The 57,671-nt window shown below is 69.7% G+C and carries 47 protein-coding genes, 1 other RNA gene and 6 pseudogenes (1 of these 54 cut by a window edge); 32 read left to right on the top strand and 22 right to left on the bottom strand.

Going from position 1 to position 57,671, the window contains the following annotated elements:
* Positions 1-40: 40 nt before the first annotated feature.
* Positions 41-1,705 (bottom strand): choline dehydrogenase, encoded by a 1,665-nt coding sequence (gene betA / locus AC1VM9_RS16055; RefSeq protein WP_481338862.1) that lies wholly within the window; start codon positions 1,703-1,705, stop codon positions 41-43.
* 173 nt (positions 1,706-1,878) lie between these two features.
* On the opposite strand from betA, the gene AC1VM9_RS16050 reads away from it, so the two are divergent.
* Entirely contained in the window at positions 1,879-2,709 is an 831-nt protein-coding gene (locus tag AC1VM9_RS16050) for an IclR family transcriptional regulator (RefSeq protein WP_481345176.1), read from the top strand.
* A gap of 162 nt (positions 2,710-2,871) precedes the next feature.
* Here the strand turns inward: AC1VM9_RS16050 and AC1VM9_RS16045 are convergent.
* The 4 genes and pseudogenes from AC1VM9_RS16045 to AC1VM9_RS16030 all read right to left on the bottom strand — a co-directional run bounded on the left by AC1VM9_RS16045 (position 2,872) and on the right by AC1VM9_RS16030 (position 9,646).
* Positions 2,872-5,311 (bottom strand): annotated as a pseudogene (locus AC1VM9_RS16045) (GcvT family protein).
* A gap of 192 nt (positions 5,312-5,503) precedes the next feature.
* Positions 5,504-6,400 (bottom strand): ABC transporter substrate-binding protein, encoded by an 897-nt coding sequence (locus tag AC1VM9_RS16040; RefSeq protein WP_483123336.1) that lies wholly within the window; start codon positions 6,398-6,400, stop codon positions 5,504-5,506.
* A gap of 175 nt (positions 6,401-6,575) precedes the next feature.
* A complete protein-coding gene (locus tag AC1VM9_RS16035; protein ID WP_481345173.1) occupies positions 6,576-8,561 on the bottom strand; it encodes an ABC transporter permease in 1,986 nt (661 codons plus the stop codon).
* Positions 8,558-9,646 (bottom strand): quaternary amine ABC transporter ATP-binding protein, encoded by a 1,089-nt coding sequence (locus AC1VM9_RS16030; RefSeq protein WP_481345172.1) that lies wholly within the window; start codon positions 9,644-9,646, stop codon positions 8,558-8,560. Before AC1VM9_RS16030 ends, AC1VM9_RS16035 begins: the two co-directional genes overlap by 4 nt.
* Here AC1VM9_RS16030 and AC1VM9_RS16025 point away from each other — a divergent pair.
* Entirely contained in the window at positions 9,645-9,773 is a 129-nt protein-coding gene (locus tag AC1VM9_RS16025; protein ID WP_483123335.1) for a hypothetical protein, read from the top strand. The genes AC1VM9_RS16030 and AC1VM9_RS16025 overlap by 2 nt on opposite strands.
* On the opposite strand, the gene AC1VM9_RS16020 is transcribed toward AC1VM9_RS16025, so the two are convergent.
* Positions 9,763-11,232 (bottom strand): aldehyde dehydrogenase family protein, encoded by a 1,470-nt coding sequence (locus AC1VM9_RS16020; RefSeq protein WP_481343921.1) that lies wholly within the window; start codon positions 11,230-11,232, stop codon positions 9,763-9,765. The genes AC1VM9_RS16025 and AC1VM9_RS16020 overlap by 11 nt on opposite strands.
* 292 nt (positions 11,233-11,524) lie before the next feature.
* Between AC1VM9_RS16020 and purU the strand changes: the two genes are divergently transcribed.
* The 5 genes and pseudogenes from purU (at position 11,525) to AC1VM9_RS15995 (ending at position 17,839) form a co-directional block, all read left to right on the top strand.
* Positions 11,525-12,391 (top strand): formyltetrahydrofolate deformylase, encoded by an 867-nt coding sequence (gene purU / locus AC1VM9_RS16015; protein WP_483123333.1) that lies wholly within the window; start codon positions 11,525-11,527, stop codon positions 12,389-12,391.
* 53 nt (positions 12,392-12,444) lie between these two features.
* Positions 12,445-13,529, top strand: a pseudogene (locus AC1VM9_RS16010) (S-(hydroxymethyl)mycothiol dehydrogenase).
* Positions 13,526-14,158 carry an MBL fold metallo-hydrolase gene (locus AC1VM9_RS16005; protein WP_481340077.1) on the top strand — a complete coding sequence of 211 codons (633 nt, stop codon included), beginning with the start codon at positions 13,526-13,528 and terminating at the stop codon, positions 14,156-14,158. Before AC1VM9_RS16010 ends, AC1VM9_RS16005 begins: the two are co-directional and overlap by 4 nt.
* 27 nt (positions 14,159-14,185) lie before the next feature.
* Positions 14,186-15,391 carry a cysteine desulfurase family protein gene (locus tag AC1VM9_RS16000; RefSeq protein ID WP_483123332.1) on the top strand — a complete coding sequence of 402 codons (1,206 nt, stop codon included), beginning with the start codon at positions 14,186-14,188 and terminating at the stop codon, positions 15,389-15,391.
* A 117-nt stretch (positions 15,392-15,508) separates the two neighbouring features.
* Entirely contained in the window at positions 15,509-17,839 is a 2,331-nt protein-coding gene (locus AC1VM9_RS15995; RefSeq protein ID WP_483123331.1) for an ATP-binding protein, read from the top strand.
* A gap of 101 nt (positions 17,840-17,940) precedes the next feature.
* Here AC1VM9_RS15995 and AC1VM9_RS15990 read toward each other — a convergent pair.
* A pseudogene (locus tag AC1VM9_RS15990) lies at positions 17,941-18,616 on the bottom strand (GntR family transcriptional regulator).
* Positions 18,617-18,772: 156 nt separating this feature from the next.
* Here AC1VM9_RS15990 and glyA point away from each other — a divergent pair.
* Genes glyA through AC1VM9_RS15960 form a run of 6 tightly spaced genes read left to right on the top strand, consistent with a single transcriptional unit; the run spans position 18,773 to position 26,820 of the window.
* Entirely contained in the window at positions 18,773-20,122 is a 1,350-nt protein-coding gene (glyA, locus tag AC1VM9_RS15985) for a serine hydroxymethyltransferase (protein ID WP_483123329.1), read from the top strand.
* Complete coding sequence (locus AC1VM9_RS15980) at positions 20,119-21,339, top strand: sarcosine oxidase subunit beta family protein (protein WP_481340061.1); 1,221 nt, start codon at positions 20,119-20,121, stop codon at positions 21,337-21,339. The genes glyA and AC1VM9_RS15980 overlap by 4 nt, the downstream gene beginning before the upstream one ends.
* A 19-nt stretch (positions 21,340-21,358) precedes the next feature.
* Positions 21,359-21,670, top strand: a complete 312-nt coding sequence (locus AC1VM9_RS15975; protein WP_481340057.1) for a sarcosine oxidase subunit delta — start codon at positions 21,359-21,361, stop codon at positions 21,668-21,670.
* Between the two features lie 2 nt (positions 21,671-21,672).
* Positions 21,673-24,705 carry an FAD-dependent oxidoreductase gene (locus AC1VM9_RS15970; protein ID WP_483124035.1) on the top strand — a complete coding sequence of 1,011 codons (3,033 nt, stop codon included), beginning with the start codon at positions 21,673-21,675 and terminating at the stop codon, positions 24,703-24,705.
* Positions 24,698-25,423 carry a sarcosine oxidase subunit gamma gene (locus tag AC1VM9_RS15965; protein ID WP_483123328.1) on the top strand — a complete coding sequence of 242 codons (726 nt, stop codon included), beginning with the start codon at positions 24,698-24,700 and terminating at the stop codon, positions 25,421-25,423. Before AC1VM9_RS15970 ends, AC1VM9_RS15965 begins: the two co-directional genes overlap by 8 nt.
* The gene (locus AC1VM9_RS15960; protein WP_483123327.1) at positions 25,423-26,820 is read left to right on the top strand and encodes an L-serine ammonia-lyase; all 1,398 of its coding nucleotides are present in this window, start codon (positions 25,423-25,425) and stop codon (positions 26,818-26,820) included. Before AC1VM9_RS15965 ends, AC1VM9_RS15960 begins: the two co-directional genes overlap by 1 nt.
* A 154-nt stretch (positions 26,821-26,974) precedes the next feature.
* On the opposite strand, the gene AC1VM9_RS15955 is transcribed toward AC1VM9_RS15960, so the two are convergent.
* Both AC1VM9_RS15955 and AC1VM9_RS15950 read right to left on the bottom strand, forming a co-directional pair.
* A complete protein-coding gene (locus AC1VM9_RS15955; RefSeq protein WP_481340046.1) occupies positions 26,975-27,325 on the bottom strand; it encodes a hypothetical protein in 351 nt (116 codons plus the stop codon).
* A 143-nt stretch (positions 27,326-27,468) separates the two neighbouring features.
* The gene (locus AC1VM9_RS15950) at positions 27,469-28,308 is read right to left on the bottom strand and encodes a LysR family transcriptional regulator (RefSeq protein WP_483123326.1); all 840 of its coding nucleotides are present in this window, start codon (positions 28,306-28,308) and stop codon (positions 27,469-27,471) included.
* Between the two features lie 104 nt (positions 28,309-28,412).
* Here AC1VM9_RS15950 and AC1VM9_RS15945 point away from each other — a divergent pair, with 104 nt between their 5' ends.
* From AC1VM9_RS15945 to AC1VM9_RS15915, 7 genes and pseudogenes are all read left to right on the top strand, one after another.
* Entirely contained in the window at positions 28,413-29,147 is a 735-nt protein-coding gene (locus tag AC1VM9_RS15945) for an SDR family oxidoreductase (protein WP_483123325.1), read from the top strand.
* Between the two features lie 295 nt (positions 29,148-29,442).
* Positions 29,443-31,107: an ABC1 kinase family protein gene (locus AC1VM9_RS15940; protein ID WP_481340034.1), complete on the top strand. Its 1,665-nt coding sequence runs from the start codon at positions 29,443-29,445 to the stop codon at positions 31,105-31,107.
* Between the two features lie 390 nt (positions 31,108-31,497).
* Positions 31,498-32,274, top strand: a complete 777-nt coding sequence (locus AC1VM9_RS15935) for a polysaccharide deacetylase family protein (protein ID WP_483123323.1) — start codon at positions 31,498-31,500, stop codon at positions 32,272-32,274.
* A 157-nt stretch (positions 32,275-32,431) separates the two neighbouring features.
* Positions 32,432-33,478, top strand: a complete 1,047-nt coding sequence (locus tag AC1VM9_RS15930) for a DUF4037 domain-containing protein (RefSeq protein WP_483123322.1) — start codon at positions 32,432-32,434, stop codon at positions 33,476-33,478.
* A 263-nt stretch (positions 33,479-33,741) separates the two neighbouring features.
* Positions 33,742-34,260, top strand: a complete 519-nt coding sequence (locus tag AC1VM9_RS15925; RefSeq protein ID WP_481346274.1) for a GNAT family N-acetyltransferase — start codon at positions 33,742-33,744, stop codon at positions 34,258-34,260.
* 54 nt (positions 34,261-34,314) lie between these two features.
* Positions 34,315-34,461, top strand: coding sequence for a hypothetical protein (locus tag AC1VM9_RS15920; RefSeq protein ID WP_481340014.1), 147 nt, complete (start codon positions 34,315-34,317; stop codon positions 34,459-34,461).
* Between the two features lie 54 nt (positions 34,462-34,515).
* Positions 34,516-34,665, top strand: a pseudogene (locus AC1VM9_RS15915) (VOC family protein); the annotation flags it as partial.
* An 886-nt stretch (positions 34,666-35,551) separates the two neighbouring features.
* Here the strand turns inward: AC1VM9_RS15915 and AC1VM9_RS15910 are convergent.
* Both AC1VM9_RS15910 and AC1VM9_RS15905 read right to left on the bottom strand, forming a co-directional pair.
* Positions 35,552-35,917, bottom strand: coding sequence for a VOC family protein (locus tag AC1VM9_RS15910; RefSeq protein ID WP_481340012.1), 366 nt, complete (start codon positions 35,915-35,917; stop codon positions 35,552-35,554).
* 183 nt (positions 35,918-36,100) lie between these two features.
* The gene (locus AC1VM9_RS15905) at positions 36,101-36,529 is read right to left on the bottom strand and encodes a nuclear transport factor 2 family protein (RefSeq protein WP_481340009.1); all 429 of its coding nucleotides are present in this window, start codon (positions 36,527-36,529) and stop codon (positions 36,101-36,103) included.
* Positions 36,530-37,949: 1,420 nt separating this feature from the next.
* On the opposite strand from AC1VM9_RS15905, the gene AC1VM9_RS15900 reads away from it, so the two are divergent.
* From AC1VM9_RS15900 to AC1VM9_RS15890, 3 genes are all read left to right on the top strand, one after another.
* Positions 37,950-38,390, top strand: a complete 441-nt coding sequence (locus tag AC1VM9_RS15900; RefSeq protein WP_483123321.1) for a DUF6299 family protein — start codon at positions 37,950-37,952, stop codon at positions 38,388-38,390.
* A 264-nt stretch (positions 38,391-38,654) separates the two neighbouring features.
* A complete protein-coding gene (locus AC1VM9_RS15895) occupies positions 38,655-39,218 on the top strand; it encodes a SigE family RNA polymerase sigma factor (protein ID WP_481340002.1) in 564 nt (187 codons plus the stop codon).
* Complete coding sequence (locus AC1VM9_RS15890) at positions 39,215-40,339, top strand: hypothetical protein (protein ID WP_483123319.1); 1,125 nt, start codon at positions 39,215-39,217, stop codon at positions 40,337-40,339. The genes AC1VM9_RS15895 and AC1VM9_RS15890 overlap by 4 nt, the downstream gene beginning before the upstream one ends.
* Positions 40,340-41,341: 1,002 nt before the next feature.
* On the opposite strand, the gene AC1VM9_RS15885 is transcribed toward AC1VM9_RS15890, so the two are convergent.
* The 3 genes and pseudogenes from AC1VM9_RS15885 to AC1VM9_RS15875 all read right to left on the bottom strand — a co-directional run bounded on the left by AC1VM9_RS15885 (position 41,342) and on the right by AC1VM9_RS15875 (position 42,571).
* Entirely contained in the window at positions 41,342-41,719 is a 378-nt protein-coding gene (locus AC1VM9_RS15885) for an alpha/beta fold hydrolase (protein WP_483124034.1), read from the bottom strand.
* Positions 41,655-42,152 (bottom strand): annotated as a pseudogene (locus AC1VM9_RS15880) (alpha/beta fold hydrolase); the annotation flags it as partial. The pseudogene AC1VM9_RS15880 and the gene AC1VM9_RS15885, both read right to left, overlap by 65 nt.
* 149 nt (positions 42,153-42,301) lie before the next feature.
* Positions 42,302-42,571, bottom strand: coding sequence for a helix-turn-helix domain-containing protein (locus AC1VM9_RS15875; RefSeq protein WP_483123318.1), 270 nt, complete (start codon positions 42,569-42,571; stop codon positions 42,302-42,304).
* Between the two features lie 230 nt (positions 42,572-42,801).
* Between AC1VM9_RS15875 and AC1VM9_RS15870 the strand changes: the two genes are divergently transcribed.
* Entirely contained in the window at positions 42,802-43,233 is a 432-nt protein-coding gene (locus tag AC1VM9_RS15870) for an IS3 family transposase (RefSeq protein ID WP_483123317.1), read from the top strand.
* Positions 43,234-43,476: 243 nt separating this feature from the next.
* Complete coding sequence (locus AC1VM9_RS15865; protein ID WP_483123316.1) at positions 43,477-43,875, top strand: hypothetical protein; 399 nt, start codon at positions 43,477-43,479, stop codon at positions 43,873-43,875.
* A gap of 458 nt (positions 43,876-44,333) precedes the next feature.
* Here AC1VM9_RS15865 and AC1VM9_RS15860 read toward each other — a convergent pair whose 3' ends face one another.
* Positions 44,334-45,218: a slipin family protein gene (locus AC1VM9_RS15860; RefSeq protein ID WP_483123315.1), complete on the bottom strand. Its 885-nt coding sequence runs from the start codon at positions 45,216-45,218 to the stop codon at positions 44,334-44,336.
* Positions 45,219-46,403: 1,185 nt separating this feature from the next.
* Here AC1VM9_RS15860 and AC1VM9_RS15855 point away from each other — a divergent pair.
* Positions 46,404-47,714 (top strand): fatty acid desaturase family protein, encoded by a 1,311-nt coding sequence (locus AC1VM9_RS15855; protein ID WP_483123314.1) that lies wholly within the window; start codon positions 46,404-46,406, stop codon positions 47,712-47,714.
* 247 nt (positions 47,715-47,961) lie between these two features.
* Here the strand turns inward: AC1VM9_RS15855 and AC1VM9_RS15850 are convergent, their stop codons facing one another.
* Complete coding sequence (locus AC1VM9_RS15850; RefSeq protein ID WP_483123312.1) at positions 47,962-48,441, bottom strand: Asp23/Gls24 family envelope stress response protein; 480 nt, start codon at positions 48,439-48,441, stop codon at positions 47,962-47,964.
* A gap of 358 nt (positions 48,442-48,799) precedes the next feature.
* Between AC1VM9_RS15850 and AC1VM9_RS15845 the strand changes: the two genes are divergently transcribed.
* Both AC1VM9_RS15845 and AC1VM9_RS15840 read left to right on the top strand, forming a co-directional pair.
* Positions 48,800-49,417, top strand: a complete 618-nt coding sequence (locus AC1VM9_RS15845; protein WP_483123311.1) for a hypothetical protein — start codon at positions 48,800-48,802, stop codon at positions 49,415-49,417.
* Between the two features lie 69 nt (positions 49,418-49,486).
* Positions 49,487-49,942, top strand: a pseudogene (locus AC1VM9_RS15840) (hypothetical protein); the annotation flags it as partial.
* Between the two features lie 131 nt (positions 49,943-50,073).
* Here the strand turns inward: AC1VM9_RS15840 and AC1VM9_RS15835 are convergent.
* The 4 genes from AC1VM9_RS15835 to AC1VM9_RS15820 all read right to left on the bottom strand — a co-directional run bounded on the left by AC1VM9_RS15835 (position 50,074) and on the right by AC1VM9_RS15820 (position 53,286).
* Positions 50,074-50,295, bottom strand: a complete 222-nt coding sequence (locus tag AC1VM9_RS15835) for a hypothetical protein (protein ID WP_481345734.1) — start codon at positions 50,293-50,295, stop codon at positions 50,074-50,076.
* Positions 50,296-50,352: 57 nt separating this feature from the next.
* Positions 50,353-50,703 carry a hypothetical protein gene (locus AC1VM9_RS15830; protein ID WP_483123310.1) on the bottom strand — a complete coding sequence of 117 codons (351 nt, stop codon included), beginning with the start codon at positions 50,701-50,703 and terminating at the stop codon, positions 50,353-50,355.
* A gap of 337 nt (positions 50,704-51,040) precedes the next feature.
* Positions 51,041-51,437: RNase P RNA component class A (rnpB, locus tag AC1VM9_RS15825), an RNA gene on the bottom strand.
* Positions 51,438-51,486: 49 nt separating this feature from the next.
* Positions 51,487-53,286: a GAF domain-containing SpoIIE family protein phosphatase gene (locus tag AC1VM9_RS15820; RefSeq protein ID WP_483123308.1), complete on the bottom strand. Its 1,800-nt coding sequence runs from the start codon at positions 53,284-53,286 to the stop codon at positions 51,487-51,489.
* Between the two features lie 68 nt (positions 53,287-53,354).
* Here AC1VM9_RS15820 and AC1VM9_RS15815 point away from each other — a divergent pair, with 68 nt between their 5' ends.
* On the top strand, positions 53,355-53,768 hold the full coding sequence (locus AC1VM9_RS15815) for an ATP-binding protein (RefSeq protein WP_483123307.1): 414 nt from the start codon (positions 53,355-53,357) through the stop codon (positions 53,766-53,768).
* Here the strand turns inward: AC1VM9_RS15815 and AC1VM9_RS15810 are convergent.
* Positions 53,737-54,114 (bottom strand): STAS domain-containing protein, encoded by a 378-nt coding sequence (locus tag AC1VM9_RS15810; RefSeq protein WP_483123306.1) that lies wholly within the window; start codon positions 54,112-54,114, stop codon positions 53,737-53,739. The genes AC1VM9_RS15815 and AC1VM9_RS15810 overlap by 32 nt on opposite strands.
* Before the next feature lie 275 nt (positions 54,115-54,389).
* Between AC1VM9_RS15810 and AC1VM9_RS15805 the strand changes: the two genes are divergently transcribed.
* Positions 54,390-55,259 (top strand): hypothetical protein, encoded by an 870-nt coding sequence (locus AC1VM9_RS15805; protein ID WP_483123304.1) that lies wholly within the window; start codon positions 54,390-54,392, stop codon positions 55,257-55,259.
* Between the two features lie 55 nt (positions 55,260-55,314).
* Here AC1VM9_RS15805 and AC1VM9_RS15800 read toward each other — a convergent pair whose 3' ends face one another.
* Positions 55,315-56,751: an RNB domain-containing ribonuclease gene (locus AC1VM9_RS15800; protein ID WP_483123302.1), complete on the bottom strand. Its 1,437-nt coding sequence runs from the start codon at positions 56,749-56,751 to the stop codon at positions 55,315-55,317.
* A gap of 148 nt (positions 56,752-56,899) precedes the next feature.
* Between AC1VM9_RS15800 and AC1VM9_RS15795 the strand changes: the two genes are divergently transcribed.
* Positions 56,900-57,649: a YaaA family protein gene (locus AC1VM9_RS15795; RefSeq protein ID WP_481339958.1), complete on the top strand. Its 750-nt coding sequence runs from the start codon at positions 56,900-56,902 to the stop codon at positions 57,647-57,649.
* Positions 57,650-57,653: 4 nt separating this feature from the next.
* Positions 57,654-57,671, top strand: the beginning of a protein-coding gene (locus AC1VM9_RS15790) for an ArsB/NhaD family transporter (protein ID WP_483123301.1). The gene runs 1,074 nt beyond the window's last position; the window shows 18 of its 1,092 coding nt (coding positions 1-18); its start codon is at positions 57,654-57,656; its stop codon lies off the right edge, out of view.

The raw sequence follows: 57,671 nt of genomic DNA, 5'->3' as shown, positions 1-57,671 counted from the left end.
GGCGAGGGGCTCGGAGGTCGACGTCGCGCCGGTGGACAGGTCAGTGAACCGCGGGCTGGTGGCGGTAGAACTGGGCCTCCGACGGCGGCAGCGGGGTGTTGCCGAGGATCAGGTCGGCAGCCTTCTCCGCCACCATCATCACCGGGGCATAGATGTTGCCGTTGGTGACGTAGGGCATCACCGAGGCGTCGACGACCTTGATGCCCTCCAAGCCGTGAACGCCCATGGTGAGCGGGTCGACGACCGACCTGTCGTCGACCCCCATCCGCAACGAGCACGAGGGGTGCAGCGCCGTCTCCGCGTCCTCGGCGACCCACCTGAGGATCTCCTCGTCGGTCTCGACCGAGGGTCCGGGTGAGATCTCACCGGCGTTGAACGGGTCCATGGCCGGCTGGGTCAGGATGTTCCGCGCGACGCGCACCGCCTCCACCCACTCGCGGCGGTCCTGGTCCGTCGACAGGTAGTTGAACCGGAGGGCCGGGTGCTCCCGGGGGTCCGTGCTCCTGATCTTGACGGAGCCGACGGCATCGGAGTACATCGGCCCGACGTGCACCTGGTACCCCTCGCCACCCTCGGGCGCCGACCCGTCGTACCGCACCGCGATGGGAAGGAAGTGGAACATCAGGTTCGGGTAGGCCACGTCGTCGTTGCTCCGGACGAACCCGCCACCCTCGAAGTGGTTGGTCGCGCCCGGGCCCTGGTGCCGGAAGAGCCAGTCGGCACCGATCAACGGCTTGTACCGGTGCTTGAGGTAGCGCTGCATCGTGACCGGCTGCTTGCAGGCGTACTGGATGTACACCTCGAGATGGTCCTGCAGGTTCTCCCCCACGGCCGGCAGGTCGTGCACGACGTCGATGCCCAGCCGGGACAGCTCCTGGGCGTTGCCCACCCCGGACAGCTGAAGGAGCTGCGGCGAGTTGATGGCGCCGCCGCTGAGGACCACGGTCTTGGCCCGCACCTGCGTCGCGGCACCGCGGCCACGCTGGTACTCCACGCCCACGGCGGTCTTGCCCTCGAAGAGCACGCGCGTGGCCAGGGCCCTCGTCACGACCTCGAGGTTGGGCCGGTCCATGACCGGGTGCAGGTAGGCCCGCGCGGCGGACAGCCGCCGGCCGTTGCGGATGTTCCGGTCGAAGCGCGCGAAACCCTCCTGACGGTAGCCGTTGACGTCGCTGGTCCGGCTGTAGCCGGCCTGCTCGGCAGCCTGGAAGAACGCCTCGAACAACGGGTTCGTCGCGGGGCCCCGCTCGAGGGCCAGCGGCCCGTCGTGGCCGCGGAACGGGTCGTCCGGGTCGGCGGCCAGGCAGTTCTCCATCCGGTTGAAGTACGGCAGGCAGTGGGCGTAGTCCCACGTCTCCATGCCCGGGTCCGCCGCCCACCGCTCGTAGTCCAACGGGTTGCCACGCTGGAAGATCATCCCGTTGATGCTGCTGGAGCCGCCGAGCACCTTGCCGCGCGCGTGGTAGATCCGACGGCCCCCCATGTGCGGCTCGGGCTCGGACTCGTACTTCCAGTCGTAGAACCGGCTGCCGATCGGGAAGGGCAGCGCGGCGGGCATGTGGATGAACACGTCCCAGAGCGAGTCGTTGCGACCCGCCTCCAGGACGAGGACCTTGGTGGCCGGGTCGGCCGAGAGGCGGTTGGCCAGCGCACAGCCGGCCGATCCCCCTCCCACGATGACGAAGTCGTAGACAGCAGACGCCATGTTTCCTCCGAACTCGGGCCGCAGGGAGCTGCGGCCGTGCCAGGGTCGGCGACGCGTGGGCCGGGCACGACGTGCCACAGCTGGCCGACCAGCTGTGCTGAGCGTACCGGAGTAGCGGATTGCGCACTAGACTGCGCGATGCGCAACTGTTACCCGTGCGTTAAGGTTGCGTCATGAGCAACGATATGCAGGGGGAGAACAACAGCAGAGCTCCACGGCGGAGCAGCCGCGCCAACGGCGACACGAGCGGCGGCGTCCAGTCGGTCGATCGGGCGGTGCGCGTGCTCGAGATCCTGGCCGCCACCGGTGGCTCGGGCGTCAGCGAGGTCGCCGCCGACCTCGACGTGCACAAGTCCACCGCCTTCCGGCTTCTCGCCGCGCTGGAGGATCGTGGCCTCGTCGAGCAGAACTCGGAACGCGGCAAGTACCAGCTCGGCTTCGGCATCCTGCGTCTGGCCAGCGCGATCCCGGTGCGGCTCGGCGTCGTCCGGCAGGCCCGGCCGATGCTCGACGAGCTGGCCACCAAGCTCGGTGAGACGATCAACCTGGCCGTGATCCGGGAGCACTACGCCGTCAACGTGGCCGAGGCACTGGGGCCGTCGGCGATCTCGGCCCAGACCTGGATGGGCCAGCTCACCCCGCTGCACGCCACGTCCAGCGGCAAGATCCTGCTGGCACACCTCGACCGCGCCCAGCGCGACGAGGTCCTGGACGTCGCGGGCCAGCCACGGCTCACCGACGCCACCATCACCTCGCGCAGCGCGCTCGAGGAGCAGCTCGAGCAGGCCCTGACCGACGGGTTCGCCACCACGTTCGAGGAGTACGAGGTCGGCCTGAACGCCGTCGCCGTCCCGGTGCGCGACCACACCGGCGGCGTCGTCGCTGCGGTGAGCGTCTCGGGCCCCGCCTTCCGGCTCGTCCCGGACCGCATTCAGGAGGTGGCCGGCGTGCTGCAGGCCGCCGGGAGCCAGATCAGCCGCCGGTTGGGCCACCTGGGCAGCTGACCGACGCCGGGTGGCCCCGGCCGAGCCCGCGTCCCGTGCCTCGGACCGACGCAGTGGCGTCGGGTGCGAGACGCGGGACGCCACTGCGTCGGGTCCGTCGTGGTCGGCGCCCGGCCGCCGCCACGTCGACGGATGTCGAGGGAGGCCGACCGGCGCCGGCCCTCAGCTGCGCAGGCGCGTCATCGCGGGGTCGAACAGCGGCTCGGCGGTCACGACGGCCCTCACGCGCTCGTCGAAGTACCCGATCTCGAGCTCGGTGCCGACCTCGGCGAGATCGACGGGCAGCCAGGCGTACGCGATCCCCTTGCCGATCGTGTAGCCGTAGGCGGCGCTGGTGACGTACCCGACGCAGCGGTCACCGGCGTACACCGGCTCCTTGCCGAGGACGACCGTGCCCGCGTCCGGCAGCGTGAGGCAGGCGAGCCGGCGCGTGCTGGACTCCTTGCGAGCCAGGAGGGCCTCGCGGCCGACGAAGTCGCCCTTGTCGAGCTTGACCGCGAAGCCGAGGCCTGCCTCGTAGGGGTCGTGCTCGGCCGTCATGTCGGCACCGTAGGAGCGGTAGCCCTTCTCCAGGCGCAGGCTCGAGAAGGCACCGCGGCCGGCCGCGATGACGCCGTGCTCCTGCCCGGCCTCCCACAGCAGGTCCCACAGCCGTTGGCCGTGGTCCGCCGTGGTGTAGAGCTCCCAGCCGAGCTTCCCCGACGTAGGACAGCCGCATCGCGGTGACGGGCACCGTCCCGATGAAGGCCGAGGTGGCGCGGAAGTACTTCAGGGCCTCGTGGCTGAAGTCGGTGTCGGTCAGCGGCTGGATGAGGTCGCGGGCCTTCGGGCCCCACAGGCCGATGCAGCAGGTGCCCGCGGTGATGTCGCGGACCTGTGCGCTGCCGTCGGCGGGCAGGTGGCGCCTCAGCCAGTCGAGGTCCGCGTTGCCGTTGGCACCGATCTGGAACCGGTCCGTGGCCAGGCGGGCCACCGTGATGTCGCTGCGGATGCCACCGTCGACGTCGAGCAGGAGGCAGTACGTCACCGACCCGACCGACTTGTCGACGTTGGCCGTGACGAGGCCGTTGAGGAACTGCGCCGCACCGGGGCCGGTGACCTCCAGGCGCTTGAGCGCCGTCATGTCGTACATCGCGACCGACTCGCGCGTCACCTGCGCCTCGGCGGCGACGATCGGGGACCAGAACCTGGCGGCCCAGTCGTTCGGCGTGGAGATGTCACGGCCTTCCACGAGACCGGCGTTGGCGGAGTACCACTGCGGACGCTCCCAGCCGGACGCCTCGAGGAACTCGCCGCCGAGCGCCTGCTGGCGCCCGTAGAACGGGCTGGTGCGGATCGGGCGTGGGCTGCCGGTCGGCTGCAGCGGGTGCAGGATGTCGTAGACCTCGACGAAGTTCTGGCAGTCCCGGGTGAGGACGTACTCCGGCGAGAGCTGGTGCTCCTCGAACCGGTTGAGGTCGCACTCGTGCAGGTCGAAGCTCGAGCAGTGCCCGTCGACCAGCAGCTCCGCGACAGCGCGGCCGACGCCGGCCGAGTGCGTGACCCAGACCGCCTCGGCGACCCAGAAGCCGCTGACGTCCGGCGACTCCCCGATGAGCGGCATGTTGTCGGTGGTGAACGAGAAGAGCCCGTTGATGCCCTCCTCGACCTTCGCGTCGCGCGTGGAGGGCAGCAGCTTCTGCGTCTGCGTCCACGCCTCCTCGAAGTCCTCCTGGGTGAACTCCAGGACGGAGGGCATGACCGCCGAGTCGTCGAGGCGGGCGATGTCCTCGGCCCGGATCGGCATCGGCCGGTGCCCGTAGTAGCCGATGCCCAGCGTGTCGAACCGCTCGCGGTAGTAGAGGTCCTGGTCCTGGTGGCGCAGGATCGGCAGCGTCGCCTCCCGAGTGGCCCCGGCCAGGGCCGGAACCTGTGACGTCCAGGCGAGCTGGTGCGCCAAGGGCGTCAGCGGCAGGCTCATGCCGACCTTGTCGGCGATGACGGGGCCCCAGATTCCGGCGCAGCACACGACGATGTCCGCGGGGATCTCACCGTGGTCCGTCACGACGCCGGTCACCCGGCCGTCCTCGACGGTGACGTCCAGGACCTCGTGGCGGGGCAGCAACCGCGCTCCGCGGGAGGCGGCCCGGCGCGTCTGGGCATCGACGGCGTTGACCGCCTTGGCGAGCCCGTCGGTCGGGATGTGCAGGCCGGCGAGCACGACGTCCGGGTCGAGCAGCGGGTACATCGCCGCGGTCTCTGCGGCGTCGAGGACGCGGGACTCGACGCCCCACGCGGTGAGCCACCCGTGCCGGCGGTGCAGCTCGACGACCCGCTCCGGCGTCGTGGCCACCTCGAGCCCACCGACCTGCAGGAAGCACGGGCCCGCTTCCGACTCCATCGAGCAGAACTTCTCGACGGTGTAGCGAGCCAGCTCGGTCATCGTCTTCGAGGCGCTTGCCTGGAACACCAGCCCGGGCGCGTGCGACGTCGACCCCCCGGGGGCCGGCAGGTCGCCCTGGTCGACAACGGTCACGTCGTCCCAGCCGCGAGCGGTGAGCTCGTCGACCAGCGCGGCGCCGACAACCCCCGCACCGATGATGACCACCTTGGGACCCGTCATTCCAAAACCTCCAGAGTGCGTCTGGCGCAACACAATGCGCTGATCGCAACAATCGTCGTGGACCGCCCGCGGGGTGTCAAGAGCCCCGCGGACCCTGATGTGGCGATGTCGGCCGGCATCCGTGGACCGGCAGACCACAGTGCCCGGTCACGGACGTCGTCCGTGACCGGGCACATGGGCCGATCGACCGCGTCAGCCGGCAGCCAGCCAGGCGTTCACCTTGTCCGGGTTGGCGTCCACCCACTTCTTGGCCGCTGCGTCGTCGGACAGCTTGTCCTGGGCGATGGACTTCGCGACGAGGTTCTGGTCGTCGTTGGTCCACTTGAAGTTCTTGACGAGGTTGTAGGCCGGGCTCCCGGACTGCGCGAACTTGGTGCTGACGACCTTGTTGAGGTTGTACTCCGGGTAGTCGCACGCGACCTTGGCCGGCACGGCGTCGCAGCCCTTGGTGTACTTCGGCAGGTTGACCTTGACGAGCGGCACCTCGGCGAGGAACCACTGCGGCGAGTAGAAGTAGCCGATCATCGGCTTCTGGGTCTGCTCGGCCTGCCGGAAGCTCGTGATCAGCGCCGCCTCGGAACCCGCGTAGACCACCTTGTAGTTGAGGTTCAGGTTCTTGACGAGGGCGGCGTCGTTGGTGACGAAGCCCGGGTCGCCGTCGAGGATCTGGCCCTGCCCGCCGGACTCCGAGGTCTTGAACAGGTCGGCGTACTTGTTGAGGTTCTTCCAGTCCGTGATGTCCGGGTGCTGCTTGGCCAGGAACGGCGGCACGTACCAGCCGATGACGCCGATGTTGCCCGTCGGTCCGGCGTCCTGGGCGACCTTCTGCTCGGTGATGTACTTCTTGGCGAGGTCCTCGTGGCCCCAGTTCTCCAGCACCGCGTCCACCTCCCCGGTGCCGAAGCCCTGCCACGAGACCTGCTCGTCGAGGTTCTTCTTGACGACCTTGCAGCCGAGCTTCTTCTCGGCGACATAGGCGACGACGGCAGCGTCGGCCTCGTAGCCGACCCAGGCGTTCACCGCCAGGTTGAAGGTGCCGCACTTGCCTCCGCTTCCGCCCTGGGCACCGGCGGCGGTGTCGGTTCCCACCTTGGCACCGCCGCAGGCGCTGAGCGAGAGCGCCAGGGCCGCAGCGGTGCAGCCGGCCAGGGCTCGGGGTAGAGGGTTCTTCAGGACGGATCTGGGACGAGACATGGGGTTTGCCTTTCGTTCGGCACACGGCCGAGGTTGCGGTAGCAGCGTGGGTTCGGGGTTGCGGGAAGTGCTAGTGGCGGGCGTGGTCGGTGGTGGCCTGGGCCCGCCGGGCGACCGACTGGGTGAGCCGGTCGAGCATGATGCCGAGCAGGACGATGGCGAGCCCGGCGGCCAGGCCCTTGCCGAACAGCGAGTTCTGGCGGAACCCGGCCACGACGTCGTAGCCGAGCGCGCCGCCGCCGACGAGGCCCCCGACCACGACCATGGACAGCACGTAGATCAGGCCCTGGTTCATGGCCAGCGCGATGGTCCGGAGCGACATCGGCAGCTGGACCTTGGTGATGAGCTGCCACGTGCTGGAGCCGGCTGAGGTCGCCGCCTCCATCGTCGTGGGCGACACGGCGGCGATCCCGTCGGCGATGATCTTGATGGCCACCGGCGCGGCGTAGACGACACCCGCGGCGATGCCGGTGAAGCGACTGGCCGCGAAGAGCGCGACGAACGGCACGAGGTAGACGAAGGAGGGCATCGTCTGGGCCGCGTCGAGCACGGGCCGGACCACCCTGTCGACCTTGGGGCTGCGGCCCATCCACACGCCGAACACCAGCCCCAGAGCCATCACCGCGACCGTCGCGATCAACGTCGCGGCAAGCGTGGACATGGCGTCGAACCACAGTCCGGTGCCCACGATGAGGGCCAGCGTCGTCGCGGTGACGAGGGCGGTGCGCACACTGCCGGCGACCGCCGCCAGTGCCACGAGCACGGCGAACAACAGCCACCACGGCGAGTCGGTCAGCAGCGTCTGGAACGGGTTGAGCACGTGGTCGGTGGTGAACTCCTTGAAGTCGCTGGTCAGGGCGCTCAGGTGAACCTGCGTCCAGTCGGTGACGCCCGTGACGAACCGGTTGATCGGGGCGCCCAGGTCGATGTCCGTGGGGAACTCGGCCGCCCAGACGAAGGTGTAGGACAGGTAGAGGCACACCAGGGTGCCCGCTCCCCCGACGAGCAGGGCGACCTTGCGCACCGAGGCGGGGATCCGGCTGGCGCTGCGTCGGGACCTCTCGACGCGCACGCTGGCGGCGGTGGTGACCCGGTCGAAGACGATGGCCATGACGACGATGGACAGGCCGGCGTTGAAGGCGGCGCCGACATCGAGGGACTGCAGCGACCGCAGCACGACCCGCCCCAGACCGGGCGCGTCGATCAGGGCCGCGATGGTCACCATCGACAGCGCCGCCATGATCGTCTGGTTGATCCCGATGACGATGGTCCGCTTGGCCATCGGCAGCATCACCTGTCGCAGGAGCTGGACCCGGGTGGTGCCGAGCGACTGAGCGGCCTCGAGAGTCTCCTTGGGCGTCTGCCTGATGCCGTGCGCCGCGATCCGGATGACCGGCGGGGCCGCGTAGATGAGCGTCGCGATGACCGCCGAGGCCGGTCCGATGAGGAAGACCAGGGTGAGCGGCGCGAGGTAGACGAAGGTCGGCATGGTCTGCATGAAGTCGAGCACCGGGGTGACGACCTGGTTGACGCGGTCGGAGACCCCCGACCAGATCCCCAACGGGATGCCGATGAGGAGCGACACGAGCACCGCAGACAGGGTGAGCGCGAAGGTGTCCATGCTCTCCTGCCACAGGCCTTGCAGGCCCATGAAGGTGAAGCCGGCCACGGCGAGCAGCCCGACCTTGAGGTTGCCCAGGGCCCAGGAGCCGTAACCCACCAGCGCGACGACCCCGAGCCAGCCGATCAGAGGGACCGGGCGTCCGAACGCCGGCTGCGACACCAGCGCGGAGATGAAGTTCGTGAGCTGCTCGATCACCAACCGGATCTCGTTGAAGAAGTAGAGGAACAGCGGGTTGCTGTTGCGGTTGGCGCCGACCGCGTCGTTGAGGTCGTTGAGCCGGGAGTGCAGCGAGGTGACGTCCGCGGCACCCAGCGAGAGGGTGTCACGCCCACGCAGCACCGTGAACGCGACCAGCCACAGGAGCAGGACGCCGGTGATGATCACGCCCCGATGCGGGCGGATGCCGGTGCGGACTGCAGCGATCGTCGTCATGATCCGGCGACCACCGAGAGGATCTCCGCGTCTCCGACGACACCGAGCAGCCGGCCGCCCTCGACGACCTTGATCGGGCGCTCGGCCTCGAGCACCACCCGCACCGCGTCACGGACGACGACGTCGGGACCGAGCTCCGGACCGTCGAGCACGTCGTCCGGATGCACCGGACGCATGATCCAGCGCAGGGTCAGGACGTGCGAGCGGGGGACCTCGCGGACGAAGTCGCGCACGTAGTCGTCGGCCGGGGCCCCGACCAGGTCGGCTCCGGTGCCGACCTGAACGAGCCGGCCGTCGCGCATGATGAGGATGCGGTCGCCGAGCTTGAGTGCCTCGGACAGGTCGTGGGTGATGAAGACCATCGTCTTGCCGACCTCGTGGTGCAGCCGGATGACCTCGTTCTGCATGTCACGCCGGATCAAGGGGTCGAGCGCCGAGAAGGGCTCGTCGAACAGCAGCACCTCCGGGTCGCCGGCCAGCGCCCGGGCGAGGCCGACCCGTTGCTGCATGCCGCCCGAGAGCTGGTCCGGGAAGGAGTTCTCGTAGCCGGAGAGCCCCACCAGGTCGATGACCTCGGCAGCGCGCTGGGCACGCTCCTTCTTGCCGGTACCGCGGATCTCGAGTCCGTAGGAGACGTTGTCGGCGACCCGGCGGTGCGGCAGCAGACCGAAGTGCTGGAAGACCATGGCGATGCTGTGCCGGCGGAGCTCGCGCAGCGACCGCTCGTTGGCCTGGAGGATGTCCTCGCCCTTGAACAGCACCTGGCCGGCGGTGGGCTCGATCAGCCTCGTGAGGCAGCGGACGAGGGTGGACTTGCCCGAGCCCGACAGGCCCATGACGACGAAGACCTCACCCGGCGCCACGTCGAAGCTCAGGTCACAGACCGCTGCGACGCAGCCGGTGCGCTCCTTGAGGTCACGGCGGGACAGGGCCCCCAGCTCCGGGGAGGTGGGCACGTCGGCACCCTTGGCGCCGAAGACCTTCCAGAGGTTCTGGACCGAGATGACCGGGTCCGCCGAGCGGCCGGGTGCCCCGGCCGGGGTGGTCGGGGTCGCGAGCAGCTCGTCGCTCGTGGCAGTTGTCATGGTGGCCTCTCCTGCACTCTCCTGGCTGACCTGCTGGCTGGACTGCTGGGTGGACTGGGGCTGGGTGGACTGGGGCTGGGTGGACTGGGGCTGGGTGGTCGACTGCGAGGGCGTGCTCATCCGCTGAACCACCTCTGGGCTGACGGGCGGATGTTCTGCCAGACGTGCTTGGTCTCGTAGTACTCGGCGAGCCCGGCCTGACCCAGCTCACGGCCGAGACCGGACTGCTTGAACCCGCCCCACTCCGCCTGGGGGACATAGGGGTGGTAGTCGTTGATCCACACGGTGCCGTGCCGCAGCCGCTGGGCCACCCGTTGCGCACGGCCGGCGTCCTGGGTCCAGACCGCTCCTGCCAGACCGTAGGGGGTGTCGTTGGCGATGCGCACCGCGTGCGCCTCGTCGGTGAACCGCTCCACGGTGAGCACCGGACCGAAGGACTCCTCTTGCACGACCCGCATACCAGCATGGCACTCATCGAGCACGGTGGGCCGGTAGAAGTAGCCGTCTTGGAGACCCTCCGTGTCGGCTCGGAAACCCCCGCACCGCAGGACCGCTCCCTCGGCGATCCCGTCCTTGACGTAGCTGGACACCTTCTCCAGGTGCGCTGCGGAGATGAGGGCGCCGGTCTCGGCGCGCTCGTCGAACGGGCCCCCCAGCCGGATGGCCTCGGCACGCCGGACCACCTCGTCGACGACGCGGTCGTGCACCTCGTCCTGGACGATGAGTCGCGAGCCCGCCGAGCACACCTGGCCCGAGTGCAGGAACACCGCGGTGAGGGCGAAGTCGACAGCCGTCTCGAGGTCGGCGTCGGCGAAGATGATGTTGGGGTTCTTGCCGCCCAGCTCCAGGGCGACCTTCTTGACCGTCTGTGCGGCGGCGGCCATGATCCACCGGCCGGTGTCGAGACCCCCGGTGAACGAGACGAGGTCGACGTCCGGGTGCTCAGCCAGCGGGGCGCCGACCTGGTCACCCGGGCCGAGCACGAGGTTGCCGACGCCGGCGGGCAGGCCGGCCTCCTCGAGGCTGCGCATGAGCAGGATGGCCGTCGACGGGGTCAGCTCGCTCGGCTTGAGGACGAAGGTGTTTCCGGCGAGCAGGGCCGGGGCGACCTTCCACGAGGTCTGCAGCAGCGGGTAGTTCCACGGGGTGATCAGCCCGCAGACGCCCACCGGCTCGCGGACCACCCGGCTGATCGCGTCGTCGCGACCCGTGTCGATGACCCGCCCGGCGTCGGTGCCCGCGACGCCCCCGTAGTAGCGGAAGCAGCTGATGACGTCGTCGATGTCGTACTCCGCCTCGACGAGCCGCTTTCCGGTGTCGAGGCTCTCCGCACGCGCGAACTGCGCCTTGTCGCGCTGCAGGAGGTCGGCGGTCCGCAGGAGCAGGGCCCCCCGCTCCACCTCGGGCGTCCGCGGCCAGGGCCCCTCGTCGAAGGCTCGCCGTGCTGCCGCGATCGCGCTGACGGTGTCGGCGCTGCCGCCCTCCGAGACGGTGCTGACGAGACGTCCGTCAGCCGGACATCGAATCTCCCGACGACGTCGGGAGAGAGCCTCGACCCACTCGCCGTCCACGTAGAGCTCTGGCATGCCGCACCCTTCTCCATGGAGAACAGGCGAGCGAATGCTGTCTCTCATTGCGCACCTGTTTGCTAATGGTGCAACAGAGTGGCCCCGGTCTGTGCGACTGTCAAGACCCTGCGGCATACCCGAAAGACCGGACCGGTAATCACGTCGACGGCCGAACGAACGGCCGTCCGTGACCCCACCTGCCTCAAGTCCTGCGCCTGCGGTCGGAGTGCTTGACCCGAACCACCATCGACGGCAGACTGTTGCGTATTGCTCTTCGTGTTGTGTAATACGCATCGTTTGGAGGACCCACATGGCACCTCGCCCCGCGGCCGGCAGCGAGTACGTCCTGACCATCTCGTGCCCGGAGGCACCCGGGATCGTCTACGCCGTCAGCAGCTTCCTCGTCCAGCAGAACGGGAACATCAGCCAGAGTCAGCAGTTCGACGACCGGCTCAGTGACACGTTCTTCATGCGGGTCCAGTTCAGCGTCGTCAACGGTGACCTTGCCCAGCTGAAGGACCGTTTCGCGAGGGTCGCCCAGGCCTTCCAGATGTCCTGGCAGCTCCACGACGCCGCGACGCCGACCCGTACCCTGATTCTGGTCTCACGCTTCGGGCACTGCCTCAACGACCTTCTCTACCGCGCGCGGATCGGTGCGTTGAACGTGGAGATCGCCGGCGTGGTGTCGAACCACCGAGACTTCGAGGACATCGTCACGACGTACGGGGTGCCCTTCCACCACATCCCGGTCACGCCGGACACCAAGGAGGAGGCCGAGGCCCGGCTCCTGGCCCTCGTCGACGAGCTCGACGTCGACCTGGTCGTGCTCGCGCGGTACATGCAGGTCCTGTCCGACGACCTGTGCACCAAGCTCGAGGGCAAGGTCATCAACATCCACCACTCGTTCCTGCCGAGCTTCAAGGGGGCCAAGCCCTACCACCAGGCGCACGCCCGGGGTGTGAAGCTCATCGGCGCGACCGCGCACTACGTCACGGCGGACCTCGACGAAGGCCCCATCATCGAGCAGGACGCCGCCCGGGTGGAACACTCGCTCGAGCCGGACGAGCTCGTCGCGGCCGGCCGCGACGTCGAGGTCCAGGTGCTTGCCCGGGCGGTGACCTGGCACACCGAGCACCGCGTGCTGCTGGGCCAGAACCGCACCGTCGTGTTCCGCTGACCGTCCCTCTCCCGAGCCATCCACCGATCGCCCTCCAGAAGGAGCCATTTCTCATGCCAAGCACCGTCAAGGGAGTCATCGCCCGCGCCAAGGGTGAGCCCGTCGAGGTCGTGGACGTCATCGTGCCGGACCCCGGGCCCGGCGAGGCCGTCGTCACGATCCAGGCCTGCGGCGTCTGCCACACCGACCTGCACTACCGGGAGGGCGGCATCAACGACGACTTCCCCTTCCTGCTCGGCCACGAGGCCGCCGGCGTCGTCGAGTCCGTCGGCGACGGCGTCACCGAGGTCGCGCCGGGCGACTTCGTCATCCTCAACTGGCGCGCCGTGTGCGGCCAGTGCCGCTCCTGCGCCAAGGGCAAGCCGCAGTACTGCTTCAACACGCACAACGCCACCCAGAAGATGACCCTCACCGACGGGACCGAGCTCTCCCCGCGCTCGGCATCGGCGCCTTCATCGAGAAGACGCTCGTCGCGGCGGGGCAGTGCACCAAGGTCGACCCCCAGGCGCCGGCGGCTGCCGCCGGTCTGCTCGGCTGTGGCGTGATGGCCGGCTTCGGCGCCGCCGTCAACACCGGCGGCGTCACCCGCGGGGACTCGATCGCGGTGATCGGCTGTGGAGGCGTCGGCAACGCCGCGATCGCGGGGGCCGCCCTTGCCGGCGCGTCGAGGATCATCGCCGTCGACGTCGACGACCAGAAGCTCGAGTGGGCCAAGGGCTTCGGGGCCACCCACACCGTCAACTCGAAGGACGTCGACCCCGTCGAGGCGATCCGCGAGCTGACCGGCGGCTTCGGCGCCGACATCGTCGTCGACGCGGTCGGCCGCCCCGAGACCTACGAGCAGGCCTTCTACGCGCGCGACCTCGCGGGCACCGTCGTCCTCGTCGGCGTCCCCACACCGGACAAGCAGATCACCCTGCCGCTGATCGAGGTGTTCGGCCGGGGCGGCGCGCTCAAGTCGAGCTGGTACGGCGACTGCCTGCCCTCGCGTGACTTCCCGATGCTCGTCGACCTGGCCCAGCAGGGCCGCTTCCCGCTCGCCGACTTCATCACCGAGACGATCGACCTCGACGACGTGGAGAAGGCCTTCGACAAGATGCACCACGGCCAGGTGCTGCGCTCGGTGGTCCAGCTGTGAGCGGGTCCCTGCGCGTCGACCGCGTCGTCACCTCGGGCACGTTCAGCCTCGACGGAGGCACCTGGGAGGTCGACAACAACGTCTGGGTCGTCGGTGACGAGCTCGAGTGCGTCATCATCGACGCGGCGCACGACGCCGGCCCGATCCTCGACGCGGTCGGCGGCCGCACCGTCGTCGGCATCCTGCTCACGCACGCGCACGACGACCACATCGGCGTCGCCGAGCAGCTGAGAGAGGCCACCGGCGCACCGACCTACCTCCACCCCGAGGACCGGATGCTGTGGGACCGGGTGCACGTCAACGGGCCCGACCACAAGCTCGACGACGGCGACCGGATCGCGCTGGGAGACACGCAGGTCCACGTGCTGCACACCCCCGGCCACGCACCCGGGGCGTGCAGCTTCCACGTGCCCGAGCTGGGGCAGGTGTTCACCGGGGACACCCTGTTCCAGGGTGGACCGGGAGCCACCGGACGCTCCTTCAGCGACTTCCCGACGATCATCGAGTCGATCACCGAGAAGCTGCTCAGCCTGCCCCCCGAGACCGTCGTGCACCCGGGCCATGGCGCGGACACCACCATCGGCGCCGAGGCCCCGGACCTGCCGGCCTGGCTGTCCCGGGGTCACTGACCGACCTCCGAGGAGGGCACCGGCCAGGTGACTGCCTACCTCGACCACGCCGCGACGACGCCCATGCGAGCGTCGGCCATCGCAGCCATGACCGAGCAGCTGTCGACCGTGGGCAACGCCTCGTCGCTGCACACCGCGGGCAGGGCCGCCGGCCGGGCCGTCGAAGAAGCGCGCGAGCGACTGGCCCGGACCGTCGGTGCCCGACCGTCGGAGGTGATCTTCACCTCCGGCGGCACGGAGTCGGACAACCTCGCCGTGTCGGGGACCTTCGCGGCCAGACGCGAAGCGGACCCGCGCCGGGCCCGCATCGTTGCCAGCGCCATCGAGCACCATGCGGTGCGTGACTGCGTGGAGCACCTCGTGGCCCGGCGCGGCGCGCGCGTGACCTGGGTCCAGCCGGACGCCGAGGGTCTCGTGACCCCCGCCGCCGTGCGCGAAGCCGTCGCCGCGGACCCGGAGTCGGTCGCGCTGGTGACGGTCATGTGGGCCGGCAACGAGGTGGGCACGGTCCAGCCGGTCCGCGAGATCGCTGCCGTCGCCCACGAGTTCGGTATCCCTTTCCACACCGACGCCGTCCAGGCCTTCGGGCACGTCCCGGTCGACTTCACGGCGAGCTGCGCCGACCTCATGACCATCACGGCGCACAAGACCGGTGGCCCGCTCGGTGTCGGGGCGCTGGTGGCCCGGCGCGACGCCCGGCTCGTGCCCTTGAGCTTCGGCGGCACGCAGGAGCGGCACGTTCGCGGGGGCACGCTCAACGTGCCGGCGATCCGGGGCTTCGCGGCCGCCGCCGAGGAGTCCGTGGCCGTGCGGGACGCCGAGGCAGCCCGCCTCGTCGTCCTGCGTGACCGTCTCGTCAGCTCGGCGCTCGACCTCGGTCTCGGCATCACGGTGACCGGCGCCTGGGAGCCCGGCGACGGCATCCGGCGACTGCCCGGCAACGCGCACCTGCTCGTGCCGGGCTGTGACGGCGACTCCCTCCTCCACCTGCTCGACGCTGCCGGCGTCGGGTGTTCCAGCGGGTCCGCCTGCCAGGCAGGCCTGCCGCAGCCGTCCCACGTGCTGCTCGCGATGGGCGTGCCGGAGGAGCGGGCGCGGAGCGCGCTGCGCCTCACCCTCGGGCACACGTCGACGGACGATGACGTCGACGCCTTCCTGGCGGCCCTGCCTGCCGCCGTCGAGCGGGCCCGCCGACCGCTCAGGGGCCTGGACCGGCTCGGGCTCGCCGGCTAGCTGGCAGGCGACCGGCGGCTCGCGCGCTGCGTCCCGGCTCGCGCGCTGCGTCCCGGCCCGACGCCCTCGGACAGGCGGTACCGTGGACGCGTCGGGACCCACGGAGGACCAGACCACATGACAGAGGCTCTCGCCAGCACGCAGGTCCCGGGGCACCTTCCGGCCGAGGTGACGACCTTCGTGGGCCGGCGCTTCGAGCGTCGCGCGATCCGCGAACGGCTGTCGGAGTCGCGCCTGGTCACGCTGACCGGGTTCGGCGGTATCGGCAAGACGCGTCTTGCGCTGCGCGTCGCCGCGGACCTGCGGCGGATCTTCCCCGACGGCGTCTGCTTCGTGTCGCTCGGAGCATTGAGCGAGGCGGACGGTGTGCCGGACCAGATCGCCGGGGCGCTGGGACTCTACGGGCGCTCCGCCCAGTCCGGCACGATCGCGGTCGTCGAGTACCTGAGGAAGCGCGGTCTCCTGCTCGTCCTGGACGACTGCGAACACCTCGTCGACGTGGTGGCCGTGCTGGCCGACACGATCCTGCGCAGCTGCCCGGAGGTACGGATCCTCGCCACCAGCCGAGAGCCGTTGCGGGTCGACGGTGAGGTGGTGCACGTGGTGTCACCGTTGACGTGTCCGGCGCCGGAGGAACCGGGCGCGAGCAGGCTGCAGCAGTACGAGGCGGTCCAGCTCTTCCTCGACCGTGCGCGCGCGAGCCTTCCCGGCTACGAGCTGACCGAGGGAAACCGTGCCGCTGTGGCCGCGATCTGTCGCAGGCTGCAGGGCATCCCGCTGGCGCTCGAGCTGGCAGCAGCGCGACTTCCGACCCTGTCCGCGACCGAGATCGAGCAGGCCCTGACCGACCAGTGGGAGCTGCTCAGCCGGGGCCGACGCACGGCGCCCCGTCGACACAGCACCATGGCCGCGTGCATCGAGTGGACCTTCGACCTCTGCACCCCCGCCGAGCGCAGGCTCTGGGCCAAGGCCGCCGTCTTCGTCGACGGCTTCGAGCTGGACGCCGCGGCTGCGGTCTGCTCCGCCCCGGACGACGAGGAGCCGATCGCCGAGACGCTGGCCTCCCTCGTCGACAAGTCCGTGCTCGCGACGACCCGGGGCGAGACCGCCACCCGGTTCCGGATGCTCCCCCCGATCCGACAGCGCGGCCTGACCGAGCTGACGCGCATGGGGGCCCTCGACGAACAGCAGCGCCGGTACTGGCAGTTCTTCGTGGCCATGGTCGGCAACGCGCACGACGGATGGCTCAGCGACCGCCAGCTCGCGTGGATCGACAGAGTGGGACGCGAGCTGGGCAACCTGGCGGCGGCCCTGGAGCTCTGCGCGGCCGAGCCTGACGCGCTCGACGCCGGTCGCTGGGCGTGTGCGCACCTGCTCGAGTACGTCCATGTCCACGGCGTCTTCCGGCAGGGGCGGCGCTGGTGCGAGAGACTTCTCGCCGCCGACGGCGGGGATCCGACGGCGCGGTCCCTCGCGCTGCGAAGCGCGTGCTGGTGGGCTGCCCTGCAGGGAGATGTCGAGTCGGCCGTGCCTCTTCTCGAGGAGGGCAGGGCACTGGCGAGCGGGCTGGGCGGCGAGACGGAGGTCCTCCTCACCGAGGCCGCCGGGCTGGTGACGATGTACGCCGGCGACATGGACGGGGCGCAGCGCTTGCTCGACGACGCGATCCGCGGCTTCTCGGCCTCGGGCAACGCGGCCGAGCTCGCGCACTGCTGGATGCTGCTGGCCATCGTGAGCACGTCGCTCGACGACGGGGACCGGGCCATGGCGTGCCATCGCGCCTGCCTAGAGATCACCCAGCCGGCCGGTGAGACGTGGCTCCGGTCATGGTCCCTGTGGGCAGCCGGCCTGGCGAGCTGGGCACGCGGTGAACGAGAGCCGGCGCAGCAGCTGCTGAAGGAGAGTCTGCGCCTGGAGCAGGTCATGGGCGAGCGCCTCGGCATCGGCGCCACGCTCGAGGTGCTCGCGTGGGTCGACGCATCCGCCGACCCCGAGCGGGCGGCGGTGCTCATGGGCGCGGCGCAGAACGAGTGGGACCGGATCGAGGCGTCGATCCAGACGCTTCCCGAGCTCGAGGTGCGGCACGAGTCCTCCCTCGCCGGTGTGCGTGCCTCGCTCGGGCAGGAAGCCTTCGACCGTGCATGGTCGCGCGGCCGGTCGATGCAGCAGGCGAGCGCGATCGCCTTCGCCCTGGAGGAGAGCCCCTCGAGGCGCGCGGTCCCGCGCACCCAGCCGCCGGCACCCGACGTGCTGACGCGGCGCGAGCGACAGATCGCCGGGCTGATCCACGAGGGACTCAGCAACCGGGAGATCGCCGACCGGTTGGTCATCTCCCCGCGCACGGCGGAGGCTCACGTCGAGCACATCCTCACCAAGCTCGGGTTCACCAACCGCGCCCAGGTCGCTGCCTGGTTCGCGGGTCAGTCGCACGGCTCCGAAGAGGGGTGACCTCGGCACACCCGCGGGGCCGTCGGCGCCTCCGACACGGCCGCGCGCCCGGGTGGCCCGGTCCTCCCGGCGGCCAGCTGGTACCTGCGCCCGCAGGTCCGCTAGAGAACCCGGCGGACCGAGCTTCTCGAAGTGCACGGAGTGCTGCAGCGCCAGCTGCGCAGCCTGGTCGCCATCACCACCGGCGATGGCTCGGAGCAGGTCGATGTGCTCGCGAATGTGCTCGTCGATCGACGGGAGCCGGTCGAGGACCACGCACCAGATGCGCGTCGCGAGGTTGTCGAGCCGGATGAGCGTCTCCTCGAGATGCTCGTTGCCGCAGGCGCTGTAGATGAGGCGGTGCACGTCGATGTCGTACTGCATGAGGGCCCGGTTGCTCTGACGCCGCCCGTCCATCGCGGCGATCTGGTCGGCCTTGGTCAGCAGCTCCTGCCGGCTCTGGGGGCGCGCACTCGCCGCCGCCCGCCGAGCGGCCAGCGGTTCGAGCACCGCGCGCATCTCGGACACCGCCGCGAGGTCCGTGATGTCCACCTGGGTCGCGAACGTCCCCCGGCGGGGATAGGCCACGACGAGGTGGTCGAGCTCGAGCTTCTTGAGGCTCTCACGGATCGGAGTGCGGCCGATCCCGAGCTCGAGCGCGAGCGCCTGCTCGTTGATCGGCGCACCGGGGGCGATGTCTAGCATGATCAGCCGGTCGCGGATCTCGTGGTAGGCCCGCTCGGCCATGGAGAGGTAGCCGTCCTGGCCGGCCCCGCCGACCACCGTATCGAGACTCATCGCTGCACTCCCTCTTCCGCCCGCCCTCGACCATCGCCACCCCCGTCCCGCTGAGACGGGGGCACTCAGCCCATTGACCTGCGGCCTCGTTAGACATATCGTAACACCGAGATTGATATATCAGTCGCCGACCAGACAGATATCAGGAGTGGTGAGATGACGATCGACGGACCGGGCCGAACCACGGTGCTCTCCGACCGCCCCCGTGAGGGCGTCTCCGACGGTGTCCTCGACGGGGCCCTCGCGGACCTGGACGCCGAGGTGGCGGGCGCCATCGGTCGCGAGCTGGAGCGCCAGCAGAGCACCCTCGAGATGATCGCGTCGGAGAACTTCGCTCCCCTCGCCGTCATGCAGGCGCAGGGCTCGGTGCTGACGAACAAGTACGCCGAGGGCTACCCCGGACGGCGCTACTACGGCGGCTGCGAGCACGTCGACGTCATCGAGTCCCTGGCCCTCTCACGGGTCAAGTCCCTCTTCGGCGCCGGCTTCGCGAACGTCCAGCCCCACTCCGGCGCGCAGGCCAACGCGGCGGTGATGCATGCCCTCCTGCGCCCGGGTGACACCATCCTGGGGCTCGAGCTGGCGCACGGCGGCCACCTGACGCACGGCATGCGCCTCAACTTCTCCGGACGCCTGTACAACATCGTCGCCTACGGCGTCCGCGAGGACACCCATGTCATCGACATGGCCGAGGTGGAGCGGCTCGCCCACGAGCACCGTCCCGCGATGATCATCGCCGGCTGGTCGGCGTACCCGCGTCAGCTCGACTTCGCCGAGTTCCGTCGCATCGCCGACGCCGTGGGCGCCGTCCTCTTCGTCGACATGGCGCACTTCGCCGGGCTCGTCGCCGCGGGGCTGCACCCGTCGCCGGTCCCCCACGCGCACGTCGTCAGCTCGACCACGCACAAGACCCTCGGCGGCCCGCGCGGCGGCATCATCCTGACCAACGACGCCGAGATCGCCAAGAAGATCAACTCGGCCGTCTTCCCGGGGCAGCAGGGCGGCCCGCTCGAGCACGTCATCGCCGGCAAGGCCGTCGCCTTCAAGCTCGCCGCCTCCGAGGAGTTCGCGCAGCGACAGGCACGGACGCTGCGGGGAGCAGCGATCCTCGCCGAGCGGCTTCAGGCCCCCGACGTCGCGGCGCGCGGCATCAGCGTGCTGACCGGAGGCACCGACGTGCACCTCGTGCTCGTCGACCTGCGCCACTCCGAGCTCGACGGCCAGCAGGGCGAGGACCTGCTGCACTCGATCGGCATCACCGTCAACCGCAACGCCGTCCCCTTCGACCCCCGACCGCCGATGGTCTCCTCCGGTCTGCGCATCGGCACACCCGCACTGGCGACGCGCGGCTTCGACGCGGACGCCTTCGCGGAGGTCGCCGACATCATCGCGACCGTCCTGGCCGCGGCGCCGGGCACCGCCGACATCCCCGCCCTGCGTGCGCGGGTCGACGCGCTGACCGACCGGTTCCCCCTGTACCCCGCCATCCGAGGAGGCGTGGCGTGAACCAGCGCGAGCTCCCGCAGCACCCCGACTTCCTCTGGTCCAACCCCGAGCCCAAGAAGAGCTACGACGTCGTCATCGTCGGCGGCGGGGGTCACGGCCTCGCCACGGCCTACTACCTCGCCAAGAACCACGGCATCACGAACGTGGCTGTGCTCGAACGGGGTTGGCTCGCCGGCGGCAACATGGCCCGCAACACCACGATCATCCGGTCGAACTACCTGTGGGACGAGTCCGCCGCCATCTACGAACACTCCCTCAAGCTGTGGGAGGGCCTCGAGGAGGAGCTCGGCTACGACATCTTCTTCTCCCAGCGCGGCGTGCTGAACCTCGCCCACACGCTGCAGGACCAGCGAGACTCGATCCGCCGGGTCGAGGCCAACCGGCTCAACGGCGTCGACGCCGAGTGGGTGGACGCGCAGCAGGTCAAGGAGCTGTGCCCGATCATCAACATCAACGACGACATCCGCTACCCCGTCATGGGCGGCACGTTCCAGCCGCGCGCCGGCATCGCCAAGCACGACTGGGTGGCCTGGGGCTACGCCCGCCGGGCGGACGAGCTCGGCGTCGACCTCATCCAGAACTGCGAGGTCACCGGCTTCGTCATGGACGGTGACCGCGTCGTCGGGGTCGAGACCTCCCGCGGACGGATCAACGCCGGCAAGGTCGCCCTGTGCGCCGCCGGGCACACGTCGGTCCTCGCCGACATGGCCGGCTTCCGCGTGCCCATCCAGTCCCACCCCCTGCAGGCCCTGGTCTCCGAGCTGCACGAGATGGTCCACCCCACCGTCGTCATGTCGAACCACGTGCACGTCTACGTCTCCCAGGCCCACAAGGGCGAGCTCGTCATGGGCGCCGGCATCGACACGTACAACGGCTACGGGCAGCGTGGCTCCTTCCACGTCATCGAGCACCAGATGTCGGCGGCCGTCGAGCTCTTCCCGATCTTCGCCCGGGCGCACCTGCTGCGCACGTGGGGCGGCATCGTCGACGTGACGCTCGACGCCTCGCCTGTCATGGGCCGCTCCCCCGTGGACCACATGTATGTCAACTGCGGCTGGGGCACGGGCGGCTTCAAGGCGGTGCCGGGCGCCGGCTGGGCATACGCGCACACCATCGCCCACGACGAGCCACACCAGCTGAACCGGGCCTTCGGGCTCGAGCGCTTCGTCAGCGGCGACCTCATCGACGAGCACGGCGCCGCCGCCGTGGCCCACTGACGCGAAAGGGACGTCCATCATGATGCTCATCGAGTGCCCGTACTGCGGCCCCCGCAACGAGCCCGAGTTCGCCTACGGCGGGCAGGCCCATGTCGCGTACCCCGAGGACCCGAACGCCCTGTCCGACGAGGAGTGGGCCCAGTACCTCTTCTACCGCGACAACCCGAAGGGCTCCTATGCCGAGCGCTGGGTGCACTCGGCCGGTTGCCGCAAGTGGTTCAACGTCATCCGCAACACCCGAACGTACGAGATCCAGCACGTCTACCGCCTCGACCAGGCCCGTCCGGACCAGGTCGCGGCACAACCCACCACGAGCAGGCAGGAGGCATGAGCATGGGCCTCACCTCATCCGACCAGCCCAACCGACGTCCCAAGGGTGGCGCGGTCGACCGTTCCCGACCACTGACCTTCACGGTCGACGGAAGCACCCTCACCGGGTTCGTCGGTGACACCCTCGCGTCCGCGCTCGTCGCGAACGGTCGACTGCGTGTCGGGGACTCCATCTACCTGCGCCGGCCCCGCGGCATCCTCACCGCGGGCGTCGAGGAGCCCAACGCCTTCGTCCGGGTCAACGGCGCCCACAACGAGTCGATGCTGCCCGCGACCACCCTCGAGCTGACCGACGGTCTCGACGTGACGCTCCTCGACGGCATCGGTGTGCTCGACGACCGTCCCGACCCGGCGGAGTACGACAAGGTGCACGTCCACACCGACGTCGCCGTCATCGGGGCCGGCCCGGCCGGTCTCGCAGCCGCCCGCGCGGCGTCCGCCAGCGGCGCGCGCGTCATCCTGTTCGAGCAGGACTTCGGGCTCGGCGGATCGCTGCTGTCGGACCGCACCGCGATGGTCGAAGGCCAACCTGGCGCGGAGTGGGTCGCCGGCGTCCGTGCCGAGCTCGAGGCCGCGCCCGAGACCACCGTCCTGACCCGCACCTGCGTGTTCGGCAGCTACGACAACAACTACCTCATCGCCGTGGAACGGCGTCCGGAGGGCGAGCCGTCCACCGCCAGGACGGTGAGGGACGGGGTGTCACGCCAGCGCGTGTGGCACGTCTCCGCCCGCCAGGTGGTGCTGGCGGTCGGGGCCTTCGAACGCCCGATCGTCTTCGCGGACAACGACGTCCCCGGCATCATGCTCGCCTCCGCGGCACGTGCGTACGCCGACCGCTGGGGTGCGCTGCCCGGACGGAACGTCGTCGTGTTCACCACGAACGACTCCGCCTACGAGGCCGCGCACGCGCTGATGCATGCCGGTGCGGAGGTGACGGTCGTCGACGCCCGGGAGCAGATGACCGCGCCGAGCAGTGCCCAGCAGGGTGCTCTGCGCGCCGGCATGGTCGTGCACGCCTCGTCCGCAGTCACCTCCGTCGAGGGTGTCGACGCCGTCACTGCAGTCACGGTCGCGCCCATCGACGCCGACGGCCAGCCGGTCGGGCCGGGGCAGACCCTCGAGTGCGACCTCGTGGCGGTGTCCGGCGGCTGGACGCCCAACGTCAACCTGCACAGCCAGCGGCAGGGCTCGCTTCGGTGGGACGACGAGCTGGCCGGTTTCGTGCCGTCGGGTGAGGTCCGCGACCAGCTCGTGGTCGGCGCCGGGAACGGCACCTACTCCACCATCGACTGCCTCATGGAGGGCGAACGGGCTGGGCGGGCGGCCGTGGTGGCGGCCGGGTTCTCCCTGCCGGGCGAGCCCACCGAGTCGTCGACCGAGAGCCTGGAGGCGCGTCGCGAGCGCCAGCACCGTGCTGCCGGGCAGGTCCGTCAGCTGTGGGCCGTGCCGTCTGTCGACGGGTCCTTCGACCGGCACTTCGTCGACCTCAGCCGCGACAACACCGCGGCGGACGTGCTGCGCGCCACCCACGCCGGGATGCACTCTGTCGAGCACGTCAAGCGGTACACCTCCATCAGCACCGGCGTCGACCAGGGCCGCATCGGCGGCGTCAACACGATCGGGCTGCTGACCCAGGTGCTCTCCGGCCGTGACACGGCCTCGATACCGCCGGGACAGCCCGGACAGGACCCCGCGGCGAAGGCAGACGGGTCGGGCTCGGCCGCTGCGAGGCGCCCGACCCCGGGCGCGATCGGCACGACGACGTTCCGCGCCCCGTTCACGCCGGTGGCCTTCGTGGCCCTCGCCGGCCGTGGCCGAGGCGAGCTCTTCGACGCCGCGCGCACCAGCCCCGCCCACGCGTGGCACGTCGAGCACGGCGCCCTGTTCGAGGACGTCGGACAGTGGAAGCGCCCCTGGTACTACCCGCGCAGCGGGGAGGACATGGACGCCGCCGTCGCCCGGGAGTGCCGCGCCGCCCGCGAGGGTGTCGCGTTCATGGACGCCACCACCCTCGGCAAGATCGAGATTCGCGGTGCCGACGCCGCCGAGTTCCTCAACCGCGTCTACACCAACCCCTTCCTCAAGCTGGCGGTGGGCAAGGCCCGCTACGGTGTCATGTGCACCGCAGCAGGCATGGTCTTCGACGACGGGGTCACCCTTCGTCTTGCAGAGGACCGCTTCTTCATGACCACGACCACGGGCGGGGCGGCCAAGGTGCTCGACTGGCTCGAGGAGTGGAGCCAGACGGAGTGGCCCGAGCTCGACGTCACCTTCACCTCGGTCACCGAGCAGTGGGCGACGGTGGCGGTCGTCGGCCCGCGGTCGCGCGACGTCATCGCGAAGCTCGCCCCGGACCTCGACGTGTCGAAGGAGGGCTTCGGGTTCATGGAGTTCCGCGAGACCACCCTCATCTCCGGCATCGACGCGCGCATCTGCCGCATCACCTTCTCCGGGGAGCTGGCCTACGAGATCAACGTCCCGCGCTGGTACGGGCTCAAGATCTGGCACGACGTGGCCGCCGCCGGCGAGGAGTTCGACATCACGCCCTACGGCACCGAGACCATGCACGTGCTCCGTGCCGAGAAGGCCTACCCCATCGTCGGGCAGGACACCGACGGCACGATCACGCCCCACGACCTGGGGATGGACTGGGTGGTCAGCAAGACCAAGGAGTTCATCGGCCGGCGATCGTTCTCGCGCAGCTCGCACACCTCCCCGGGTCGCAAGCAGCTGGTCAGCGTGCTGCCCGTCGACCGTTCCCTCCGGCTGCCCGAGGGAGCCCAGCTGATCGAGCCCGGGGCTCTGGGCAGCTACACCGGCAAGGGCCTGCCCGACGCCCCCATCCCGATGCTCGGGTTCGTGACGTCGAGCTACCACAGCCAAGCCCTGGGACGCAGCTTCGCGCTGGCCCTGGTCAAGGACGGCCCCGACCGCATCGGGCAGACCCTGCTCGCCTCGTTCGAGGGAACGTTCGCCGAGGTGGAGGTCCACGAACCGGTGCTCTACGACAAGGAAGGTGCACGACGAGATGGCTGAGCCGACGATCACGGAGCCCGCAACCACGGTGCGCGCAACGCCAGAGAGCCCGACCGCTCCGACGACGTCGAGCCGTGCGTCCACTTTCGGCGCCCGGGTGTCGACGGAGAGCGCCAACCCGCTGACACACCGGCGCAGCCCCGGCGCCGACCTCACGGAGCTCATGGCATCCGGCTCGCGCAGGACCGTCACCCTGCGGGAGCTGCCGTTCGCCACTCACCTGTCGCTCCGAGCCGGGTCGCCGTCCGCGGTGGAGGCTTTCGAAGGCGTCCTGGGTGCACCCCTGCCCGACCGCGTCGGGGCCGTCGGCTCCGGCGACCGTGGCCCGGGCCGCCCCGTCGACGTCATCTGGCTGGGACCCGACGAGTGGCTGGCCGTGCTCGGGGACGAAGCGGTCACCGGCGAGAGCGGACCCCAGCTGGTGGCTGCGCTGAGCGCGGCCATCGAGGGACAGCGGGGTCAGGTGGTCGACGTGTCGGCCAACCGCGCGACGCTGGAGCTGTCCGGACCCCGCGCACGCGCGGTGCTCGACAAGGTGATCCAGCTCGACCTGCACCCCCGGGAGTTCCCCGTCGGTCGTGCGGTGTCCACGCTGCTCGAGTCGGTCCAGGTCATCCTGTGGCGCACCACCGAGGACACGTGGCTGGTCATGCCGCGGGCCTCCTTCACGGAGTTCGTCACCCGCTGGCTGCTCGACGGCATGCGCGAGTTCGACTGATGGCGCTCAGCGCCCTCGACCTGTTCTCCGTGGGCATCGGTCCCTCCTCGTCCCACACGGTGGGACCGATGCGCGCAGCGCGGCGGTTCGCTCTGTCGCTGAAGGAGATCGGTCTGCTCGAGCAGACGCGTCGGGTGCACGCCCAGCTGTTCGGGTCGCTCGGGGCGACCGGTCACGGACACGGCTCCGACCGGGCGGTCCTGCTCGGTCTCGAGGCGGAGGACCCGGAGACCGTGGACACCGACCGCGCGATGGAACGGGTCTCACAGGTTCGCGCCGACGGGACCCTGTCGCTCTGTGGCAGCCACGAGATCGCCTTCGACGCGGACAACGACCTGGTGCTGCACCGACGGGAGACGCTGCCCACCCACCCCAACGGCATGACCTTCGAGGCGTACGACGGCTCGGGCCACTCGCTGCTGAGGCGCACCTACTACTCCGTGGGTGGCGGGTTCGTCGTCGACGAGGACGCATCCGGGAGCGACCGGGTGGTGGAGGACGCGACCGAGGTCCGCTACCCGTTCGCCACCGGTCGTGACCTGCTGGACCGATGCGCGGAAAGTGGCCTCAGCATCGCAGAGGTGATGATGGCCAACGAGCTGTCCTGGCGCACACGCGAGCAGGTGCGCACGCAGCTGCTGCACCTGTGGGACGTCATGCAGGAGTGCGTGGAGAGCGGCTGCACCCGCACGGAGACCACGCTGCCCGGTGGTCTCAAGGTGCGCCGCCGCGCACCAGAGCTGCGAGCACGCCTGCGCGAGCAGGAGTCCGCGGCCCGCGAGGGTGGTCAGCCCGTCCTCGACCCGCTCTGGGCGATGGAGTGGGTCAACCTCTACGCCCTGGCGGTCAACGAGGAGAACGCGTCGGGCGGACGCATCGTCACCGCGCCCACCAACGGCGCCGCCGGCATCATCCCCGCGGTGTTGCACTTCTTCACACGGTTCGTCGACGACGATGAGGACAAGGTCGTCGAGTTCCTGCTGACGGCGGCTGCCATCGGGATCCTCTTCAAGCTCGGCGCCTCCATCTCCGGCGCCGAGGTCGGTTGCCAGGGCGAGGTCGGCTCGGCGTGCTCGATGGCCGCAGCCGGCCTGTGCGCCGTCCTCGGCGGCAGCCCCGAGCAGGTCGAGAACGCCGCAGAGATCGGTATCGAGCACAACCTCGGCCTGACGTGCGACCCCGTCGGCGGTCTCGTGCAGATCCCGTGCATCGAACGCAACGCCATCGCCTCGGTCAAGGCGATCAACGCCGCCCGGCTCTCGCGGCACGGCACGGGAGAGCACAAGGTCAGCCTTGACCAGGCCATCAAGACGATGCGCGAGACCGGCCGGGACATGAAGGTCAAGTACAAGGAGACCTCCCGAGGAGGGCTGGCCGTCAACGTCATCGAGTGCTGAAGTAACGACAAGGCGCAGAGGCCGGGACCCCCCACGCCGAGCCGCTTTGACGCAACCTGCCCGCGGGCACAGCGTCGGTGCACCTTCCCGAGTCCGCGCGGGAAGCCCCAGTCTCCTGGGGGCTTCGACCAACCGTCACCTCTCTTCGGGGTGCTCAGAGGATGAGCACTACCGCAGCGGCAGCTGCTCCGGCCAGGCTCAGCACGCTGAGCACGAAGCTCATCACGGCACCGGCCGTCCAGTAGCCGGACCGGTCGCGGACGCTGGCGCCCAACATGCCGAAGCCGGCGGCGAGCACAACGCCGCCCGCGATCCAGCTTCCGAGATACCAGCCTGCGGCCAGGCCCGCCCACAACCAGCTCGACGGTACGAAGTAGGTGTACGCGCCGAACGCTGCGACCAAGGCCCCGATGACAATGAGCGTGTAGTCGACCGTGCGGTTGCGGAACAACCGTGGAAGACCTTGCTCAGTCCCCGCGCTTTGCTTCTGAAGGAGCTGCGACATCGTCTTTCACCTCCTTCCATCTCATCTCGAGCCTTGCTCATCCCGATCGAGGCCGTAAGAGGCCTTGGTCCCGACCTTGGCCGCTTCGGTCGGACTCAGCCGGGCCGGAGGCGTCACCGCGTCTTGCGGGCGTGGGACACCAGTCAGAGGCGTTTCGCGGTGCGCACGAGGTCCACGACGGCTTTGGATCTGCTGTGTGGTGGCCAGGCGATGACGGTCGTGACGGCCGGTGCGTCTGGCACCGGCACGACGGCGTGGTCGTCGCGTAGCTGGTCCCGGACCGACTCGGGTACGACTGCGCAGGCCAGTCCGAGCGCGACCAGCTGGAAGAGCTGGGTGTGGTCTCGGATCGTCGGGCCGGGACCGTCCGGATAGGTGCCATCGGGTCCAGGCCAGCGCGGCAGGGGCAGTTGCGTCTGGGTGGTGAGCTCCGCCAACGACAGGTGCGTCCGGCTGGCGAGGGGGTGACCCGCGGGAAGGACCACCACCTGCCGTTCGGTGTGCAGATCCTCGCTGTCGAACCCGGTGGTCGTGTCGTAGGGCCGGTGGAGCAGAGCAATGTCTGCGCGGCCGGTGCGAAGCCGGCCTTCCGGCTCGCCGGGGCCACAGAGCATCACCTCGACGGCCACCGCACCCGGTTCGGCGGCGTAGGCGTCCAGAAGCTTCGCCAGCAGCTCCCGGGACACTCCGGCCTTGGTGGCCAGCACCACCCGTGGCTGGTCGGCCGCTGCGCGGCGGGTGCGGTGTTCGGCGGCTTCGACCGCGTCGAGCGCGGTCCGGGCCTCCCGTAGGAGCACTGAGCCGGCCTCGGTCAAGGTGATGGCGCGCGGTGTGCGGTTCAGCAGGACGACCCCGAGCCGTCGTTCGAGCTGCTGGACCGCCCGCGACAGGGGTGGCTGCGCCATGGCCAGCCGTTGTGCCGCCCGCCCGAAGTGCAGCTCCTCGGCGACGGCGACGAAGTATCGCAGCTCCCGTGTCTCCACCAGGTGAGCCTATCGGCGCTGACCAGGATCGATACCTGTGCGGTATCGCGGCCCACCGAATCAGTCTTGGACACCCTGCCCGGCGTGCCAGCAGGATCCCCGATGTGAAGGAACAGACGATCGCGTTGGTGACCGGCGCGAACAAGGGAATCGGCTACGAGATCGCCGCGGGCCTGGGTGCCCTCGGCTGGCGAGTCGGCGTGGGTGCGAGGGATCGACAACGCCGCGAGACTGCCGTGGACAAGCTGCGTGATGCCGGAACAGATGCGTTCGGCGTGCCTCTCGACGTCACCGACGACAACAGTGTGGCCGCGGCGGCCGAGCTGGTCGCCGATCGGGCCGGAGGGCTCGACGTCCTGGTGAACAATGCCGCGGTCAACGGCCTCGCCGGTGACGCGCCGCAGACACTGACCACCGTCGATCCAGCGACCGTACGAGCGATCGTGGAAACCAACGTGATCGGCGTCATTCGGGTGACCAACGCGATGCTGCCGATGCTGCGCGCCTCAGCCTCACCGCGCATCGTCAACATGTCCAGCAGCGTCGGCTCGCTTGCCCTGCAAACCACGCCCGGCATCGACATGGGCCCAGTCCCTGCTGCCTACCTGGCCTCCAAGACGTTCCTCAACGCCGTCACCATCCAGTACGCCAAGGAACTGACCGACACGAACATCCTGGTCAACTGCGGCTGTCCCGGGCTGACCGCCACCGACTTCACCGGCTTCACCGGTGACCGGACCCCGCACCAGGGAGCGGCCATCGCGATTCGGCTCGCGACCCTGCCCGACGGCGCACCGACCGGCCAGTTCCACGACGACGCCGGACCTGTGCCCTGGTGACCGCGGGTGCACCTGCGGACCATGCCCGTTCCCGAAGCCGACCGCGGCCGACGAGGGGCTGGAACACATCACCGCAGGGCAGACGCCTGAAGGTGGATGAGTCCGGCCGATGCGCCGGGGATTGCCAGCGGCAGCGGGCGACAGGCTGCAGGTAGTGACTGGCGCTCCCGGCTGCGGACTGGCACGGCACCCGCGCCCCCGGCGCTTGAAACCAACGGCCTCACTCAGATGCTCGCGAATCAACCCATGCCGATGCCCCAACCCCGCAATGCGCCTCGTCTATAGGGTCAGGTCCATGGATCAAGCTCACCGCAGCAGGTATGTCGACCTCATCCGGCTACTGATCCGGCATGGGCGCTCCGACCTGCTGGCGGGCGCCGAGGCCGACGAGTTTCTCACGGAGGACGCAGACCCCGTCCTCGACGGAGAGGGGCCGAACCAGCTCGTCGAAGATCTCGAGCGGATGGGCCCGACCTACATCAAGCTCGGGCAGCTGCTTTCGACGCGAGTCGACCTGCTCCCCGCGCCGTACACGCAGGCGCTCACCCGGCTGCAGGACAAGGTCGAGCCGTTCCCCGTCACGGAGGTCCGGGAGATCATCGAGGCCGAGCTGGGAGCGCCGGTCAAGAGCCTTTTCTCCGAGTTCGTCGACACCCCCCTGGCCGCGGCGTCGTTGGCGCAGGTTCATCGGGCCGTCACGCGCAACGGCCGCGAGGTCGTCGTCAAGGTCCAGCGGCCCGGCGTGCGTGAGCTCGTCCGCGACGACATGGAGGTCCTCGCTGGTCTGGCTGAGAAGGTCGACAGACACACCGACGTCGGTCGGCGCTTCGGGGTCGCCTCGCTGCTCGCGCACTTCCGACGCTCGCTGGCGGACGAGCTCGACTACCGGCGCGAGTCGGCCAACCTCGTTCGTTTCGGGGAGCTGACCCAGGGCTATGAGCACCTGCTCGTCCCGCAGCCGATCCCGGACCTGTCGACCTCCAAGGTCCTCACGATGGACCGCGTCACCGGGAAGTCGGTCACCGACGTCGGCCCGTTCGGGCTCCTCGAGGCCGACCGACGCCCACTCGTCGAGGAACTGTTCAGCGCTTACCTGCGGATGATCCTCGTCGACGGCACGCTCCACGCGGATCCCCACCCCGGAAACGTGCTGCTGACCGAGGACGGACGGCTCGCCCTCATCGACTTCGGGATGGTCGCCACGGTGCCGAGAAGGGTGCAGGGCAAGATCGTCAAGCTGCTGCTGGCCCTCAGCGAGGGCGACGGGGAGGAGGCCGCCCTCGTCCTGGCGGAGATGGGGCATCCTCTCGCGGGCTACGACGCGGGGCGGTTCCGCGATGACGTGTCGCACCTGGTGTCGAGCGCAGTGGCCCTCCACGGCGAGGTGGAGGTCGGCACGGTCCTGGTCGAGCTGTCACGCCTCTCCGGGGTTCACGGGCTCCGACCGCCGGCGGAGATGGCCATGGTCGGCAAGACGCTGCTCAATCTCGACCAGGTCACCAAGCATCTCGACCCCGACTTCGACCCGACAGAGGCGATCCAGGACAACATCGAGGAGATCCTGCGCGGCGGACTGTCGCTCTCGCTGTCGGGGGTGCTCTCCTCGGCGATCGAAGCCAAGGACTTCGCCGCTCAGCTGCCGAGGCGGGCGAACCGCATCCTGGATGCCCTCTCCGACGGCGAGCTGGCCCTGCGTGTCAAGACCATCGACGAGGTGCGTTTCCTGTCGGTCCTGCAGCGGTTGGCAAACCGCCTGACGATGGGCATCATCCTCGCGGCCATCGTTGTGGGTGCAGCCCTGATGATGCAGGTTCGGACGCCGAGCACGATATTCGGCTACCCCGCGATAGCAATGATCTTCTTCCTGCTCGCGGCGATCGCCGGCGGGGTGCTCGTGGCCACGATCGTCGTCGGCGACCGGAACGCACAGAAGGCCGCCCGCCGAGATCGCGACGGCTGACACCGCAACCTCGCCAAAGGCGTCACCGCTCAAGAAGACCGTGTGGAGCTCGACACGGGCGCCGCGCTGCCGGCGCGCGACCAGCACCCCGTCGGCGCGACCGGACGTCGACCACCTCAGCCGGAGCCGGTCCTGAGCGGGGCTGGACCTTCATCATCATCCAGTTGACCCTCGTCCGCATCGAGGCTGAACACGTCATGCCCTGGGCACCGGTGTCGCGCATGTTGGCCGAGGGCCCCGGGTCCAAGCGTGGCGCGACCCCTCCATGCCGCTTCTCGGACGACGTCCGACCATGGTGCAACGAGGCCTTCAGACCAGCTGTGGGTGAGGTAGGCCGGCTCCCCGGCGCGTCATCGGGCATCTTCAGGCACACGGCTTACCGTCGAGAAGATGGATCGTCGGACCTTCCTCGCCTCCGTCGCCGCAGCCGTGGCCACCGGCCTCGCCGGCTGTGGCGCCGCTGCAATGCAGGGGCAGTCCCCGGAGGCCGCCGTCGGGGCGGCCCGGTCGGGCGCGCGGTTCACACCACCGACGGGACTGGCCAAGGCTCCCCTGCCGCACGGAACGCTCTTCCGGCTCCCCGGCCATACCAAGACGGTCGCCCTCACGGTCGACGACGGCACCAACGAAGCCGTCATCGAGGGCTACGCGAAGCTGGCCCGCGACACCGGGCTGCGCCTGACGTTCTTCTGCAACGGGGTCAACTCGGGCTGGACGAGCCACGCCGACCTGCTGCGCCCGCTCCACGACGACAACCAGATCTTCATCGCGAACCACACGTGGTCGCACCACGACCTGCTACGGCTCTCCCCCGCCGAGGTCGCCGACCAGGTGCGGCGCAACGAGTCCTTCCTCCACCGGACCTACGGGACGCTCGGTCGACCCTTCATGCGACCGCCCTACGGATCCCACGACCACGCCCTCGACGCGCAGCTGGCCGACCTGGGCTATCCCGCCGTGACCATGTGGCTCGGCGACCTGGGTGACTCGACCGTGCAGAAACCGCAGGCCATCGTGGCCAGTGCCAAGCAGTGGCTGCTGCCCGGTCACATCCTGATCGGGCACGCGAACCACCTACCGGTGACGAAGGTCTACGGGCAGCTCGTCGAGATCATCCGGGCCCGCGCCCTGCAGCCGGTGCACCTCGGAGACGTCTTCGCCGTCTGAGCTGTCACGCAGCCGCGCCTGCGCGTGCCGACCTGCCGCGCCAGACCCGCGGTGCCCACTCAGACGCCGGGGGGTGAGAAGGGGTGACGCGGTAGCGTGCGAGACCGGTCGGTCGGGAATGCGTGTTGGTTGCGTCCGGGTCGCTACGGTCGAGTGCATGCCCGGACCCGTTCCCACCGACCGCGTTCGGGGGCTCCCGCTTGCACGCGACTACTTCCGCGAAGTGGTCGCGCCGCTGCTTGCCCGCTGGTGTCCGGACATCCAGTACGCGGCAGCGCGGATCGGCACCGGCTCGGAGGTCCTCGGGTTGGACGATGCCATGTCGCGGGATCATGACTGGGGTTTGCGGCTCCAGCTGTTCGTCGATGACAAGGACATCGTGGGCGTCATGCGTGCGCTCGATGAGCACCTCCCCGACGCCTTCGCGGGGCAGCCGACCCGGTTCGTCTTCTCGGGTGAGTCGAGCAAGCGGCACGGTGTCGAGGTCACCACCGTCAAGCGCCTGGCCCGGGACCGGCTGGGTTTCGACCCGACCCGTGAGACCCACCCGTCCGACTGGCTCTCCGTGTCGGGACAAGCGGCGTTGGAGCTGGTGTCCGGCGCCGTCTTCGCGGACCGCCCCGGAGAGTTGACCCGGCTGCGGCAGGCGCTGAGCTGGTACCCCGACGATCTGTGGCGCTACGTCGTCGCCACGGACTGGCGACGTCTTGATCACGAGCTTCCCCTCATGGGGCGGGCAGCAGACCGCGCTGACGAGCTCGGGTCGCGGACGATCGCGGCCCGCCTCGTCGAGGTCACCATGCACCTGGCTTTCTCGTTGTCCCGCACCTGGGCGCCCTACTCGAAGTGGCGCGGCACCCTGTTCGCCAGGCTCCCGATCGGGCAGGCCATCCAGGCCGACCTCCACGCGGCGCTGGCCGCTGATCACTGGACGGCCCGTGGTGAAGCCCTTCGTGCAGCACTCGAGCGCCTGGCGACCCTTCAGGTCCAGGCTGGTCTGCCGTCGCGCACACCCGCGCTGGTGCCGTTCTGGGACCGGCCGTATCTGCACGTCAACCCGCTGCTGGTCCCGGCGCTGATCGACGCCATGGACGACCCGGCGGTGCAGGCCCTCACGGTCGGCCTCGGCAGCATCGACCAACGAACCGACAACGTCGACATCCTCACCAACGCCGAACGTCGACGAGCCATGACGGCCTCCTGAGCAACGCGCTCATCGGCCGCAGACGGAATGCGGCCACCGGATCAACGTTTCCTGACGTCCAGCCCACTGACCCTGCCATCGTCTCCGCAGCCCTGAGGTCGACCTACTCGCACGAGCGCGTCCTGGATCGTGCGCGCCACGGCTGGCAGACACCTCTCGTCTGAGATCGCGTCGATCCACGCCTGGCTTCAAGGAGCCCAGGTCCAGGGGTCGGGCATCACTGAGGGTCCGTCCGACCTTCTACCGATGGCTACGATCCGAGAATGGCTGACATCCGAGAGGCTCAGCTTCCCGAGGATCGGGACGCCGTCGAGCGTCTGTGGCTGGCCTACCTCACGTGGGGCAACGACGAGCTCGAGAGAAGGTACGGCTTCCGGCTGCCGGTCCGCGAAGCTGTTGAGCACGACCTGCTCACCGTCGCACGGTTCCAGCGACCCGACGGTCGGCTGCTACTGGCGTTCAATGAAACCGAGGTCGCGATCGGCATCGCCTGTATGCAACGCATCGGGCCCGAGATCGCGGAGATCAAGCGCATGTACGTCGACCCGTCACACCGTCGCGGCGGCTTGGGTCGCGCCATGCTCGACCGACTGATCAACGAAGCGCGAAACGCGGGGTATCGGCGCGTCCTCCTCGACAGCCCGGACTTCATGACCGCTGCCCATCGCCTGTACCGCGCCAGCGGCTTCACCGACGTCGATCCCTACCCCGAGAGCGAGATCCCCGAGGAGTACAAGTCACACTGGCTCTTCATGGAGCGTGGTCTCAACGCAGCCAACTGAAGGTCACATGTCCTCATCTGCCGCAGACCGAGCTCTTCCGCCGCCCTCGGCAGAATGCGAGGCTTCATGATGGAGCGGATAGCGCCGATCTTCGCTGTGCGCGACCTCGCCGCGGCCATGGACTTCTACGAGCGGCTCGGCTTCGCGGTCCGGGCCTATCGAGGCGGAGGCTACGGATTCGCCTCGCGGGGCGGCATCTAACTCCACCTCGGCGTCGTCCCCGATGGGGAGCGGCGGGCCAGCGCCGCGTACCTCTTCGTCGAGGATGCCGACCACGTGGCAGCCGTCTGGGAATCGGCTGGTGCCGACGTGCGCCATCCCCAAGACACCGAGTGGGGGCAGCACGAGGGCGTCCTCGTAGACCCAGACGGCAACGTGATCCGCTTTGGCTCACCCACTTCCTAGCCTGAGCACCGCCCCACTGCTCCGAAATCTTGCGGACCATTTGCGGACCAATGAGGGGCCTCAAACACAACCGCACGTCAGAGGCCTGAAGTGGATGAGTCGGCCCATACGCCGGGTATTGCCAGCGGCAGCGTGCCACACGCTGCGGGTAGTGCCCAGGGGCGCTGACGTGCAGAAACGCGAAGTTGGCCATGTTGAAGGTGCTGCCATATTCGGATCTGTTGCGGACTCTTTGCGGACCGAGGCGACGGCGCCTTGAGGTCCCACCGACCAATGCAAGGAAGGACGACGGTGGTAACGGTGACCACCTACTCGAGTGTGCTTACGCCCCCCGTGTCACCAATGCGCGAGGGCAGCCGTCAGGTGACGCACCGGGGGGAGGCCGCCGAAAGCATCACCACGATCCGGTCGGCGCCGTCGCAGGTCACGGAGAGCAGACGCACTTTCCGCCCATACCCTGCATTCGTCTGCGGGGGGAAGCATTCTTCCTGTCATGCCGAGGAGAGTTAAAGAGGACGCCGGTCCGAGACGTGCCCTATGGGTCTTCAGCGCAGCACAGCGCCCGGATGGAACGGTTCGCGGCGCCCAGGCGCCCCGACGCCAAGAGGAAGCTCGCGTCCCAGCCGGCCGTGATCGCGGGCCTCGTTGGCGCTGGCTCTGGGGCTCGCAGTACCGGACGCTGGCCGACACGGCTGGGCGTCGGTCGCACCTTCCCGCTGCGATCCGGATTCTGCTTGGACGCGAGCCGAGGAGCAGCGCGGGGGCGATACCGTGCTACCGCCTGGCCCGTCTCCGTCGGGTGGCTAAAACCCACGGCGTCGGCCCGCCACGTGGAGTGTCTGGACCGGTCGCAGGGCTCGCCGTTCAAGGGACCCGCACCACATCGTCAGGGCCAGATGTTGGCCCGTGCTCGGAAATCGGCGGGGTCGCTTTCGACCGGTAGCACACACACCAGATGACCGCCGGGCACTCGCAGCACGTGGCACTCCTGCCACTGCGAGACCTGCTCAGCACCCAAGGCGATCAAGCGTGCGGTTTCCGCGTCGACGTCGTCGGTCTCGATGTCAAGGTGGATACGTGGTGCGTCGTCGACCGCTTGGACGGCCGTGACGAGCCCTGGCAGGGCCTGATGGAGGGTCGTGAACTGCGGCGCCGGCGGAAACGGTCGGGCAGTGACGCCGAGAGCTGCCGACCAGAAGTCCGCGGCCTGGGCAGCCTCGTTTTCGGGTGTGTCGATCAGAACGGCATACACGCGGCTTCTGTGCATTAAGGCTCTTCCATCTCCACGATGACGTGCGGGGTGATACAGCACCAAAACGGTAGTCGACGACAAGGACCGGTGGCCCGGCGAGGTCGGCCATGGCAAGAGTTTGAGAGAGACCGACGAGCGTCCGCATCTGCCGCCGAGCGGACGTGCCTACGAGCGGGACTCCGTTCAGGGTGTGTCAGAACGCGGCTCTCGCCACGAGGGGTGCCCGACCTCAGCCTCGAAAGCGGGCCGGACGTCGACAGTGTCGTAGATGATGTGCAGGCTCTGGATGCGATCGTCGGGCCCGAGCGTTGCGACGTCCACGACGTCGAAGGGTGCGGCTGCTCCGGAGGGCAGTCGCCAGTCGAAGTGGAACCAGAAGCTCACCGTCGTCGCACCGGACGTGTCTGTGCCGGTCATGACGGACTTGAGGTCGAGCTTCGCTTGGCTTGTGTCAGCGAAAAGGGCTGGGTAGAAGTCCTTGGCAAGTTGAGGACCGTAGAGCGGGGAGTGAACGACGGCATCCTCAGCGAACAGGCTGACGGCAAGGTCTGCATCTGCGGTGTTGAGTGCGTGAAGGTAAGCGTTAACAAGATCGTCCGCTGAAGTAGTCACCGCCAGATGCTAGCCACGGCCGGGGCTCCTCAGACGTTGCCGTGATGCGCTCGGTCTCGAACCACGTCTGGAATTGCCGCAAGCCGCAACTCCTATACCGGACTCAGGCGTTGGGGAAGGAGCGGATCAGCGGGCCGCACACCTTGGTGAGCGCCACGGTCCCTGTGTTGTAGGCCGCCGCGGGTCGAGACCTGGAGTGTCCCGATGGCCGCGGCGACGGCGGAGAAGCGTGGCTACGCCGACTTCGACCCTGAGCGGTGTTGGGAGCACTGGCAGGTCGTGCGCGCGCAAGCTCGGCGGCTGACTCGGCGAACTGCATCGCGACGCCGCCGTGCAGACAAGACCATCCGTCCCTCCGCACGGCCGAGGATGAACCGCGACGCGTGGTTCCACCGTTGGCGGACCGGCGGTGTCACCTCGAGCGGGACAGCTGCTGGTCCCGCCATCCGTCGAGCACCATTGGTACGTCGGCAGCAGGTGTCCTCGGAGGCAATCGCGGCTGAGTCACTCGCGAGCACCCGCGAGCTTCCCCAAGACGCATGAGAACTCGTCCAGAACGCTCTCTCAGATCGAGGGCGTACCGACCCGGGGTGGGATCGAAGCGCCGGTCGCTCGGCTTGGTGTACGCGGGAGGCTGCCCGATGCTCCGAGCCCAGGAAGCTGCCTTGGCTTCACTGGGACCCTGCTGAAGCATGGCCCGTGCCTCGCGGGCGATGCTCTTGTACTCCTGCCGCCAGAGGTTGCTGTGGGCCTGCCGAGGCCGCGAGCTCCTCGGCCGCAGCGGCCACCCGTTCGAGCAGCGCCGTCACAGAAGAAGTTCGCCGTCTTCTTACTCACGTGCCTTCGTGCCCTCTCGCTTCTTGCCTCCCGCACGCCTGCGGGGCGGATCCCAGAGCGAACCCTTCCCAGCTGCACCGACCGCCCCGGCACGGGAGTTGTTCTCGTTGACCATGATCCGGCGCACTTACGCGTCGGGCGCCTCGGCCTCTTGGATCCGAGCCCAGTGGCAGTACACCCTTGGCGAGCGTGTTCTGCAGCAGGTCCTCGGCCGCGTCACGCTCACCGGTGAGCAGGTACACGAGGCGAGCGAGGACCTGCTCACGCGCCCTGACGTACGCCGTGAAGTCGGCTTCACGCTCCGCATGGTCCATGACCTGTGTCCCCTGTCCGGTCCCGTGCCCGGCAGGCGCCGGTACCCATCCCGACCACCGCGGGCCCGAGAAAGGTTGTCGCATCCTGCCCACGCCTTTCGTCGTCCCGCAGGCCGGATGACACGAACTACATGCCTCAGGTGTGGCTCAGGGTGCAGTCCACAGGCGAGTGGCCAGTTTGCCTGGCGTGACAACCATCCGGTCGACGCACGCGTACTGATGGGCAGGACTCGATCAGCGCGTCCACCAGGCAAGGGGATCAACGCACCATGAACGTCTCACGCAGCCTTCTCGCAAGCGCCGTCGTTACCGTGTCCACGGCCGTCCTCACCGGGTCGCCCGCCCACGCCGGTGGCGACCCCGGCTACGACATCGGCACGGTCAGCATCGACCGCACCGCAACCGTCAATGCCGACCTCGTCGCCTTGAGCGGAACCTACGCCTGCACCGGCGCCGGCGACCGCATCGGCAGCCTGTCCTTTCAGCTCCTGCTACGCGACCGCCCTCCGACGGACGTGCACACCATCGAGGGGCTTATCTGCGATGGAGCTCAACACCGCTGGGGCGCCGGCGCGACCGTCCCAGGGGGACGTGTCCAAACCGGCGCGGCAACGTTCTGGGGCGGGATCGCCGTCTGCGAGTCACCCAAGGGCCCCTGCCCGATGCAGCCGGTCGACGAGCGCGTCATCATCATCAGGCGCAGCCGCTGACGTTCACGGTCGAGGTGCCCACTCGATCGGCACATGCACACATCGAGTGGGCACCTTCACGCCCAAGCGGAGTTGAGCGGTCAGGCGCCCGGCTCTGCACCACGCACCCGCCCAGGTGGATAACCGCCGGGCACGGCCGGCCCGACGTCGTCACCCCTGACTTGGTGCGCGCGCCACCCGATGCACTGCGGGCCGCGGCCGGCGTGGCAACCTTTCACCGGATTCGTCCGTATCAACGAGCATGGACCACGACGGGGGCGCACGGTGAGCCGCAGGGATGCCGAACGCGAGGCGGCCTTCACGCACTTCATGGAGCAGGCTGGGCCGTCGCTGCTGCGCACCGCCTGGCTGCTGACGGGCGATGCCCACGACGCACAGGAGCTGACACAGGCGGCGCTCGTCAAGACCTATGTGGCCTGGGGTCGCGTCCGCGACGGTGAGGGCCTGGCCTACGCCCGCCGGGTGCTCGTCAACCACCGCACCGACCGCTGGCGGGCCACGCGGTTGGAGCGCCCCACCGACACGATGCCCGAACCGTCGCCGCGCCCCGCCGACCCGATGCGCGGGTCCGATGACCGTGACCTGGTCGTGCGGCTGCTTGCCACCCTGCCGGAGCAGCAGCGCCGGGTCGTCGTGTTGCGGTACTACACCGACCTGTCCGAGAAGGCGACCGCCGAGGCCCTCGGCATCTCCGTGGGTGCCGTCAAGAGCGCCGCCTCGCGCGGCCTCGCGGCCCTGCGCGCCGGCTTGACCGACGCGCCGGCCGAACCCGAACACGGTGCCGAGCACCGGGTCGACGGCTCAGCGACCGAGAGGAGCGCGCGATGACCAGAACCCCCGAGGCCGAGGTCCGCTCGGCCCTGCAGGCCGCTGCCAGTGCCCCCGACCTGCGCCTCGATCCGGCGCTCGTCCTCGAACGGGGACACCGCGCGGTGCGGCGACGCCGTCTCGTGGGCACCGGCGTGGCGGCGGCCGCCGCGGCCGCCGTCGCGGTCGTGGCCGTGCAGCTGGGCACCGGCCAGACCCGGGCGCTGCCGCCGGCCGGCGACCCGAGCCGATCCAGTGCTGCGGTCGGAAGCGGGCACCTGGCCGGCTCGACCTACGGTGACGGCCTCAAGCGGGGACCCGGGGTCGAGGTCGCGGTCGAGCCGACCCCCGGAGGCCGGGTTCTCGAGACCTGGACCGTGTCCGACGGCCCCACCATCCTCAAGAAGGTCACCCGTGCACGGACGGCCACCGCGAACGGACAGGCCAGCTTCCTCATGCCCGAGGAGTCGGGACAGAAGGACGTCGTCTACGGTTATGCGCTGACCGGCGAACAGGGCCCCGCCTCCGGCATCGTCATGACGCAGCTGGTCACCGCCCCTGACCTCTTCCCCGGCCAAGGACAGTCCGGCCAGCTGAGCGACCCCGTGAGCGGCAGGATAGTCGGCACCCTCTTCATGCAGCGGGCACCAAAGCTCGACCCGGCGCAGGTCATCGGCCTGCTGTGGAGCCGGACGAAGGTTGCGGGCACGAGCATCAGCTGGCTCGGGGACGGCGCCATGCTGCGCGCCGACCGGGCCGGCGGCGTCGATGCCGCCGTGGTGACGGTGAACCCGCGCCTGAGCGTGCTGCTGTGGCGCGACGGCGACCGCTTCGGCTTCGGACGCAGGAGCGGCCCCATGGCGCTGCACAGCACCGGCGCGCTCCAGGTCGGAGTCGAGCCGCACGCCAGGGCCGTCGCCGGGTCGGCCCCGGACCTCGCCGTCGGCTGGGTCTCCACCGGATCGGTCGAACTGACCTCGACCGACCCCAACGACTCCTTCACCGTGGTCTACGGGGCTCCGGTCGGCGGACGAACCCCGTTCGTCGCCGTGTCACAGAACCCGGACGTCATGGGAACGGTCACGGTCCAGGGCGCCGGGCAGTCCCAGACCCTCACCAGCTGGGAGGCAGGCTCGCCCTGACATCCTGCGAGCCGAGGGCCCGCGCCCGTCGAGATTCCCGTGCCCGTGCGATCGCCCTAGGCCCGACGATCGCACGTTCATCAACGTGAGGCGTTTACCGGACATGCCGCCAAGCGCGTGACTTGTCGTGTCGAGGAGCGTTCATCTGGATGCGATGGATACGCCGATCGCGGTGAGTGGCGGCATGACGTCTGGCCGCTCCTCTGTCACCCACCAGGACTCCAAGTCCTCTCCCGCCCGTCGACCAGCCGGCTGGCGCGGCAAGACCCGCGCCGCCGTCGACGGAGTCCTCCGAGGTTTGCGGACTGCTTGCGGACCAGTGAGGGGTCCGCAACACGTCACCGCAGGTCAGAGGCGTGAAAGTGGATGAGTCGGCCGATACGCCGGGGATTGCAAGGCGCGATTCCCGCCGTGCTGCCGTTGGTGCCCCGAGCTTCTGACCTGCGAAAACGCACGTTGGCGGCGTGGACCGTGATGGGTCCCGGCGATGGTTCTCGGACTTTTTGCGGACTTTTTGCGGACTGAGCATTTCGCGGTTACGGCGACCGTGTTTGTGGGGGCACTGGGGTCTAACCCCTGGGTGGAGCTGGTCCGCGCCCACGCTTTCGAGGTCTGTGCCAAGAGGTTCGGGAACGAACATGAATGTCGCTGCACGCTTGCGAGGGCGGCGCGTGAACGTCGCCGAACGAGGCCGCCGACACCACCCGAATGAGACTAGAACTGAGACTACGGCCTGCCTGTGCCAAGACGGTCGGTGATGCGAGTGAGATGGAAAGCTGAAACTTCTTTCGGGTCAGGGTGCCGACATCGGACGCCAAGCCGTCCAGCTATACACCTGTTGCCGCGTGTCAAACTGGGCTTGATCTCCCGTCGGACTCTCAACCCACCACGAGCGCCATCCGTCTGGGACGCCCCAAGGCGCCTGCGGGCGCTCGCCGACTATCGCTCGTGCCGATGAGCGAGCCGGACCATGCATCGGTTCGAAGTGCGAAAGTGCCTGCGTCAGAGCTGTGCCAAGAGCCAACACGTGAGTGTCGTCGCGAGGGCTTCCGGCTGGTCAAGCTGGATCAGATGCCCCGCACCCTGGATGATCCTGAGTTGGGCCCCGGGAACGAGTTCACTGAGGCGACGCGCACGATCGACAGGGATCCAGGTGTCCTCCTCTCCCCAGACAACAAGGACCGGTACATCGAGCTTCCGGGTATAGATGCTCGATCTCGTCGGTGTATGCCTGATCGGCCTGAGCGATCTGCCGGTAGAACGCGGCCTGTCCCGGACCGTCGATCCACGGGGCCACCAGGGACTGCATAACGACCGGTGCGAGACCGACGTGGCTGGCGCCCCCGATGTAGGCCCGGAGCGCGCCTTCGTGCACCGCACTCGGAAGGGCGCTGAACACGTCCGCGTGCTCGCGCACCAGGCGGAAGAAGTCTGATCCCCACGGCCCCAGCGCAACGACGTCGACCAGTGCCATCGACTCAAAAGACGCCTTGTGCAAGAGATGCGCCCTCAGCGCAACGGCCCCACCGTAGTCATGCGCGACCACGTGCGGCGATCGCAGATCCCACTCGGCGAGAAGGTCAGTGAACAGCTCGCCTTGAACGTCCAATGAGACCCGGTGCTCGGCGTACTTCGACGACTGACCATACCCAGGCATGTCCCAGAGATGCACCGTGAAGTACGGGGCCAGCGCCTCAGCGCAGGGCCGCCACAGCCGGGAGGACCAAGGCGTGCCGTGACAGAAGACAACATCGGGCCCTGAGCCGATCCGACCCCAGCGCACCGCCCGGCCCCGCCAAGAGAATTCTTTCATCAGCACGGCCCTCATGCTGCCAGAGCGCACGACGTCGAATTCGCGCACGGGCTGGCCGGTGATCCGGTCGAGCGTGCTCAGGTGCGGCACGTGGTGCCGCGTCAGGATCCGACCGACCGTGGAGGGGTTCGACCCCAGCTCCGCCGCGATCAGGACCGCCCCCGGCGACGTCGGCGCCGAGCGGCCAGCACCCGCTGCACGACCCAGGCCGGGGTACGCGCGGGCATCCGGTGCGGCCGCGAGGAGCGATCCGCCAGCCCGGCCTCACCCTTGGCGGCGTACCGACGTAGCCATTTGTGCACCATAGCCCGGGATACCCCGAGCTGCTCCGCCACGTGCGCTGCGGGCCACCCAGCGGCGACGCGCGCGATGATCAACCGTCGTGCGTACAGGTTCGTGCGGGCATTAGCGTGAGCCATCGAGGACCTCCGTGGTCGGGGCAGATGCGAGACACATCCACTCCGCCGGGAGGCCTCCCAGGATCAACACGGCAAGCCGTAAACGACGTCCCAGGTCACGACACCTAGACGGTGAACGCTGACGTCAAAGCGAGTTGGGCTCATGGTGGAGCGCTAACTGTCCCGGAGTGTGCACACCGCCGGGTGGGCCTTCAGTCGTTCAGCAGGACGTGTAGCGTCGTCACGACGTCGTGATCCTGTTGGCACACGCAGGTCCGCCGCGAGACCCGAGTGACAACTACGGCGTGGACGGCATCCGGCAGGTCCACGCCGAGCTGCGCCGGCAGGGCCACCTGGTGGCTCGCTGTACGACGCACCGGTTGATGCGCTGCGCTGGCCTGCACGGGGTCAGCCGCGCCAAGGGGCCCCGTACGACGATCCCCTGCAGCGGACCGGACACGCGCTCGGAGCTGCCTGGTGCAGCGGGCGTTCACCGCCACGGCACGGGACCAGCTGTGGGTCGCACAGGAAACAGCGTCGTCCCGGATGACGCCCCGACTGAACGACGGGACGACCCATACGGTGACCCTGTGGAATGCGCCCCCGCCCCTGGTTGCGCCACACGGCTCGATCGAAACGGTGACGCACCGCGGCATACATACTCACCTGCACGTCAGAGCTGACCTACGGCGGCACCGGGGGTCGAGGGACTACCGGGGACGAGGGCGATTGGAGCGGGGCAATCCGTGCGACACCTGCGGCGAACCCTCACACGCGACGCACGCTCAAAGCGCTAATCGGCCGTGCCGATGTGAGGCCCTATCCAGATCGGAGCTTCGCCTGCCTTCACAGTTGTTTCGGATTGGCTAGCCTGATCCAAGGCAGCGAATCCCGCTGGGGGACCGTCTGGACTGAGGGATGGCGGCATGACATCAGAGGTCGCAGGTGACAAGGTCCAGCACGCCTCCGTGTCCTCAGCCTTGGCCCCAGCCCTCGGACGCCTCGCGGAAGCGGCACTGCAGGCCGCGGCTGCCAAGCTGTCGCACAAGGTCGATGAGTGGATCTGCCAGATCGAGGAATACGTGGCCTCCCAAGGAGCGACCGGGAGGGCCGTCCTTGAAGGCCTGAAGGCACACCTGCTGGGAAAGAACCCTGTGTGGGCGGCGATGAAGGGCGCGTGGTTGGGAGCCAGTGTCCCGCTCAGGTTTGCCGCGGTGCTGGTCGTGCTGCTCCTCCTGCTCCTTGCCCCGGTGGTGTTGCTGCTGCTGCTCCTCGGACTCGTCGCCGCCGCCATTGTGTCCGGCGTCAGAGCCGCCGGTCGGTGACTGGTGCGGGCCTGTCGACGCTGCCTGATGCCGCTGCCTGAGTTGCTCGCGCGCCGTTCGGTGATGCCCCGAGTGACCGCACAGTTGTCGCTACGGCAGCCGTTGCAGGCTGATGCCGTAGCGATCCTCGGAATTCTGTCGGCAGCGGCGGATCGGACTGCGATTCCCTCCCAAGGCCCAGGGCGTGCTCGAAGCTGGGCGAGTCTGCCTGTGCTCGGTCACCCGGTGGTGATCCCGCAGGGAATGTCCTCGCGCACCTGATCTCTCCCTCGAGAGCGGCCTGAAGGATCTGCTTGGCGATCGCCTCCAGCAGCCCATCCGGGCCGGTCAGTTGATCAACCCCTGGTGCGATCAGCCTTGGCCAGACTACGCACTACCCAACCCGATTTCAGGGCGACTGGGGCTGGGGAGCGTTGTCAGCCCGAGCCGGAAGCCGCCATCACACCAACCGCAAGGCGTCAGACGCCGCTCCGCGTCGGGGTGGGTTGCGGGGCAGCCGGTTCCGTGAGGGGCTTGCCGGTGAACGGCGGGGAGGAGGTGGGCGCGGCCGCTCCGACGGGCGCGGACGTCGCGGCTGCGGCCGCCTCGTGGGCAAGGAAACTGCCGAGCTCGGCGATGGTGCTCATCAAGGGCGCCGGGAACACAACTGTGGTGTTCTTGTCCACGCCGAGCTCCACGAGGCTCTGCAGGTTGCGCAGCTGGAGGGCGAGAGGGTGGGCCATCATCGTGTCGGAGGCGTCGCCCAGCGCCGCCGCGGCGAGCGACTCCCCCTCGGCGCTGATGATCTTGGCTCGCTTCTCCCGCTCCGCCTCCGCCTGGCGAGCCATCGCACGCTTCATGCTGTCGGGCAGCTGGATGTCCTTCAGCTCGACCAGCGTCACCTCGACGCCCCAGTCCAGCGTGCTCCCGTCGAGGATCTGGCGGATGTCGAGATTGATCCGGTCCGTCTCGGCGAGGATCTCATCGAGCGTGTGCTGTCCGACGACCTTGCGCAGCGTCGTCTGGGCGATCTGGTCGATCGCATCGTGCACGTTCTCGATCGCGACGACCGACTTGACCGCGTCGACGACACGGAAGTAGGCCACGGCCGACACGTCGACGCTGACGTTGTCGCGGGTGATGATCCCCTGGGACTGGATGGGCATCGTGACGATCCGCAACGAGACGCGGTGCAAGACTTCGACGAACGGGACAATCAGCCGCAGTCCGGGCTGCCGGGCGCCGACGACTCGGCCCAGCCGGAACAGCACCCCCAACTCGTACTGCTTGACGACCTTGATCGTCAAGGCCGCAAGGAGCAGCACCAGCGCAATGATGACCAAGACGATGACGGTTGTGCTCATGACAAGCCTTCGATTCCGCGTCCATCACCGCGGGCGAGGTCGGCGTGAGTGCCGAGGTACGGGATGCCCGTGACCAGTTGATCGTACGCCCGGAACCGAAGGGGCTCTTGCAGGCACTGCACCGAAGTCGGCGACGCCCCCGGCTGAGGCAAGGCTGGGCCGTGAGGTGCTTGACGACGCTCACCGGACCGGATGCGGGGTAGAAGAGGCGCTTGGCAGCCTCGATCGGGACGAGGTAAGCCACGCCCATCCCCGGGCGGTGCGGCGAAAGCCCCCGGGAGAGGCTGAAGATCAGGGGCACCGTCGAGTGAGCCGGGGAGCAGCGCACCGACCATGACGCTGACGACCGCAAGAACGAGCAGAAAGCTGGTGCGGCTGCGGAAGAGGGGAACGTTGGGTGCGGATCTCCAACATGGTCAAGGCGTGCGCGGCGAAGTGATTCGGCGAACTACTCGGATCGGAGGTGCGCTGGGCCGAGTGAAGGCTCAGGGCATCACGCCGAAGGTGGCGAAGTTGGGCAGCAAAGCTGAACAGGCCCGAGAAGAGCACAAAGCGCCGCATCACGCCGTGCCAGCGCAAAGGTCGGCGCAACTGATCTTGGTGCACAGTGACGGTTGGGATCGCGCGCTGGCGGGTGTCATAGAGCAAGGGTGTGCCGAGGACTTGGCCGGCAGGGACCTCAGGAAGGAGCGACGTTCCTGATCAGCGAGCCGCGACACCGACGCCCGGCGCTTCGACCGCACGGGCCCTCGTGCGAGCCCACGACCGAGGTTCGTCGGCAGAGCGTTTTCCGGCGAGTTGGGCGGTTCAGCATTGACCCATACCCCCGCGTGGCCCCGGGGCGCCGTTCGGGGAAGCAGGCGTGTTCCGTGGCCGATCGGCTGACGAGCTTTGTATGGCGTCACGTGGGTCGGCTGACGGAGCCACACAACCGGGGGTCGAGGTTGCCACTTCCGCGGAGAGCAACAAACCATGGTCGGTTCGATGTGGCGTTCGACAGGGCTTGATCCCAGAATTTGTCGTGGAGAAACAGTTCTGACAGCGAGAGCCTACGCCTCACCCCCTAGTTCGGAAGGGCCCTGGAGGCCACAATGGAGGTCATGACCCAGTTCAGGACCTGATCCAGACGTGCGTCAACGCGGCCGCGGGACCTGTCCACATGGACATCTAGGAAGGGAACCACCGATGACCGCCACCATGAACCGACCGAAGACGACGGCGCCGACCCGCGCCGCCGGGGCCGCCGCGGCCGAGACCGCCCCGGCGATCCGGGTCCGTAAGCCCGTCCTCGCGGCGTCCGGAGGACCCCTGAAGCGCCCGAGCGCCGCGGCGCACCTGTCCGAGGCCGACGTCGAGCGCCTCGGCAAGGAGCTCGACGCCGTGCGCGACCGCATCATCGCCACGCGCGGGGCCAAGGACGCGGCCTACATCCGCCGTGTCATCCGCATCCAGCGCACCCTCGAGGTCGCAGGCCGGGCCACGCTGCTCTTCTCGAAGAAGAAGAGCGCCTTCGTTGCCGGCACCGCCATGCTGTCGGTCGCCAAGATCCTCGAGAACATGGAGATCGGCCACAACGTCCTGCACGGCCAGTGGGACTGGATGCGCGACCCCGACATCCACTCCACGACGTGGGAGTGGGACTTCGTCACCCCCGCCGCCGCCTGGAAGCACACCCACAACGACCTGCACCACACGTGGACCAACGTGCTGGGCAAGGACAAGGACGTGGGCTACTCCACCCTGCGCATGGCCGAGGACCAGCCGTGGCACCCCGGCAACCTCGGCAACCCGCTCTACAACATGGTCCTGGCGCCCTTCTTCGAGTGGGGCATCGCCATCTACGACCTCGAGCTCGAGGCCGTCAAGGACGGCGAGAAGTCCAAGGAGGACCTCAAGCGCGACCTCAAGGCGATGGGTCGCAAGGTGGTGCGTCAGTTCACCAAGGACTACGCCGCGACACCGCTCGCGGCCGTGCCGTTCGGCTCCGGCAAGCAGGCGCTGCTCGGCACCTTCACGGCCAACGCCATCCGCAACGTGTGGGCGCACTCGGTCATCTTCTGCGGCCACTTCCCCGACGGTGTCGACACCTTCACCGAGGAGGAGATCGAGGGCGAGACGCGCGGCGACTGGTACATCCGCCAGATGCTCGGCTCGGCCAACATCTCCGGCTCGAAGCTGATGCACATCATGACCGGCAACCTCTCCCACCAGATCGAGCACCACTGCTTCCCCGACCTGCCGAGCAACCGCTACGCCGAGGTCGCCGTCGAGGTCCGTGAGATCTGCCAGCGCTACGGCCTTCCCTACACGACCGGCCCGCTGCCCAAGCAGGTCGGCCAGGCCTGGGCCAAGGTCTTCCGCCTCGCGCTGCCCAACCGTCCCAAGCCGGCCGGCGCCAAGGCCGCCAACGCCGCGGTGCCCCGCACTGCCGCTCGTCGCCAACTTGGGATGAGCGCAGCGTCCGGCGCGCCGAGGGGGCCTGCACACCGCGCGTGACGCCCACCTCGTCGAACGCTTGGACCCCTCCCGCAGCCCGACAGGAGCCGACACTTCGCGCTGCGCTCGCACGCCGATGCTGGGTCTCAACTGGGCACACGACGCTTCAGGCCCGGGAAGAAAGGGTGAGACGTCGAGCCGAAGCCTGAACAAATGCGCGAACGGGCACGCGTCCGAACATCACCCCGCCGGATCGGAGGTGGCCATTTCGCCTCCCGACCCGTTCCCGTGCCGCCCGGGTGCGCCATCACTGGACTCGGCGCTTGCCGCCCTGGCTCTGATCCTCGTCCGGGCTCTCGGTGTCACTCTCGAGGAACACGTCCTGAACGTCGATGTTGACCTCCGTCACCTCGAGGCCGGTCATCCGCTCGATCGCCGAGATCACGTTGCGACGGATGGCCCGTGCGAGGTCGGTCACGGCCACGCCGTAGTCGGCGACGAGCTGGACGTCGACGGCGGCCTGCCGCTCGCCCACCTCCACAGAGATGCCCTGCGATTGGCTGGCGTGGCCACCGGGCATCCGCTCACGGAAGGCCCCGACCGCCCGGGCCGTGGCGCCACCGAGGGCATGCACGCCGGGCACCTCACTGGCCGCGATGCCGGCGATCTTGGCAACCACGGTGTCAGCGATGGTAGTTCTGCCAAGCTTCGTCACCAGCGGTGACTGCGCCTCGGTACTGGTAACGGCGGTCGAGCTTGAGCCGGTCGGGCTCTGGGGGTCGCTCATCTCTGGGCTCCTTCATATGGGCGTTAGGGCAGCGAAGGCCACAAGTGGTGAGACGTCCGTCTGCACGTGCCACCTACCCGCGGGCGCCGCGGCGCGACCGACGTCGGTCGCGGCGGACCTTGATGAAGCGCCGCCGGCCCGCCAGCCGGTTTCGGTGCTCGCGGCCGCGCCACGGTTCGCCGAGCGAGAACGGCCAGCTGTCAGCCGGGCTCAGCCGGCTGACAAGGGCTTGGGGGCACTGCGACCAGCACCAAGACGTGTCGCCGGGAAGCGCCGAGCGAGCTCCGGTCCAGCGCTCGGATTCACGAGGACTTCCGGTGAACGGCGTTTCCCGTCAAGCCTCGGTCGGCGGCTTGCGGTGGGCCACCGGCCCGACCGCGCGACAGTCGCCGATCGGAACCTCGAGGACCTCACCGACGGTCACCAACGCACCAACGCACCCGGTACCGGCAGGTACCCTCGACCTCGTACCGGTTGCACCGACCGCCTGGCGAGCATCACCGACGGCGCCGGCAACACGACTCGGTTCACCTACGACGACGCCGGCCGCCTGCTGACGGCCACGTCCCCGCGCGGGAACACCACGACATACAGCTACGATGCGACCGGGCGCGCCACCGGTGTCGAGGACTCGCTCGGGCACACCGCCTCTGCCACCCGTGACGACAGCGGCCGGATCACCGCCGCGATCGACCAGCTGGGCCACACGACGGCCTACGCCTACACCACGACGGGCCTGGTCAGGACGACGACTGCGCCGGACGCCTCTACCGTCGCTCTCGCCTACGACAAGGACGGGAAGCTCAAGTCCCGGACCGACGCGGGCGGCAACGCGACGACCTACACGTACGACCCGGTCGGTAGACCTGCGAGCAGCACCGACCCGCTGGGACGCGTCACCGGTTACAGCTGGGACCGCAACGACAACCTGACCACCGTCACCGACCCTGCCGGGCGCGTCACTACGAACACCTAGGTCGCACTCGACAGGCTCACCGGCGTCTCCTACGACGACGGAGCGACGCCGGCGGAGAGCTACAGTTATGACGTCCTGGGCCGTGTCACGAGTCGCACTGATGGGTCCGGAACCAGCACGTTCACCTATGACGACCTGGACCGCATCACTTCGTCCACGCCCAGGGCTGGACGAACCGTCGGCTACAGCTGGAACCTGTCCGGGCTGTTGACCAGGCTCACCTACCCGAACGGCAAGACGGTCACCCGCCCTTACGACGACGCGGGGCAACTGGCCACGATCAGCGACTGGCTCGGCAACACGACCATCCTCGGCCGCGACAAGGACGCGAACCCGACCAGCATCGCCCAGGGGCCGACGACCACCACGCAGACGTGGGATGCCGCCGGCCGGCTGGCAAGCATCGTCTCCCAGAGCTCAGCAGCCGGCACCCTTGCCGGGAGGGCACCGCTACTTCAGGCAGCGCATTCCTCTCTTGAGACTCTCCCGGCCCTGGCGATGCCCGAGGCTGCGCAAGCCAAATGAGAGCCACAACGGACGCTGGGCAGCCGATGTGCGAGCGACAAACCCCGGGCACCTGAGCCCCGGCCCGGCCAGGCCAGAACCTGGCCCCACTCTCTAGGTAGCCGATGAGAGGGCGTGCAAAGTGCGCTGGGTTACTCGGCGCTGCGGGCCACGAGGTAAAGCGGCAAGAACAGCACCATCACCAGTAGGCATAGGGCCGCCCACACTTCCGGCCTATCAACCGTGAGATCACCGAACCTGGCGACGACGGGTCGGTCGAGCTTCACCCGTGACCGGGCATCCGACAGCACCCAAAGGCTGGCGGCTCCGACGGCCAGGACCACGAGCAAGGCACTCAGCACGGAGGGATTCACGCGTTCAGTATCGCGGCAACGCGCGCACATGCGGCGAGCCGAGCGATCGTCCCGATGTCAGTGAGGTCCCGTACGGCCGTCGGCCCTTCGCATGATGGCGGCGAGAATCTGTTCCTTCGGAAGCCCGCGCTGCTGCCGCGCCAGGTCCGCGGCGAAACGCAAAGCATCAGCTCGGGTGCCTTTTCGTACATCTGCCGAGATGACCGTTCTGCGGAGTTGTCGGGCCGCAGCTACTCGGTGATAACCGTCAGCCAGCAGCAGGCAGCCTTCTATGTCGTAGACGACGACAGGTGCCGAGTCGGCCAGGTGATCCGCGTAGAACGCGACGCGTTCTAGATCGAGGTGAGCATCACTCTGTCGAATCGGCTCTTGAGCCAGGTCCGCGATCGCGACCTCGACGAACGTCATGTATCCATTCTGGTCCCAGCGGGTGGGGCGAGCGGGTCGCTCGGCCCGCTCCCGAGCACAACTCAGCTGCTGGCACGAACAATTCGATCTCGTTGAGACGCTGGAGCCTCGACCTCCGCGAGCGGAACCTGGGCACCGGGAGCCCTCGGTCAGAATGATCGTGACCAAACACCCGCGACGAATGCCCGTCACAACGCTCGACACCTACAGCCATATCTGGCCCGACTCTGACGACCGGACGCGGGATGCCGTGGACCTCGTCTTCGGAAATCTTGCAGACTATCTGCGGACTGCCGAGGGGCCCTCCGGGCATAACCGCAGGTCAGAGGCCTGAAAGTGGATGAGTCGGCCGATACGCCGGGTTCTGTCCCGCGACGCCGTTGCCGGCATCCGCGGTGGCGGCCATCCATCTCGACCGGCCATTGCTGACCGGTTCCAGCGTCCTACCCGCACACTCGACCGGGCCGGTCTTCCCGACGCCCGAGGGCGTGGATCGTGCGCTGTCTGGACTTGCTCCGGGTGGGGTTTACCGAGCCGCCCCAGTCGCCTGGGGCGCTGGTGGTCTCTTACACCACCGTTTCACCCTTGCCGGTGGCCGAGGCCTCCGGCGGTCTGTTCTCTGTGGCACTGTCCCGCGGGTCACCCCGGGTGGCTGTTGGCCACCACCCTGCCCTTCGGAGCCCGGACGTTCCTCGGCAGGGCCGAGGCCCTGACGCGACCGCCTGGCCGACTCATCCGCGGACCAGCATAGGCGGCCGGCCCCCACCGGCGCCGCCCCGCCCCTCAGGCGACGCGTCGAAACCCGACCAGGGCCACGTCGTCGTGGCGGTCGGGGTCGGTGACCGCTTCGACGAGGTCGTCGAGGACGGCGTCGAGGTCGGCGTCCGGGCCGGCGTCGCGAAAGCACCGCTCGGCCAGGTCGCGCAGCCGACCCAGCCCGACGTCGATGGCCTCACCGCGGCGCTCGACGAGCCCGTCCGTGTAGAGCAGGAGCACGTCACCGATGCCGAAGGGCAGGTTGACGACCGGGCGCGGCACCGTCCCGAGGCCGTGCACCGGCGAGCCGTGCTCCTCGATGTAGCGGCCCTCTCCGCGCCGGATGAGCAACGGCGGCGGGTGACCGGCGACGGTCATCGACAGCATGTCGGTGGCCGGGTCGAAGAGCACGTACACGGCCGAGGCCATCGGCGTCGGCGCCTCGACGGCCATGAGCCGGTCGACGGCGCGGGCGAGCGCGTCGGGTTCGGGGTGCTGGGTCGCCAGCACCCGCACGGCCGAGCGCATCCGCGAGCCACCGAGCGCCGCATCGACGCCGCGGCCCATGACGTCGCCGACGACGGCCACGAGCCGCTGGTCCTCGAGTGCCGCGACGTCGTAGTAGTCGCCACCGACCTCGGTCCGTCCGGCCTGCCGGTAGACCGCCCCGAAGCCCCAGCCGGCGACCTCCGGCATCTGGTGCGGCAGCAGTGTCGCCTGCAGCACGGCGGCCACGCGACGCGTCTGGGAGTAGAGGTCGGCGTTGTCGATGGCCTGCGCGGCTCGGCGGGCGAGGTCCTCCGCGAACGAGACGTCCTCGGCCGTGTACCTGCGACCCGACTCCGCCGCGACGAAGCTCAGCACGCCGAGCACCCGCTCCTTGGCGAGCAACGGCACGGACATCGCGCTCTGCAGCCCGAGCTCGCGCGCGATCCGCAGGTGCTCCTCGTCGCGCGCCGACGCGACGAGCATCTCGTCGGTGACGGCCTCGACGAGCAGGCTGGTGCCGGACCGGACGACCTCGGCGACACCCCCGGGGCGGTTGAGGTCAGGCGGCCAGCGCGTCTCCAACTCCTTGGCGAGCGCGACCTTCTCGGGGTCGACGTGCGCGACGGCGAGCGTGCGCAGGACACCGTCGTCCAGCAGCTGGACCGAGCACCAGTCGGCGTGGGTGGGCACGGCGAGCGAGGCGACCTGTCGCAGGGTCTCGCGGTAGTCGAGGCTGCCGGCGAGAGCCTGCGAGGCGTCGGCGAGGAACTCGAGCTGGGCGGCGCGGGCCGCGCTCTGCTGCTCGGCACGCAGCCGCCGGATCGTCTGGGCGCACATCTCCGCGAGGACGCCGAGGACCGACAGCTCCTCCGGCTCCAGCGGCCCGACCCGGCCCTCGAACCGGAACCCGACCGCACCGATCGCCTCGCCGGTCGCGGGCGCCAGGAGGGGAAGCGTGACGCTGGAGCGCTCGGTGCCGTCGTCGTCGAGGTCGGGGTAGCGCGCGACCATGTCGGCGCGGCTCTCGGTGACGATCGTGCGCCCCAGCCGCACGGCCTCGGTCATCGGCGTCCGGGCGTCGAGGTCGAAGACGGCCCACTGCCGGACCAGGCTCGCGCTCATCCCGTGGGTGCCCACGGTCCGCAGCAGGTCCGGCCCGTCACGCAGCGCGAGCACGGCGCGCGTCGCCCCGATGACCTCCGAGGCGCGCTCCGTGACGATCTCGGTGAGGTCGTCCATCGTCGTGGCCGCCCCGAGACGGGCCACCGTGCGCGCGAGGGCCGCGAGCCGCGCGGCAATGGCGGGGTGCCTGTTCGGGCCCGGCTCCCTCGCGGTCATGCGCACATCCTGTCAGTCGGTGGGCGTCGTCGTCCCCGAGATGGGCCACGGAGTGCCACCATGGAACGATGACCACGCCGACCGTGGACGGCGACGCCGAGCTGGCCTGCCTCGACTTCGGCCCGGACGACCTGCGCCGGGTTCGGGAGGTGGTCCGCACGGTCACGGTGGGGCGGGTGCCCGACCGCGTCGGCGACGCCGAGATCGCGGTGCACGAGGTCGCCGTCAACAGCATCGTCCACGGCGGCGGCCACGGCCGGCTTCGCATCGACGCGACCGGCGAGGGCCTGGTCTTCACGGTCGAGGACGGCGACGGCACGGGCTCGACGCCGAGCATCCGACACGCCGACCACCACGCGGTGAGCGGCCGGGGCCTGTGGATCGCCGAGTCCCTGACCGACCGGCTCGACATCGAGGCGACGCCGGCGCGCACCACGGTGCGCCTGCACGTCAACCTGCCGCGACCGCCCCGCCCTCGGTAGACGGTTCGGGCTCGAGCGGGGCGCTGACCTCGTCGACCTCGTCGACCTCTTCGACCTCGATGACCTGGTCGAGGTTGGTCAGCCGCACGAGGCGCAGTGACACCCCGGAGCAGACGAGCCGCAGCGTGGCTCCTGCCGCCTTGGCCCGGTGGTGGAGGCCGATGACGGCGCCGAGCCCCGACGAGTCGAGGAACGTCACGTCGCGCAGGTCGACGACGACCGTGGCCCCCGGCACCAGCTCGAGCGAGTCGAACGCGAGCCGGGCGTGGGGCACCGTGTACGTGTCGACCTCACCGGCCAGCCGGACACGGATGCTGCGCTCCTCGACGGAGACCGCGACGTCCACCTGGCTCCCCTCCCCAACGTCCCCCTGTTGCTCCACCGTAGGACGGGTCGGGGGCTGCCGTCACCGGTTGCGCCGCCCCTTTTGTGTGCAGTGCGCGCCCCGTGGCCACCCGCACGAGCCGTCGACCCGACCTGTGACCCGAGTCACAAACTCGTCCGGACGTCAACGACGACGGCTCGTCGCTCGTCCTCCCTGCGAGGGACGGCGTTCGGCGCCGCCCCGGCTCGTCAACGGGGACGGGTGACGACCGTACGGAAACCTGCCCCCTCAGGACGATGACGCAGACCTCTCCCCCATCAGCCCCCACCCGACCGATCCCGGAGCGGGCCCGGCCCCTGCTCGCGGACCGACCAGTCGAGGTACCGCTCGCGGGCGGGACCCAGGACCCGTCCCCTCGTCCACGCCTGCTGGACCTGTCGCTGACCCAGCTCGTCGGCGGCTCGCTGGCCGCGGCGACCGCCGCCGCCCTCGGTTCACGCCTGGGCCTGCTGGGCACGATCGCCGGCGCCGCGATCGGTTCGGTCGTCACCGCGGTGGCCGCGAACCTCTACACCAACTCGATGGCGCGTGCCCGCGAGGCCGTCGTCCTCGCCCGCGCCTACGGCCGCGGCACCCTCGGCCGCGCGTACGGCCGCGGCCCCCTGGCCCGACGCAGCTCGCTCTGGCTGCGCCTGCCCGACCGGACCGGCACCCGACGCCTGCTCACGACGGCTGGGGCCCTCTTCGCCGTCGCCGCCGTGGTCCTCACCGGCGTCCAGCTGACGACCGGGGCCCAGGTCACCGGGACCACGATCGGCCGAGGTGGGGCGGCCCACCTCGTGGAGGGTCCCTCCCGGGGCGGCTCGGCCGCCTCCAGCGGTTCCGGCATCCCGAGCACCGGCACCACCCACCCCAGCACCACACCGACGACTCCTGCGACAACCGCCCCGACCCCGACGGGCGGCCCGACGGGGACGCCGATGCCGGGTTCCACGTCCGGCGCCCCGGCCCCGACAACCGCGTCGGACGCCTCGACCGGCGGTCCCTCGGGCACGCCCCCCACGACCGACGCCCCGGCAGCCACGACGCCACCCTCGACCGGCACGGGCACCCAGCCGGCGCCGAACGGCCAGGCGCCTGCGAACGCGGCGGCACTCACCGGCTGACCGCGGCGGAGCGGGACAGGGCCCGTCCTCGAGGGACGACGCCGGCGCCGACGCGTCACACGACGGCGAGGCCGACCGTTCCCGTCGACACGTCGGCCGCGTCGACGCGGACGCGCACCGAGTCCCCCGGACGCGCCGCCCCGGTGGCCTTGGCGACGACCGCGAGGTCGCTGAGCTGGACGACGACAGCCTGCCCGTTCGCGGCGAGGACCACCGCGCCGAGCTCCTCACCGAGGTGCCCAGCCAGCTCGGCCGCCTCGACGGCATCGGTGCAGGCCCGCTCGACCTGGTTGGCCCGACGGTCCGAGGCCGCCATGACCTCCGGCAGCGTGGCGAGCGCGTCGCGAGCCCAGGCGGGCACCTCGGTGCCGGCCGAGAGCGCCTCGCACACGACGAGACCGAAGCGGTCGACGAGCCGGCGCAGCGGCGCCGTGACGTGGGCGTACGGGGCGGCGACGGCGGCGTGGCCCGCCTGTGCCGGCACGGTGCCGTCGAACGGCGTGTAGCCGGCGCCGCGGAACAGCGTCGTCGCCTCGTGGACGAGGGCGAGGTGCCGCGGGTCGGTGCCGTCGAGGGTGCGCAGGAACTCGCCGTACGACAGTCCCTCGGGCCACGCGACGCCGGCCGCCTCGGCCTGCCGCCGGAAGCGCTCGAGGTCACGCTCGTCGGGCGGCGGCATGGTTCGCAGGATGCCGACCTTGCCGCGCAGCATGAGCTCGGCGGCACCCATGCCGGTCAGCAGCGACACCTGGGCGTTCCAGTCCTCGGAGGGCAGCAGCGGCCGGAAGGACACCGTGAACCCGCCGGAGCCGTCCTCCCGGACCTCCTGCTCCGGCATCGGCAGCGACGCGCCGCCCCGGTTGCGCTCCAAGGCGATCCGCTTCTCGCCCACCTCCTTGAGCAGCATCAGGACCTCGTCGGCGGAGCCGTCGTCGACGGCATCCTGCACCTCGGCGTAGTGGTAGCGACGCACGCTGCGCACCATCGCCCGGAAGACGTGGACAGCGGTGCTCTCTGCGTCGGCGTCGAGCCGGATGTCCCAGACGAACGCGGGGCGGACCTGGTCCGGCAGCAAGCTCGCCGCGCCCTCGCTCAGCTCCTTGGGGTGCAGCAGCACGCGCTCGTCGGGGCAGTACACCGTCTGTCCGCGCCGTCGGGCCTCCGCGTCGACCGCTCCCCCGGCGCGGACGAAGGCCGGCACGTCGGCGATCGCGTAGCGCACGCGGTAGCCATCGCCGGAGCGCTCGAGGTGCAGGGCCTGGTCGAGGTCCATCGACCCCCGCGGGTCGATGGTGACGAACGGGACGGCGGTCTCGTCGCGCTCGGGCAGCGCCGCGCTCCCGGCGGCGGCTGCGGCCTCGGCGACGACGTCGGCCGGGAACCCGTCGGGCAGCTGTGCCTCCCGGCGGATCTCCTCGAAGCGGGTGGTCAGGGCCTGCGCCACGTCACCCGGCGTCGGCGCCGGGCGGAAGACGATGTGTCTCGAGGGCATGGCGCCACCCTATGCACGCGGCCCGACGCGCGGTGCCGGCTCGCTCGTTCGGCGTCGGCGCACCAGCGACTTTCGTCGGGCCCGGATCGCCGGCCCGCGCCGTGGGAGGGTGCGCCGCGTTCTCGCGCCAGTGCCTAGGCTGACCCCCGTGCTCATCCTCCTGCCCCCGTCCGAGGGCAAGACCCCCGCCCGGCGAGGGCGACCGCTCGACCTCGGCTCCCTGTCCTTCCCCGAGCTGACGCCGCTGCGCGAGGACGCCGTGCGCGCCGTGGCCGCCGTCAGCGCCGAGCCGGGCGCCCCCGAGGTCCTCGGCGTCAGCCCGAACCTCGTCGAGGAGGTCGAGCGCAACACCCGGCTGCTCACCGGGCCGGCCCGGGTCGCCGCCGACGTGTACTCGGGGGTCCTGTACAAGGCGCTCGACCTGCCGACCCTCGACGCCGCGGCCCGACGGCGCGCCAACCGCAGCATCGTGGTCATCTCCGCGCTGTTCGGCGCGGTCCGCCTCACCGACCGCATCCCCGCCTACCGCGTCCACGTCTGCGCGGACGTGCCGGGCGTCGGCGCGCTCGACCGGGTGTGGCGCCCGCACCTGGCGCCCGTGCTCGAGCGGGCTGCGGGTGAACGCGGTCTCGTCGTCGACTGCCGCTCCACGACCTATGCCGCCATGTGGCGTCCGCCGGCCCACGTCGCCCGCCGCACCGTCCACGTCACCGTGCCCGGCGCGTCCCACATGGCCAAGCACACCCGCGGCCTCGTCGCGCGCGAGCTGGTCGGCCGGGAGGCGCCGCGCACCCCCGAGGCCCTCGCCGACGCCCTGTCCGAGCGCTTCACCGTGACCCTCACCGGGCCCGAGCGCCCGGGAAAGGCCTGGCAGCTGGCCGCCACGGCGAGGGACTGAGGCCGTGCTCGACCTGGCGCAG

The organism is Monashia sp. HAY1-11D (genome assembly GCF_056868035.1).
This window is presented reverse-complemented; position numbering and strand designations above follow the sequence as displayed.

Bases quoted from the DNA above. Each gene is read 5' to 3' on its own strand.
- AC1VM9_RS16025 (WP_483123335.1), top strand. From the start codon at position 9,645: ATGGTGGCCTCTCCTGCACTCTCCTGGCTGACCTGCTGGCTGGACTGC.
- betA (WP_481338862.1), bottom strand. From the start codon at position 1,705: ATGGCGTCTGCTGTCTACGACTTCGTCATCGTGGGAGGGGGATCGGCC.
- AC1VM9_RS15940 (WP_481340034.1), top strand. From the start codon at position 29,443: ATGGATCAAGCTCACCGCAGCAGGTATGTCGACCTCATCCGGCTACTG.
- AC1VM9_RS15865 (WP_483123316.1), top strand. From the start codon at position 43,477: ATGACATCAGAGGTCGCAGGTGACAAGGTCCAGCACGCCTCCGTGTCC.
- AC1VM9_RS15995 (WP_483123331.1), top strand. From the start codon at position 15,509: ATGACAGAGGCTCTCGCCAGCACGCAGGTCCCGGGGCACCTTCCGGCC.
- AC1VM9_RS15975 (WP_481340057.1), top strand. From the start codon at position 21,359: ATGATGCTCATCGAGTGCCCGTACTGCGGCCCCCGCAACGAGCCCGAG.
- AC1VM9_RS15960 (WP_483123327.1), top strand. From the start codon at position 25,423: ATGGCGCTCAGCGCCCTCGACCTGTTCTCCGTGGGCATCGGTCCCTCC.
- AC1VM9_RS16020 (WP_481343921.1), bottom strand. From the start codon at position 11,232: ATGCCAGAGCTCTACGTGGACGGCGAGTGGGTCGAGGCTCTCTCCCGA.
- AC1VM9_RS15925 (WP_481346274.1), top strand. From the start codon at position 33,742: ATGGCTGACATCCGAGAGGCTCAGCTTCCCGAGGATCGGGACGCCGTC.
- AC1VM9_RS16030 (WP_481345172.1), bottom strand. From the start codon at position 9,646: ATGACAACTGCCACGAGCGACGAGCTGCTCGCGACCCCGACCACCCCG.
- AC1VM9_RS15805 (WP_483123304.1), top strand. From the start codon at position 54,390: ATGACGCAGACCTCTCCCCCATCAGCCCCCACCCGACCGATCCCGGAG.
- AC1VM9_RS15955 (WP_481340046.1), bottom strand. From the start codon at position 27,325: ATGTCGCAGCTCCTTCAGAAGCAAAGCGCGGGGACTGAGCAAGGTCTT.
- AC1VM9_RS15875 (WP_483123318.1), bottom strand. From the start codon at position 42,571: ATGGCTCACGCTAATGCCCGCACGAACCTGTACGCACGACGGTTGATC.
- AC1VM9_RS15830 (WP_483123310.1), bottom strand. From the start codon at position 50,703: ATGACGTTCGTCGAGGTCGCGATCGCGGACCTGGCTCAAGAGCCGATT.
- AC1VM9_RS15820 (WP_483123308.1), bottom strand. From the start codon at position 53,286: ATGACCGCGAGGGAGCCGGGCCCGAACAGGCACCCCGCCATTGCCGCG.
- AC1VM9_RS15860 (WP_483123315.1), bottom strand. From the start codon at position 45,218: ATGAGCACAACCGTCATCGTCTTGGTCATCATTGCGCTGGTGCTGCTC.
- AC1VM9_RS15920 (WP_481340014.1), top strand. From the start codon at position 34,315: ATGCGAGGCTTCATGATGGAGCGGATAGCGCCGATCTTCGCTGTGCGC.
- AC1VM9_RS15970 (WP_483124035.1), top strand. From the start codon at position 21,673: ATGGGCCTCACCTCATCCGACCAGCCCAACCGACGTCCCAAGGGTGGC.
- AC1VM9_RS15800 (WP_483123302.1), bottom strand. From the start codon at position 56,751: ATGCCCTCGAGACACATCGTCTTCCGCCCGGCGCCGACGCCGGGTGAC.
- AC1VM9_RS15855 (WP_483123314.1), top strand. From the start codon at position 46,404: ATGACCGCCACCATGAACCGACCGAAGACGACGGCGCCGACCCGCGCC.
- AC1VM9_RS16050 (WP_481345176.1), top strand. From the start codon at position 1,879: ATGAGCAACGATATGCAGGGGGAGAACAACAGCAGAGCTCCACGGCGG.
- AC1VM9_RS15965 (WP_483123328.1), top strand. From the start codon at position 24,698: ATGGCTGAGCCGACGATCACGGAGCCCGCAACCACGGTGCGCGCAACG.
- AC1VM9_RS15815 (WP_483123307.1), top strand. From the start codon at position 53,355: ATGACCACGCCGACCGTGGACGGCGACGCCGAGCTGGCCTGCCTCGAC.
- AC1VM9_RS16035 (WP_481345173.1), bottom strand. From the start codon at position 8,561: ATGACGACGATCGCTGCAGTCCGCACCGGCATCCGCCCGCATCGGGGC.
- glyA (WP_483123329.1), top strand. From the start codon at position 18,773: ATGACGATCGACGGACCGGGCCGAACCACGGTGCTCTCCGACCGCCCC.
- AC1VM9_RS15935 (WP_483123323.1), top strand. From the start codon at position 31,498: ATGGATCGTCGGACCTTCCTCGCCTCCGTCGCCGCAGCCGTGGCCACC.
- AC1VM9_RS15890 (WP_483123319.1), top strand. From the start codon at position 39,215: ATGACCAGAACCCCCGAGGCCGAGGTCCGCTCGGCCCTGCAGGCCGCT.
- AC1VM9_RS15930 (WP_483123322.1), top strand. From the start codon at position 32,432: ATGCCCGGACCCGTTCCCACCGACCGCGTTCGGGGGCTCCCGCTTGCA.
- purU (WP_483123333.1), top strand. From the start codon at position 11,525: ATGGCACCTCGCCCCGCGGCCGGCAGCGAGTACGTCCTGACCATCTCG.
- AC1VM9_RS15850 (WP_483123312.1), bottom strand. From the start codon at position 48,441: ATGAGCGACCCCCAGAGCCCGACCGGCTCAAGCTCGACCGCCGTTACC.
- AC1VM9_RS15900 (WP_483123321.1), top strand. From the start codon at position 37,950: ATGAACGTCTCACGCAGCCTTCTCGCAAGCGCCGTCGTTACCGTGTCC.